A 52,270-nucleotide genomic window follows, 5' to 3' on the forward strand; every position below is an offset into this window, starting at 1 on the left:
TAAACTCAATCAAGGATGAGCCAGAGCCTCCAAAACAAAACCCGCTCTGATGTCCCAAATTATCTGACGACGGACACCGTCAGCGTGTTCTGGACGAGAAAGCCCGCCAATCTTGATGGGGCGAACCAGGCGCGTGAGCTATTCGCCAGCAGCTATGATCAGAGAGTAGAAAGTGAACTGGGTTACACTGACTATGGACGGAACGGAGTAAAGGCACATCCCAAGGAAAGTTCGTACAAGGGCTATGTTTTCGAAAAGGGGCTGGCGAGGGCCATAGACGAGTGGCCTGAATTGACCTCTGACATTGCGGGTGGGACGGGCGCCCGAAAGGACAATGCCTGGGCGATGCGTTCAAATGCCTATGATCGAATGGCCTTGTGGCTCTACCCGACATGGAACCCTCTGAACATAGAGACCATGTCAGAAGAAACACCCCCGAAATTCAATCTTCCCTGTGACGAGGGCAAATCCGACGCCCTCGTTCGTGTCACCAAGACGGGGGACTCGGGCGTTGTGTTCGTTCTGATCTGGTAGCAGGTCAGGGGGTCTCTGGAATGATTCCGGGGGCCCTATTCCGCTGCCCGGTCACAGCATCGCGGCGCAGCGGGCCGTGGGGGTCGGTAGGCCAACCCGCTCGGGGTTGATGATCAGGTGCCAGGTTGCGGGATAGCCCGGTGCCTGCGCACGGGTGTAGGAACAGCCATCGGGCGTGGTGTAGGTCTGCGCCAGCGCGGCGCCGGATGTGAGCGCAGTGACGGTTAGCGCGACGGCGAGGGTACGGGTGGTGGTCATATCGAGGCCTCCGGTGGGAAGGGGACGGGTTTCATTCCCCCATCTTCCGCAATCCCCCGTCCGTGCCCGCGACCGGAATCAGGAAATTCCGGGGCGCTCGCCTAAGCTTTTCTGAAAATCCGATGCTTAATCCCGGTCCAGATCCCGCGCGATCAGTTCCTTCATGATCTCATTCGTGCCGCCATAGATCTTCTGCACGCGGGCATCGGCGTAAAGCTCGGCGATCAGGTATTCGTTCATGTAACCGTAGCCGCCATGCAGTTGCAGGCATTCGTCGACGATTTCGCATTGGGTCTGGCTGCCCCACCATTTGGCCATGGCGGCCTTTTCGGCGGTCAGCGTGCCTTGTTCCAGCTCCTCCAGACATTGATCAAGGAAGGCGGCCAGGATTTCCACCTTGGTGGCACACTCAGCCAGCTTGAAGCGGGTGTTCTGAAAATCCATGACCCGCTGGCCGAACGCCTTGCGTTCCTTCACATAGGCCAGCGTCACATCCAGTGCGCATTGGGACGAGCCAAGCGCGCCATAACCCAGGATCAGCCGTTCCCACGGCAATTGCCGCATCAGCTGGTAGAAGCCCTGGCCTTCCTCGGTGCCCAACAGGTGGTCGCGGGGAATGCGGACGTCTTCGAAGAAAAGCTCCGCCGTGTCGTTTCTGCGCATCCCCATCTTGTCGAGCTTGCGGCCCACGCGGTAGCCTTCCAGCCCTTCGGTCTCGACAATCATCAGAGACACACCCTTGGCGCGCGATGTTGGGTCGGTTTTGGCCACCAGCAACAGCAGGTCAGCACTGCCCCCATTGGTGATGAAGGTCTTGGACCCGTTGATAAGGTATTCGTTCCCGTCCGGCACGGCCGTGGTGCGGACTGCCTGCAAGTCACTGCCGGTGCCGGGCTCTGTCATGGCGATGGCGCCCACCATCTCGCCGCTCGCCAGCTTGGGTAGCCAGCGCGCCTTCTGCTCTTCGGTGCCATAGGCGATGATGTAATGGGCGGCGATGTTGTGGACCGCAAAGCCCCACCCGCTGTCACCCGCCTTGGCCTGTTCGATAAAGGTTACCGCGTCGAAATGACGGCTAAGGCCAAGCCCGCCGTGATCCTCTGGTGTGGTGGCGCCGAGAATGCCCAGATCGCCTGCCTTGCGCCAGAACGCTTTGGGGATCTTGCCCAAGTCTTTCCATTCATCCCGATGCGGCTGAAATTCCTCTTCCAGAAACCGGCGCACGGTATCGGCATAGGCGTGATGGTCGTCCTGCATCCACAGATGGTTGGGCATTTTCGGTCCTCCTCGCGGGGGATGGTGCCGCGCAGGAGCGTTTCGGGCAAGTATGCCGTAGCGGCGGTCTGGTCGGCAAAATGCTTTCCGTTGACAGCCAATAGTGCGATCCGTAGCGCTGGTTCCAGATGCCAGTGACGTGAAAGGATGCGCTATGTCCGTCTATTGCTACCATCCTGTTACGGTTGCCCTTCACTGGGCCCTTGCGGTGCTGATCATAATGATGCTTTGGGTGGGAACTTATGTTTTGGCCCCGATGGACAATGCGGATCCCGACAAGCTGACGATGTTGGCCATACACCGGGGAATCGGTCTTGTGATCCTGACCCTAACCGTTCTGCGGATCATTTTGCGCCGGTTCCTGCCCGCGCCCGAACACGCAAAGACCGGCAGCGCATTTCTTGACAAGTTGGGGCAGGCGATGCCGAAGCTCATGAATATCTTCGTGATCCTGATGGCTGTCTCGGGCATGGTTCTGGGCCGCATGTCTGGCCTGTCGGATGCCCTGGCGGGCACCTTGCCGCTGCCCGAAAGCTTCTTTGAATTCAGCCCACGTGTGATCCATGGCATCCTTGCAAGGCTGATCATGGCCATGCTGGCGCTGCACATTCTGGGCGCGCTCTACCATCAGATCATGTTGCGCGACGGGCTGTTTCAACGGATGTGGTTCGGAAAAAGATCATAGCGTAGCGCCAGGAACCGGCAGAGTTGCCGAGATCACCCTCTATGCTGCACCATCTGGCAGGCAGGTTTCGGGGATTTGGCCCATGCTAAAATATTTCGGTTCACCGGATCAGCAGCTTCTTCAGAAAAAGAGCGAAGCGTTGATGCGCAGCCTGAAGGATGATCCGCGCGTGTGTTCTCATGGACGCGGGGTGAATGTTACCGCCTATGATGAGGACGCGGCAGACCTGACCGCAGATATCGCGGCGGTCATTGGCGTCAGTGCCTGTGAAGCTGTGCCAAAGCACCTGGTGCCCGAATTTGTTCTACGGCTGGAAGCGCGCGGGATGACAACCGATGTCATCGGATTGTTTACCGGCGGTCTTGATGCGGTCGAGAAATGTCGCGAGGCTTTGGCACGTCGGTCACTACCCGATGATCTGACCGTTCGGATCATCGACCGGGATGCCCCGGACGACTGGCTGCTGGCCTATGCTGAGGTGGCCGAACCTCATGGCGTGCTGCCCCCCGCTGCCGCCTTTATGCGCGGCATAGCCAAACCGGGATTCGCAATGGTGGCCTTCGACCGTGGGGGCAAGCCCGTGGCATGCGCTGGCTCGATTAAGAACACGCATCCCGACAGCGTCTACCCCGATCAGGCTCAATGGGGGCAGTTGGCAACCGATCCATCCCGGCAGGGGGAAGGAATAGCCCGGGCACTTGGAGCGATGGCGTTGATCGAGTCCCACGAACGTCTCGGGGCCAATCGGTTCAAAACGGGAATTCGCAAAGGCAATGAGCCTTCAATCCGGCTTTGCACGTCGCTTGGCGTGACAGACAGCGGCAGCTACATTGTTGCGGCGATGGACCCGCTTGTCTTTCCGGGCGAGAAATTGACCAAATAGTCGTCAGGCGGCCAGCCCTTTTGACCCCATATCGAGGAATTTCTTGCGGCGGCCAGCGATCAACTCGTCACGGGTCTTGCCGTCCATGGCGGTCAGCAGCGCCTCGATTCCTTCGCCGACCCGCTTGATCGTGGTCACACGGTCGCGTTGCGCGCCACCGAGCGGTTCCTTGATGATCCGGTCGCAGACGCCCAGTTTTTCCAGATCCTGCGCGGTCAGGCGCAGCGCTTCTGCCGCTTCACGCATCTTGCCGCCGTCTTTCCAGAGAATGGACGCGCAGCCTTCGGGCGAGATCACCGAATAGATTGAGTGTTCCAGCATCGCCAGCTTGTCGGCCGTGGCAAAGGCAACCGCACCGCCCGAGCCGCCCTCGCCGATCACGACAGAGATCAGGGGAACCCCGATTTGCAGGCATTTTTCAGTCGAACGCGCAATCGCCTCGGATTGGCCGCGTTCCTCTGCGCCCTTGCCGGGATAGGCGCCGGGGGTGTCCACCAACGTCACAACGGGCAAATTGAACCGATCGGCCAGATCCATCAGGCGCACGGCCTTTCGGTAACCCTCTGGTCGGGCCATGCCGAAATTCCGCTCAATCCGGGTTTTGGTATCATGGCCTTTTTCATGGCCGATCACCATGACGGGGCGATCGTTGAACCGCGCCAGACCACCCATGACGGCGTGGTCATCGGCAAAGTTCCGGTCGCCCGCCAGCGGCGTGTATTCGGTAAAGAGGGCCTGAATATAGTCGCGGCAATGGGGCCGGTCGGGATGGCGGGCCACCTGGCATTTGCGCCACGGCGTCAGCGACTTGTAGAGATCGGCCAGCATATCGGCGGCTTTTTTGTCGAGCGCCTTGGCCTCTGCCTCGATATCCATCTCCTTGTTGCCGCGCGCCATGGCCCGCAGCTCCTCGGCCTTGCCTTCGATTTCGGCAAGAGGTTTTTCGAAGTCGAGATAGTTCATGCAAAGCCTCCGTCTGACCCTTGGCTATATGACGGCCGCGGCGGGGATTTGCAACGTTTCGCGTTGAGGGAAAAGGCCCCGGCCATGCGGCACGGGGCCAATTGGGGGTTTAGCCTGCCGCGATCAGCTCTGACTGGGCCACGATCACCTCGGCTTGCTTGATGGACGCGATGTCCACGAGGCGGCCTTTGTAGACCGTCGCACCCGCACCAGAGGCCTTGGCCTGCTCCATCGCAGCGAGGATTTCCCGGGCTTCTGCCACGGCCTCCTCGGAAGGGGTAAACACCTGATTTGCAAGGGCGATCTGTTTGGGGTGGATGGCCCATTTGCCTACCATCCCAAGCGTGGCAGAGCGCCGCGCCTGCGCGACATAGCCGTCATCGTCCGAGAAGTCGCCAAAGGGGCCGTCGACGGGAAGGATGCCGTGGGTTCGGCAGGCGGCAACGATGGCGGTTTGTGCCCAGTGCCAGGGGTCGGAGTAGTGGCGCGTGCCCCCATGCAGCATGTAATAGTTTTCCTGCGTTCCGCCGATGCCGGTGGTCTGCATCCCCATGGAGGCCGCGAAATCGGCGGCCCCGAGGCTCATGGCCTGCAGTCGTGGCGAAGAGGCGGCGATGTCCTCGACATGGGCGATGCCAGCAGCTGATTCGATGATCACCTCGAAGGCGATTTTCTTGCTGCGGCCCTTGGCGGATTCGATGGCTGTCACGAGAGCATCAACAGCATAGACATCCTCGGCGCAGCCCACTTTGGGGATCATGATCTGGTCGAGCCGATCCGAGGATTGCTCAAGAAGATCAACAACATCGCGGTACCAATAGGGGGTGTCGAGCCCGTTGATGCGCACAGAAAGGGTTTTGCTTCCCCAGTCCACGTTGCCGATCGCCTCGATCACATTGGCGCGGGCCTGGTCCTTGTCGGAGGGCGCAACCGAGTCCTCCAGATCGAGATTGATCACATCGGCGGCCGATGCGGCCATTTTGGCGAACAGCTTCGTGTTGGAGCCGGGACCGAAGAGCTGACAGCGGTTTGGGCGGGCGGGGGCAGCGGGCTGGAGGCGGAAGGACATGGGCGGCTTCCCTTTGAGCAAGGATATGTCGTTTGGGTTCCTGCCTTGGGTAGATTATTGCGCCGCGGCGCGCAAGTGCTGCATTGCGGCAATGCGCGATTTGGCCGCGAAAGAGGGCGGTGCCCCCTTCACAGCCCCAGTGCAGACGATAGGCGTGATCCGTGCCTCTGCCGCGGCGACGAAGGTTTTTCTCGAAAAACCTTCAGGCCTGAAAAATCTTCGGGAAGATTTTTCGGTTGGGGCAGCAAAATTCTTCGGGAAGAATTTTCATCTGCCCCTAGCGCTCATCACTGGAGGTCAGAAAAAGCTGCCTGCAACCGCCGAACGGTTTCTTCGATATTGGCGCGTGGCGTGGCGAGAACGAAGCGGTTCCACAATTCAGATCCGGTTCCGAACCATTTGCCAGGGGCAGGCGTTATCTGGGCCTGCCCATTCACGCGCGCGGTGATTTCTTCTTCGCTCATGCCCGTGCCGGAAAAATCGACCCAGGGCAGGTAGGTGGCTTGCAAGGGCATCGAGCGCAGACCGGGAATGGCGTTCACGCCCTCATCGAAGATGCGACGGTTTTCCTCCAGATAGGCCAGCTGCGCGGCAACCCATTCGTTGCCGTCCGGCGAATAGGCCGCTTTGGACGCGACGGCACCCAGGGTCGTGGCGTCATAATTGAGCGCGGTCAGGCGGTCGCCCATCTGGGTGCGGAGCCTGTCATCGGGGATGATCATCTGCCCCACCCGCAGCCCCGCCAGGTTGAAGGTTTTGGACGCGGCGAAGAGCGTGACCATCCGGTCTCGGTGTTCAGGTGCGGCGATTGCCATCGGTACGTGAGTGTTGCCCGCATAGACCAGATCGGCATGAACTTCGTCACTGACGAGGATCAGATCGTGGCGCGCGGCGAACGCGGCCACCTGGCGCAATTCCTCTACGGACCAGACCCGACCCGAGGGATTTTGCGGCGAGCAGAAGAGCAGGACTTTCGTCTTGGGCGTAATGGCCGCCTCGGCGCCATCCCAGTCCAGTTCATACCGACCATCGACAAGCGCCATGGGCAGCTCCACATGGTTGCGGCGCGCCCGGTGGGTTTTCAGCCGGAACTCATGATAAACGGGGGTGAAGAACGCAATGTCGTCGCCCGGTTCGCTCCAGACATCGAGGCAGAGTGCGATTGCCATGCCGAGACCCTGGGCGGTCAGCACCCAATCGGGGTCAACTGTCCAGTCGTGCCGGGTCTGCATCCACCAGCAAAAGGCTTTGACATATCCCTTGCGGTCGAAGCCGTAGTTGAAGATCCCTCTTTCGGCCTCTCGAGTGACAGCCTCGATCACGCAAGGCGCGGTGGGATAGTCGGAGTCCGCCACATGCATCGCAATGCCATCAGACCCAACACCGAACTGGCCCATACTGTCCCATTTACCGCTGAAGGTGCCGCGCATCTGGTGGTTCGTATTAAAGTCCATTGAGTCCTCAGGCATTGATTTGCGCGTCAAGCTACCCAATCGCGGGCCGGGCGCAAGGGGGCGTTGCGACGCCGCGCGGGATCGCTTATCTGGAGCGCATGCTGAGACCTATTCTGATCCACCCCGACCCGCGCTTGAAGAAACTGGCCGACCCTGTGACGGACCTGACTGATGACTTGCGTGCTGTTGCCAGCGATATGCTGGAAACCATGTATGACGCGCCGGGCATCGGTTTGGCAGCGCCGCAGATCGGGTTGTCGAAACGGCTGATTGTCGTGGATTGCGTGAAGGCGGAGGGCGAGGCGCCCCGGCCCTTGGCAATGTTCAACCCAGAGGTGGTCGCCAGTTCCGATGAGACCAGCGTTTACGAGGAGGGCTGCCTGTCGATCCCCGAGATCTATGCAGAGGTCACCCGCCCCGCCGAGGTCGAGGTGCGCTGGATGGATCTGGACGGGAACGAACAGCAAGAGGTGTTCAAGGGCCTTTGGGCGACGTGTCTTCAGCATGAGATCGACCATTTGGACGGCAAGCTGTTCATCGACTACCTCAAACCGCTGAAGCGGCAGATGATCACGCGCAAGATGGTCAAGCTCAAGCGGGAACGGGCGCGGGACGGGGCGTGAGCGTTCTGCCCATCCTGTGCTGGCCCGATGCGCGGCTGAGACAGGTTTGCGAACCGGTCCAGGGGGATGTGTCGGCGCTGGCGGCTGATATGCTGGACACGATGTATGCCGCCAAGGGGCGGGGGCTGGCCGCGCCACAGGTCGGGCGGATGGTTCGGCTTTTCGTCATGGATATCGGCTGGAAAGAGGGCGCGCGCCAACCAAGGGTGTTTGTGAATCCCGAGCTTGATATCAGCTACGATCGGTTTGAAAGCGGCGAAGAAGCCTGCCTGTCGATTCCGGGTGTTGCGGCGCGGGTGATGCGCCCGCCCGAATTGGTGATCCGCTGGAGCGACCTCGATGGCGCCCGGCACCAGGAGCATATGACAGGCTTTGCCGCGCGCTGCGTTCAGCATGAGGTGGATCATTTAAACGGGCTGGTGATCTTCGACCGGCTTCCCCCCGAACATCGCGATCAGATGGAGAAAGACTATGCCCGTTAGACCTTTCGTGATGTGGCCCGACAAACGGCTGCGGACGCCCGCAGAGCCGGTGGCGCAGGTGACGGACGAGATCCGTGCGATCTGGGAGGACATGATCGAGACCATGGACGCGATGCCCGGTGTCGGGCTGGCCGCACCCCAGATCGGGGTGATGCTGCGGCTGGCGGTCGTCGATGCCTCGAACGAGCGGGGCAAGGCGGTGCGCATGGCCAATCCACAGATCCTGCATTCGTCGATCGAGCTGCGCCCGCATGAGGAGGCAAGCCCGAACCTGCCCGGTGTCTACGCCAAGATCGAGCGGCCCCGCGCGGTGACAGTGACCTATATGGACCATCACGGGATGACGGTGCGCAAGGATTTCGTGGGGCTATGGGCCACCAGCGTGCAGCACCAGATCGACCACCTGAATGGCAGGATGTATTTCGACAATCTCAGCAAGGTGAAACGCGATATGTTCCTGCGCAAGGCGAGGAAGCGGGCATGAGGGTCGTGTTCATGGGCACGCCGGATTTTTCGGTTCCGGTGCTGGAGGCTCTGGTCGCTGCGGGCCACGAGATTGCCGCCGTCTATTGCCAGCCGCCGCGCCCTGCCGGACGGGGCAAGAAGGAACGGCCGACGCCGGTCCATGCGCGGGCGTTGGAACTGGGGTTGCAGGTGCGCCACCCGGTGTCGCTGAAAGGGGCCGAGGAACAGGCTGCTTTTGCCGACCTGAATACCGACGTTGCCGTTGTGGTGGCTTACGGGCTTCTGCTGCCGCAGGCAGTTCTGGATGCGCCCCGCTTTGGCTGCCTCAATATCCACGCGAGCCTTTTGCCGCGCTGGCGGGGCGCCGCGCCCATTCACCGTGCGATCATGGCGGGCGACGCGGAAACCGGCGTGTGCATCATGCAGATGGAGGCAGGGCTCGATACCGGGCCGGTGCTGCTGCGCAAGGTCATCGGCATCGGTGTCGAGGAGACCACACAGGACCTGCATGACCGGCTGAGCGCCCTTGGCGCGGAGGCCATCGTGGAGGCGCTGGACCGGCTGCCGGAATTGGAGCCAGAGGTGCAGCCCGAGGCGGGTGTCACCTATGCCCACAAGATCGACAAGGCCGAGGCGCGGGTGAACTGGACGCTGCCTGCCGACCAGATCGACCGGCAAATAAGGGGCCTGTCACCTTTTCCGGGGGCGTGGACGGTCTTACATGGTAAGAGGCTGAAGCTGCTGCGCTGTCGGGTGGCGGAAGGCCATGGTCAGCCCGGTGAGGTTCTGGACGGTCTAACAATCGCCTGTGGCGAATGGGCCATAGAGGTGACCGAGGCGCAGATCGAGGGCCGGGGACGGCAGGACGCTGAGACATTTCTGCGCGGCAATCCGTTGGCGCCTGGCACGGTTTTGGGAGAGTAAGGTTATGGTTCTGTTCACGTTTTTCGGATCGATCTTCATCGCCGTGGTGGTGGCGATCCTGTTCGAACGGTGGGGGGTCACCCGCAACGGATACGCCATGTCGATCCTGATCGCGCTTGGGGCTGTTGTCGTGCTGTTTTTCCTGCGCTCTCTATTCCATCTGAGGATTGGATCGCCGGGGCTCGATGCCATCATCGGGGCCTCGGCGGCGCTGATCCTGATCCCCGTAGGCGCCGCGCGCGGGCGGGGCCGACGCAACCGCAGACGCTGAATTTCACCATCGGTCCTTCAAAACGGGCCTGAGAGAGAGCATATATTCCTAATGGGTATCGTTCTTTACATGATCATCATCGGTGCGGCGGCGGGCTTTTTGGCGACGCGCATCATGGATGTGCGCACTGATGTGGTGACGACGATTGGCATCGGTATTCTTGGGGCCATTATCGGCGGGCTGGTCCTGCGGTTTTTGCTGACCGTGATGGGGATGCTGTCGGGTTTCGTCGGCGCGATCCTGGGCGCGCTGTTGCTGATCTGGATCTGGCAGACCTACTTGAAACGCTGATCACACGCGCGGCGGGCGGGCCTTGTAGACCGGCAAACGCCAGCCGAACAGCAATGATCCTGCGCGCAAGGCGAAGCAGGTGGCAATGCAGGCGATGACCGGGGCCAGCGGATGCGGTGTGAGCATCGCAGCCAGAACTGCCGCACCTGCCCCCGCGAAGGCGGCCGTGACATAGAGTTCGCCTTGTTTCAGGACCAGCGGCACCTCGTTACAGACCACGTCGCGCATGAGCCCCCCCATTGTGCCGGTAGCGACCCCCATGACAATCACGATCCCCGCAGAATGATCGAGCGACTGCGCCACCCCCGCGCCTGCGGCAACGGCAATGGCCAGCGCAATGGCATCAAGCCAGAGCAGTACCTTGTAGCGGCTTTCAAAGAGATGCGCCGTAAAGAAGACCACAAACGCGGCAGCGCAGGCGATGGCCGGCGGGGTGGGGTTCGCGACCCAGAAGACCGGGTTCCTGTCCAGCAGAAGATCGCGCAGGGTGCCGCCGCCGACGGCCGTCAGGCAGGCGATGAAGAAGAACCCCACAATGTCGAGCTGCGCCCGGCTGGCGACAAGCGCACCGGAGAGGGCGAAGACGAGGACGGAGGCATAGTCGAGAAGCATCAGGGTCATGGCCCGTGCCTTTGACAGGTTTGCCGCGTTTGGGGAAGGGGGAAGGCCGTTCGAACGGCCTTGATACGCGGCTTCGAAGCCGCGTCCCCGCGCCCCGCTCAGCCCTTCTTGAACGGGGCCATGCCGGCGCGGGCAAGCTCATCTGCGCGTTCGTTTTCCGGGTGGCCTGCATGACCTTTGACCCATTCCCACGTCACCCGGTGGCGGGCCTGGGCCTCGTCCAGCCTCTGCCACAGGTCGACATTCTTCACGGGTTTCTTGTTCGACGTCTTCCAGCCGTTTCGCTTCCAGCCGTGAATCCAGCCGGTGACGCCGTTCTTTACATAGGCGGAATCCGTGACCACAGTGATCGCCGAGGGCCGCGTCAGGCTTTCCAGCGCGGCGATGGCGGCCAGCAATTCCATGCGGTTGTTGGTGGTCTCGGCCTCGCCGCCGTTCAGCTCGCGTTCCTTGACAACCTGCTCGCCATCCTTGGCCTGCAATAGCGCGCCCCAGCCTCCGGGGCCGGGATTGCCCGAGCAGGCACCGTCGGTATAGGCGAAGAGATCGGGCATCAGAAGATCAGGTCCACGGCCAGCGCATTCACCACCACAAGTGTCAGCAACACGCGCAAGCGCATCCACCATTGGGGCGCGAGCCCCCGCTTCCAGAAATACCGGTCGAGCGCCAATAGGCCGAGGAAGCCGACGATCAGCGCCGCCGCAGCCCGCTCGGCCCCGCCGCCGGTCATGAAAAAGGCCCATAGCGCCGGGAGAACCGACAGCGCATAGCCTAGCCAACCGGTGTCTTGCGCGGCAAAGCCCCATAGGACGCCCGACATGAAGGCGAGGATGATCGCGCCGTAGAAAAGCTGCAAATAGGGGCCGACAAACCGCGGCCCCATCACCTCGGCCCCCCATTCGGCCAAGCCCGGCAGCACGACAGTCAGCGCCCCCCAAAGAAAGGGGATCAGACCGGCAAGGCCAAGCAGAAGGGCGGGGCGGGGGATCGGGGTCATTGGTGGGGCTCCGGTCATTTGCGGCCCTTATCGCGAGCGGGGCCGGGAAGGGCAAGCCGGGATCGGCTTAGGCACGGGTCGCGGTCAGCAGGATGAAACGGTCGATGGTGCCGGCAAGCCCTGAACCTTCCCCAGATGTAGACCGGATACCGGAAAAACCAGCCTGTGAAAGCAGATCGTGCAGCTCTGGTTCCTCGTAATAAGCGTAGAAACGGCCCAGGCTGTCGCGGCGTTCGCCCGCCCCAAGTTTAAGGCCGAGATAGAGCGTACCCGACGGGCGAAGCGCCCTGTGGATGGCGGAGAGGTGCCGGGGGAAATCCGCTTTGGGCGCGTGAAGTAGGGAGAAGCTCGCCCAGATGCCGTCGTAGGCGGCGGTCTCAGCCAGGTCGTCGAAACTGCCGAGCCTTGCGTTGACGCCCTTTTCCCGTGCGGTTTTCACGAAGGCGGGGGTAGCATCTATCGCGCTGACGGCGAAGCCTTCTGCCACCATGCGCGCTGCATGGAGTCCGGGGCCGCAGCCAAGGTCGAAGATCGCGCCGCCCTTGGGGATCAGCGAGAGAAAATCGGTGAGGGCCTGCCGCTCACTTTCGCTGAACTCCAATGCGGCGTAGTCGGCAGCCTTTTGCGTGTAGGTCTTTAGGGTCTTGTCATCCACCATGTCAGGCCCGCTCCAAAGCCAGCCGCAGACCGAGACCGGCAAAGACGGCGGCGAAGCTGCGGCTCATCCAGCGCATAGCGCGTTCGCTGCCGAGGATCGCCTTTCGGGCGAAGGCGGCGAAGGTTCCGTAAAGCGCGAAGACAACGAAGGTCATGGCCATGAAGATGCCGCCAAGCAGCGCCATTTCAGCGGTGGCCGAGGCAGGGTTGCCGGACAGGAAGGGCGGCAGCAGGGCCAGGAAGAAGATCGAAAGCTTGGGGTTGAGGATGTTGATCAGCGCGCCCCTGATGGCAATGCGGGGGCCGTTTTCCACCGTCTGCGTGGCCTCTACCCGAAGCGCCCCGCCTTCGCGAAGGGCGCTATAGGCCAGCCACAGCAGATAGGCGACGCCCGCCCATTTCACCACGTTGAAGATCAGGGCGGAGCTGTGCATGACCGCCGCCAGCCCAAGGGCGGCCGCCGCGATATGGGGTACGATCCCGATCGTGCAGCCAAGCGCCGCCCAGATGGCGGCACGGCGCCCCTGACCAAGCCCAAGGGCGAGCGTATAGACAACGCCGGTGCCGGGGGCGAGTACGACGACGAGTGCGGTCAAAAGGAACTGGGCAGAAATCATCAAGCGGCCTTTCGGGTCAGGGTTGCTGCATGGGCGGCGATGGCGATGGCCTCTTGCGAGGTGGAGAAAAGCTGCCCGTCGGGCGAGACCTTGAAGGAACAGAAATAGAGGCCCCGCTCCGGGGTGGGGGCTCCGCTTGCCAAGGGGCGGCCCGTGGGGTCGAGCGCAGCGCAGTCCGGTCCCAGAAGCGGCCGCAGATCGACGGTATAGCCGATGGCGGCAATGATCGCGTCAAAGGGGGCAGAGGTGCCGTCGCTGAATCGCAGTTCGGAACCGTTCATCTGCGCGATTCCGGGTTTCACGGCGATGCGGCCTTCCTTGATTGCGCCGAGTGTGCCGACGTCGATCAACGGAATGCGGTCGTCCTCATGCACCAGGGCGGCGGGGCCTTTGGACATGGATCTCAGGCCGTAGCTTTCCGGCCGCCCCACGGCGAAGCGCAGGACCGGGGCCGTCAGGATATCGGCCAGCTTGTAGCCGAGCATCTTGGTCAGCAGGCCGAACGAGGTGATGGGGATGCCAAACAATTGCTTGGGCAGAATGTTCACGGGGCCACGCACGGACATGGTCACATCGACCCCGGCGCGTGCCAAGTCCAGCGCGATATCGCCGCCGGAATTGCCGAACCCCACGACAAGCACCCTTTGACCGGCGAAGGGTGCGGGGGTTTTGTAGTCGCTTGAATGCAGGATCGGGCCGGTGAACTGGCCGGGCCAGTCGGGTTGCCGGGGTGTGCCGTTGACGCCTGTGGCCACCACCACGATATCCGCCGTTTCCACACCGCCAGAGTGGGTGATCTGCCAGCCATCCCCGTGGGGCGTTATCCGCTCCACCGCGCAACCAAGCTGAGGGGTTAGCCCATGATGTGTGGTGTAAGCTTGCATATAGGCAATGACGTCATCGCGACTTGGGTATCTGCCAACACCTTTCGGATAGGACAGCCCCGGCAGGGTAGATCGCCCGCGCGCCGTGTGCAGATGCAGGCAGTCATAGTGATTGCGCCAGCTGCTGGCGACACAATCGGCCCGGTCCAGGATCACCGGCGTGATGCCCTTTGACTTGAGACAGGCGGCAGCGGCGAGCCCGGCAGGGCCTGCACCTACGATCACTGCTTTCATGGCCTTTTCTCCTGTTTCGGCATCAGCCTGCCTCTGACCTGCACGGCGGTTTTATGGGGCTGGACCTCAGCACAGTTTTGTCATGCCCGCGCCTAGGCTGTCAGTGGGCCGCCGATGGAACCCGAACCTTTCATAGAGCGGCTCGACCCCCTTCGCGGCCATCAACCCAATGGTCGATCCGGGGCCTGCGAGAGGGGCAATTTCTTCCAAAAGGCGGGTGACGATTGCATCAGCGATGCCTTGCCCGCGATGCGATGGCGCGACGATGACGTCCTGAACGTAGAAATAGAGCACCCCGTCGCCAACGACCCGCCCGAACCCGACCAACCTGTCGCCGTCATGTGCCGTGACGGTTGCCACGGCTTGGTCAAGGGCACGCCGCGCCATGTCATGAGAGATTTCTCCCCACCCGCAGGCGGCACGCATCGAGATGAACTCGGTGATGCCGGGAGGCGTGGTGGAGAGCGTGACAGGCATGGGTCAGACCTGTTCCCGCAGCACGCGGGGGACCTTGAATTCCACGTTCTCGACGGCGGTTTCCACCTGTTCGACAGTGACATCAAACCGTTCACGGAAGGCGTCGATCACCTCTTCCACAAGAATTTCGGGGGCGGAGGCTCCGGCGGTGACGCCGACGGAGCCGATGCCTTCCAGCGCCCGCCAGTCGATGTTCTCGGCCCGCTGCACCAATTGCGAATAGGAACAGCCCGCCTTGGCGCCGACCTCGACCAGACGGCGGGAGTTCGACGAATTGGGCGCCCCCACGACGAGGATCGCATCGGCCTTGGGCGCGATGGCCTTGACCGCAGCCTGCCGGTTGGTGGTGGCGTAGCAGATGTCTTCCTTGTGGGGGCCGACAATGGCGGGGAAGCGCGCCTGAAGGGCGGCCACGATGCCCGCCGTGTCATCGACCGACAGGGTGGTCTGGGTGATGAAGGCAAGCCTTTCGGGGTCGCGCGGGGCAAGGCCAGCCACATCTGCTTCGGTCTCCACCAGCAGCACCTCGCCCTCGGGCAGCTGACCCATGGTGCCGATGGTCTCTGGGTGGCCCGCATGGCCGATCATCACCATTTGCAGCCCGTTTGCGTGGTGGCGTTCAGCCTCGATATGGACCTTGGAGACCAGCGGGCAGGTGGCATCGACAAAGACCATCTGACGGGCCTCGGCGGCGGCGGGCACCGACTTTGGCACACCGTGGGCGGAGAAGATCACCGGGCGGTCATCGGGACAGTCCTCCAGCTCCTCCACGAAGATGGCACCTTTGTTGCGAAGGTCGTCCACGACGAATTTGTTATGCACGATCTCATGCCGGACATAGACCGGTGCGCCCCATTTCTCGATTGCCATTTCGACGATCTTGATGGCCCGGTCGACGCCGGCGCAGAAGCCGCGCGGGGAGGCAAGGTAAAGGGTGAGGGGCGGTTTGGTCATCGGCGGCTCCTTCGTGTCGGCTCACAGGTAAGGCCAAGGGGCGGGCGCGTCCAGCCCACGCAAAGGTGACTGGGGAGGTGATTGCATAGGGGCGCGGGATGGGTCGATATGGACGGATGCGAACGGATGAAAGGACACCTCAATGTTGATGCCTCGCCAGAAGACCCCCGACCTGAGCCTGCCCACCACAGATGGCGCGGGGTTCACCCTGTCGGCAGAGTCTCACGCGCGTGGCACGATTATCTGCTTTTACCGGGGGTTGCACTGCCCGCTTTGCGCCACCTATCTGAAGGAACTGACCCGGCTGCTGCCGGAGTTTGCCGACCGCGGCGTGGGCGCGGTTGCGGTCAGCTCGGATGGTGAAGACCGGGCCCGCGCGATGCAGGAAAAAGTGGGCGGCGAGGGGCTGCGCTATGCCTATGATCTGCCGCTTTCTACGGCGCGCAATGACTGGGGGCTGTTCATATCGACCTCTCGCGGAAAGACCTCGATCGGGATCAAGGAACCGGCGCTGTTCGCGGAGCCCGGCCTGTTCCTGATCAACCCTGACCAGACGCTCTATTACATGTCGGTGCAGACCATGCCCTTCGTGCGACCTCATTTCAAAGAGCTGCTTGGCGCAATCGACTTTGCCATCGCCAATTCCTATCCGGCGCGGGGCGAGTATACCGGGGCGCTGTAAAATCATCTGCTGTTCCCCGCAAAGAGCAGCTTTAGCCGTGTCAGAGCTGTTTCTGCCCTGGCATGGATCTGATCGGCATCCGGTGGTGGCATCGCCCCGGTGACCCGGCGGACCTGCCAATCTCCAACCAGAAGCGACAGGTAAGTTTCCGCGATGTCGCCGGGTGCGCCGGTCAGCAGACCCGCCTCGCAGGCGCGGTCCATCACGCCGATAATCCAGGGAAACACCCGTTCTCTTCCGGCCTGCCCGAGTGTCTGGCCAAGCGTACCGGTCTTGTCCGCCGCTGCCGCCCTGTTCAACGCCACTGCGCGCGGGCCGGTCAGCATGGTCAAAAGGGCCGGGCCGAGGTGGGAGATCTCCGTCATCGGGTCATCGGTTTGGGTGCGCTCCAGCGCGTCTCGGACGCTGTCTGTATTGCGCATGATGAGCGCCGCAAAGAGCCCGGTCTTATCGCCATACCATCGATAAAGCGTTTCGTTTGACGCCTTGGCCTCCTTCGCGACGGCCAGCATCGACAGGCCTTCGAAACCTTTGGCGTCCATCACCCGGTAGGCGGCCTGTTCAATCTGTTCTGCCCGTGCTTCCCGCGCGTCTCCCCGCATTGTCATCTCCGCTGTTGACAGAAACCGTATTTGAAATTACGGATAGCGTCAATAACCGTAATTTGAATTACGCCACAGGAGGCAAACATGACCCAATCCACCGTATCCCCTCAATCCGCACAGGCAGCCCTGGCCGTTCTGATCATCCTGCACCTGTTCATGCTGGCCACGTTGCTGGCGGGGGTCGCACCGCATCCGCCTGCGACGATTCCGTTATTCGGGCTGGCCCCGTTCTTTGCTGCGGTCGTGTCCGCCTTGGCATCGGCAATGATGGTGGGACCCATGCAAACACGGGCAGGGCGACTGCTGACAGTGATCGCCATCGCGTTGTCGCTGGTGTCGTTCGGGCCGCACAAGGTGGTGGACCCGGCCTTTCCGCTGATCTGGCCTGCGGTCATCTCTGCATGGGTTGCCATCGCGTTTCTGGTCTATCGGCTGATCGCTACTCGCCGCCCATGACCCTGAGACGGGGTAGTCTGGCGTTCACGACCCGGTGACTTGACCTTCCAGTGGGGGAAGCCGGAATAAGGGGGCAATGCGCTCCAATCGGAAAGGACCACCCTTTGAAACATGCCTATCTGTTTGCCGCCGCTGCCGGTGTTGCCACCCTCGCCGGAGCCACCGTTTGGGCCAGCCATGACGAAGGCCCCGGCCTTCTGCCATATGACCATCCCGAAGCGGTGGCACGCGGTGCCGAGATTTACGCCCAGAACTGCGCCAGCTGTCATGGCGCGGACCTTGCCGGGCCGGAAGGCGTGGATTGGAGGGTGCGCGATGCTGACGGCTATCTGCCGGCGCCACCCCATGACGAGACAGGCCATACCTGGCACCACCCGGACGAGGTGCTGATCGCAATCACCACCCTTGGTACCGAGGCGCTGATCGGGGGCGAGTATCGCAGCAACATGATGGGCTTTGGCGAGGTGCTGAGCGAGCAGGAGATCCTCGACGTGCTGGCCTATATCAAAAGCACCTGGCCGGAGCGGGTCATCGAGATCCATGACGGGATCAACGCACAGGCGGGCGGTTGAGGGGTTTGTGACAGGATCACATATCGGGTTCGCCTGCCGTGCTATCCTGCTCCGATCAGACGGGGAGCACATGCCAGATGACCGACGACAGAACCACCCACTGGAACAACCGGTATTCCGGATCTGCCCCAGACGACCTGAGCTGGTATGAAGCCTTCCCTGCACTGTCCTTGTCGCTGATCGCTGATGCAACGGGGCCGGGCGCAGGAGTAGTCGACATCGGGGGTGGGGCCTCGCGCCTGCCAGATGCACTGCTGGATGCCGGATACCACGATATCACCGTGCTGGATCTGTCAGCGCAGGCTTTGGCCCTGTCCCGCGCGCGGCTTGGCGACCGGGCCGGGGCGGTGACATGGCAGGTGGCGGATGTGACAGGCTGGCAGCCCACCCGCCGCTATGACCTGTGGCATGACCGGGCGGTGTTCCACTTTCTGACAGATGTCGGAGATCGGGCCGCCTATGCGCGGACACTGGAGGCTGCCTTGGCACCGGGGGGAACCGCGATTCTCATGACATTCGCCGATGACGGGCCAGAAAAGTGTTCGGGCCTACCGGTGCAACGCTATGCGCCAGAGGATCTGGTGGCGGAGATCGACCGGCTGCTGCCGGGATTGTTCGAGATGCGGAAGACGGGCCGTTTCGCCCACATCACACCCGGCGGGACGGAGCAGCGATTTCAGTATGTCAGGTTCCGGCGTCGCAACGGGACTGGCGGCTAGGCCAGATGTCCGCTGAATGAAAAGCCCCGGCGCGGCGACCGGGGCTTTCGGATGATCAGTTGTCGGCGGTTTCGTAGTCGGCCCGCTCGTTCAACCGCGGTTCGCGGGGCGGGCGGCCGACGACCTCTTTCAGCTCATCCAGCTCGATGAAATTATCCGCCTGGCGGCGCAGGTCATCGGCGATCATCGGCGGCTGGCTGCGAATCGTGGACACGACCGACACCCGGACACCCTTGCGTTGCAGCGCTTCGACAAGCGGGCGGAAATCGCCATCGCCTGAGAACAGCACGATGTGATCGACGTGGGGGGCAATCTCCATGGCATCGACCGTCAGTTCGATATCCATGTTGCCCTTGACCTTGCGGCGCCCCTGGCTGTCGACGAATTCCTTCGCGGGCTTCGTCACCATGGTGAAGCCGTTGTAGTGCAGCCAGTCCACCAGCGGCCGGATTGGAGAGTAATCATCATTCTCCAGAAGCGCGGTATAGTAAAAGGCCCGAAGCAGTTTGCCCCGTTGCATGAACTCCTGTCTGAGAAGTTTGTAGTCGATGTCAAAGGCCAGCGCCTTTGCCGCCGCATAAAGGTTGGAGCCATCAATGAAGAGCGCCAACCGTTCGTCCCGATAAAACATGATTTCTGGTCCCGTGAGTGATAATCGTCGACCGCAACCGAAGGATGTGAAATGAAATGGCCTAAATCACGATCGACAATGAACGATGACAATAAGTGATCGGACGCGCTTTGCAACGACCCATCGGCAACATTTCTTTCACAAACGCCGTAATTGCGGCGGGTTCTAACCTATCGAGCACAGAGCATATATCCGAAAGGATAGTATCCAAAGCGATTTGTGGTGTTGGGCGCTTGGCGGGCAGCACGCCGCGCGTGTCCAGATTCTACCGAACGCCTGCTTTCCCCGCCGGATCGGGCCCGGATTTTGTGAATGCGGCCTTTGCAATCGACTGGTCGGGGACGCCTGAAGACCTGCTTTTGCTGCTGCATGAGGTCGAGGCCGAGGCAGGCCGCACCCGTACCAAAAGATGGGAGGCGCGGGTTCTGGACCTGGATCTTGTTGCGTTCGGCGCATGTGTCCGCCCCGATGCTGAAACACAGGCTTTGTGGCGCAACCTGCCGCTGGACGAGGCCGCGCGTCGCGCGCCGGACCAACTGATTCTACCGCATCCGCGCCTGCAGGATCGTGGTTTCGTTCTGGTTCCCATGGCCGATATCGCCCCCGATTGGTGTCATCCGCTGACCGGTCTGTCAGTACAGCAGATGCTGGACGCTCTGCCGGCGTCGGATCTGGCCGATATCCACCCGATTGAAGGGGATTCGGGCCTTGTCTTTCCGGGGAGCGGTGGATAAGTAAGGGCCTTGCGCACCCCTCCTGCAACACATTCCGGAGAATGACATGGCCCGCGTGACGGTTGAAGACTGCGTTGACAAGGTTCCGAACCGGTTCGAACTGGTGATGCTTGCCGCCCATCGGGCGCGCGAGATTTCTGCCGGCAGCCCGATCACCGTGGATCGTGACAACGACAAGAACCCCGTCGTGTCCCTGCGTGAAATCGCTGACGAAACGCAGCTGGCCGATGACCTGCGCGAGCGCCTGATAGAGTCGAACCAGACCCAGATCGAAGTGGACGAGCCGGAAGAGGACGCCATGGCCCTGCTGCAAGGCGTCGAAGCCGACCGCCCTGCCGCCGACGATATGTCGGAAGAGCAGATGCTGCGGCAGCTGATGGAAGCGCAAGGCCAGCGCTGAAGCTTCTGACCGGAACAGGACAGGCATGATCGACGTCGAAGACCTTCTGAGCCTGGTCCGCAACTACAATCCAAAATGCAACGAGGCCCTGCTACGCGGGGCCTATGCCTATGCCAAGGATATGCATGAAGGGCAGTTTCGCCGGTCTGGCGAGCCATATTTCACGCATCCGGTCGAGGTTGCGGCGATCCTGACCGAGCAACGGCTGGACGACGCCACCATTGCCACCGCCCTGCTGCATGACACGATCGAGGATACCAAGGGCACCTATACCGAGATCGCAAACCGGTTCGGGGCCGACGTGGCGGAGCTTGTCGATGGGGTCACAAAGCTGACCAACCTGGAGCTTTCCAGCCGCGAGACCAAGCAGGCGGAAAACTTCCGCAAGCTGTTCATGGCGATGTCCAAGGATTTGCGGGTCATTCTGGTGAAGCTGGCGGACCGGCTGCACAATATGCGCACCATCAAGCATATGCGCCCTGAAAAGCAGGCTCAGAAAGCCCACGAAACCATGGACATCTATGCGCCGCTGGCGGGCCGCATGGGGATGCAGTGGATGCGCGACGAGCTGGAGGATCTGGCCTTTGCCGTGCTGAACCCCGATGCGCGCAAGTCGATCATGCGCCGCTTCGTGACGCTCCAAAAGGAATCGGGGAACGTCATCCCGAAGATCACCGATGACATCGAGCTGGAAATGGAGCGCCACGGCGTCACTGGCGATGTGCTCGGCCGTGCGAAAAAGCCCTTTTCGATATGGCGCAAGATGCAGGAAAAGGATCTCGCCTTCTCGCGCCTGTCTGACATCTACGGGTTCCGCGTGATCACCAATAGCGAGGATGACTGTTACCGGGTGCTCGGGGCAATCCACCAACGCTGGCGCGCAGTGCCGGGCCGTTTCAAGGATTATATCAGCCAGCCAAAATCGAACGGCTACCGATCCATTCACACCACCGTCTCGGGGCGCGATGGCAAGCGGGTCGAGGTGCAGATCCGCACCAAGCAGATGCACGAAGTCGCCGAGGCGGGCGTCGCGGCGCATTGGTCCTACAAGGACGGCGTGCGTGCCGAAAACCCCTTTGCCGTGGATCCTGCGAAATGGCTGGCAGGGTTGAGCGAACGTTTTGAGATGGCCGAGGACCACGATGAATTCCTCGAACATGTGAAGTTGGAGATGTATTCCGACCAGGTGTTCTGCTTCACACCTAAGGGCGATGTTGTGAAGCTGCCCAAAGGGGCGACGCCACTGGATATGGCTTACGCGATCCACACGCGGATTGGGCATAGCTGCGTCGGTGCCAAGGTGGACGGCATCCGGGTGCCTTTGTGGACACGGCTTAAGAACGGGCAGTCGGTCGAAATCATGACCGCCGAAGGCCAGACCCCGCAAGCGACCTGGATCGACATTGTGAAGACAGGGCGCGCCAAGGCCGCAATTCGGCGCTTGCTGCGAGAGGAAGACCGCGGCCGCTATATCCGCCTTGGGCAGGAACTGGCGCGCGTGGCGTTTGAGCATGTGGGCAAGAAGGCCACCGACAAAGCGCTGGAAACAGCCGCCAAGACGATGAACATCGCCAATGCGAGCGAGGTTCTGGCCCGAATCGGCGCGGCGGATCTGTCTGCACGCGAGGTGGTGGCCAAGCTCTACCCCGAACTGGTCGGCAAGCCAGAGGCCGAAGAAACCGTGGGTCGCCCGGTGATCGGTCTGCCAAGCGGGTCCGAGATGAACCGTGCCCAATGCTGCCAGCCGGTGCCGGGGGAACGGATCGTGGGTGTGCCCTACAAGGGGCGCGGGCCGATTTTGCACGCCATCGACTGCCCGGCGCTGGCCGATCTGGACGCGATGGCCGACAATTGGATTGACGTACATTGGACCGAAGGCCGCCATGCCGCTGTTCACAATGTCACGATCAATGTCACGATCAGCAACGATCATGGTGTCCTGGGGCGAATCTGCACATTGATCGGCGAGCAGAACGCCAATATCTCGGACTTGCACTTCATTGACAGGAAACCGGACTTTTTCCGCCTCCTTATTGATGTAGAAGTGCGCGACGCCGAGCATTTACATGCCGTGATGATGGCCGTTGAGGCCGACAGTGATGTCGCCACGTTGGAGCGCTACCGGAATCTGGACCGGCGGCCCTGACGCGGGAAAAGGTTTGGAGGGCGAACACCCCATGGTGTTCAAGCGCAGAGATTCTCGCCACTGGCTGACGGTGGTCGCGCACTGGTTCTATCCGCGGGGCGGATGGGGGCGGGCCATCCAGTATGTCAAGCTGCGCCTGCACCGTCTTCCCGGCACGCCAGAATCCATCGCGCGCGGTATCTTTGCCGGGGCCTTCACGGTCTTCACCCCGTTCTTCGGCCTGCATTTCATAATTGCGGCCCTTATCGCGCGTGTGATGCGCGGTAATATTCTCGCGGCTCTGCTGGCGACCTTCATCGGCAACCCGCTAACCTATCTGCCGATTGCACTGATCTCGATCCATACCGGCCATTTCCTGCTTGGTACCAATGCCGGCGGCATAGGTGGGCATATCGGCCCCGCTTTTGCAGGCGCCTGGCGCGATCTGAAGCACAACTTCCTGGCCATGTTTACGCCCGAGCGCGCCCATTGGGACGAATTGCTGCAATTCTACAATGACCTGTTCTTTCCCTTCATGGTCGGGGGCATCATTCCGGGGCTGATCTGCGGCACGATTTGTTACTACCTGTCGGTGCCTGTGATCCGCGCATATCAGCAGCGACGCCTTGCCAAGCTGCGCTCGAAGATGAACAAGATGCGCATGCAGGCCGAAAAACAGGCCGACTGAGCCCGTCAGGGCAGTTCTTGTAGGAGAATGATCATGACCAGCCGTCCCCGGCTCGGGGTGAATATCGACCATGTGGCAACCGTTAGGAATGCGCGCGGCGGCGACGTGCCAGACCCGGTGCGTGCGGCGTTGCTGGCCGAACAAGCGGGCGCGGACGGGATTACCGCGCATCTGCGCGAGGATCGGCGTCACATCTCGGATGACGATATCGAGCGGCTGATGGCGGCGCTGAAAGTACCGTTGAATTTCGAGATGGCGGCGACGGACGAGATGCAGAAGATTGCCCTGCGTCACAAACCCCATGCGGTCTGCATCGTGCCCGAAAAGCGCGAAGAACGGACGACCGAAGGCGGGCTGGAAGTGGCGCGCGAGGAAAACCGGCTGGCCCATTACATCGCGCCCCTACGCGAGGCGGGCTGCCGGGTGTCGATCTTTATTGCTGCTGACAAGCGCCAGATCGAGGCTGCGCACCGGATCGGGGCTGAGGTGATCGAACTGCATACCGGCGCCTATTGCGACGCGCATTCCGAGGGCCGTTTTGACGACCGCGACCGGGAGCTGGAGGCCCTGCGAGAGATGTCCACCTTCGCCCATTCCCTGGGGCTGGAGGTCCATGCGGGCCATGGGCTGACCTATGAGACTGTGCAACCTGTCGCGGCCTTCCCCGAGGTGATGGAGCTCAATATCGGGCACTTCCTGATTGGCGAGGCCATTTTCCTCGGTCTCACGCCCGCGATCCACGAAATGCAGCGCTTGATCGCGGAGGCAAGAGGATGAAGATCTCTGCTCTGACCGTCACTGCCGTGCTGGCCGCGACCCCGCTTGCGGCCCAATCCCTTCGCGACTGCGATACGTTCGAGGCCAATGCCCGCAACATCTATGGCCCTTACGCGGAAACGATCCGCGAATATGCCAATGGCGCGATCCGGGTGATCGCTTTGGATGTCGGCGAACCGGCCAGCGCCAGTTTCCACGTGATGGTGACCTATCCACACCCGGAAGATCCCTGGCCGCAATGCTCCCTTGTTTCGAGCGAGGGCAATGTCGGCTTCGGCTGGCTGAACATGGCTGAAACAGAGGCCAGCTACGATCCCGCAATCGGTCTGAGCGTGACGATTCCCATCGAAACCGTCAGCGGCGTGGCCAGTTGGGACCAGTTATTGACCATAACCGTTAACCAGGCCACTGGCGTTGTGACCCCGGTTTTGTCTGGCAACGCGCCGACCCCGGCGCCAGCGGGTAGCAAATGACCGGCTTCGAATTAATCGCCCTTCTGCTTGCCTGGGGGCTTGCTGGCGGCAGTCCCGGACCGGCCACACTGACCATCGCGGGTACTGCCATGGGGCAGGGGCGACGCGCCGGCGTGCTGACCGGGGCGGGTGTCTGGGCCGGGTCTGCGCTTTGGGGGGTGGCGGCCATGGCTGGGATGGGCGCATTGATGCTTGCTAATGCCTGGATGGCCGAGGCTTTGCGATACATCGGTGCGGGCTACCTGCTGTTCCTTGCTGCGAAATCCCTTCGCTCGGCGCTGACGCCGGGTAAGAGCCTGGCCGTGCGCGACGCCGGGGCGACGGGCCATTTCCGGCGCGGCTTTCTGGTGCATCTGACCAACCCCAAGGCCATCCTAGCCTGGGGCGCTGTCTATGCAGTCGTCGTGCCGCCGGGGGCACCGCTGATCACCCTTCTGGGTACCTTCGCGGCGCTGTCCACTGTGTCTGCCATCATCTTCCTCGGCTATGGCATTCTCTTCTCGGGCCGTGGCGTCGTTCGGGCCTACAACGCCGCCCGCCGCTGGTTCGAACTGACCTTCGCAGCCCTGTTCGGGGCGGCGGCCATCAAGATCCTGACAGCGAGGCTGACATGATCGACCATGTCGTGATGCTGGCGCTACGAGACAGCACCGACCTGACCGCTTGCCGCGAGGTGATGGACGGGCTGGATCAGCTGACAGATGAGATCCCCGGGTTTCTAAGCTTCACCCATGGCGTGAACATCGACATGGAAGGCAAGTCGCCCGGCTATCCCTATGGCTTCATCGCCCGGTTCGAAAACCGGGACGCGCTGGCCCGCTACGCTGCCGATCCTCGCCATCGGGCGCTTGGGGCACGACTTGTTGCACTGTGCGGCGGGGCTGACCGCATCACCGTTTACGATATCGAAAGAGACTGAGATGATCCTTGGCGTCGGCACAGACCTGGCCAATATCGACCGCATTCAGGGGGTTCTGGACCGCCACGGCGACCGGTTCCGCAACCGGGTGTTCACCGAAATTGAGCAGCGCCGCGCAGAACGAACCAAAATGCCGGCCGCGACCTATGCCAAGAGATGGGCCGCGAAAGAGGCTTGTTCCAAGGCGCTTGGCACCGGACTGAGAATGGGAATTTCCTGGCGGGATATGGCGGTGACCAACCTACGCACCGGCCAGCCCATTATGCATGTGACGGGTTGGGCGCGCGAGCGGCTGGAGGCGATGACACCCGAAGGGATGGAGGCCGCCATTCATGTCAGCCTGACCGACGACATGCCTTGGGCGCAGGCCTTTGTGGTGATCTATGCCTATCCCGAGGGCATGCCCTGGCAACCGGCGCCGCCGACACCGCCCGGACGGTCGCTTGCTTGACTCTCTCGTCCCGACCCATCATGTCAAAACCCGTAGATAGGCGCAGCAAGAGGCAGACCCCATGGCAGCAGCAGCCAAGCAAAAGGACGGCATCTGGGAAACCGTGAAAACGGTGATCTATGCCCTTCTGATCGCAGGGGTCTTTCGCACCCTGTTTTTCCAGCCCTTCTGGATCCCGTCCGGGTCGATGAAGGACACGCTGCTGATCGGCGATTTCCTGTTTGTCAACAAGATGGCCTATGGGTATTCGCGCTATTCCTGCCCATTCGCGATGTGCCCGTTTTCGGGCCGCATTTTCGGGTCTGAACCGGAACGCGGCGATGTGGTGGTGTTCCGCCACCCCGTGAACGGAACCGATTTCATCAAGCGGGTGATCGGCCTGCCCGGCGACCGCGTCCAGATGCGAGACGGGGTTCTTTATATCAGCGTGTACAACCCCGAAGACGGTACCAACGCCGACTGGGTGGCCGCCGCGCTGGAGCCGGAAGAACCCTTCGTCGAAACCTTTGAGCCGCAAGGCCCGATGGGGCATCGGCCGCGCTGTGAGAACGCACCGGTGGGGCTTGGCGGCGACTGCGAGAAAGAGCGCTTCACCGAAACCCTGCCCGGTGGCGTCAGCCATTCGGTTCTGAATATCGACGATGGCAGTTTCGGCGACAACACACCGGTCTTTACAGTGCCAGAGGGTCACTACTTCGTAATGGGCGACAACCGCGACAACAGCCAGGACAGCCGTTTCCCGCAGTCCATCGGTGGCGTTGGCATGGTGCCCTATGAAAACATTATCGGTCGTGCAGATCGGATCATGTTCTCCTCTGCCGGGGAACGCATGGTCTATTTCTGGACCTGGCGGTCTGACCGTTTCTTCCGGGCGATCGAGTGAAGCTGGCAAAGGATATCATAGCTTTCTGCGACCGGCTTGGTCATGAGTTTGAGCGCCCCGATCTGCTGATCCGGGCGCTCACCCATTCCTCGCTGTCCGCTCCGACCCGGCCCGACAATCAGCGGCTGGAGTTTCTGGGCGACCGAGTGCTTGGGCTGGTGTTGGCCGAAGCGGTGCTGGAACAGGACAAGGATGCGCCCGAGGGTCAGCTTGCGCCACGCTTCAACGCGCTTGTGCGCAAGGAAACCTGTGCCGATGTGGCACGAGAGATCGACCTTGGCGCGGTGCTGAAACTGGGCAAATCCGAGATGAAGACCGGCGGGCGGCGCAAGAATGCGCTACTTGGCGATGCGATGGAGGCGGTGATTGCCGCCGTCTACCGCGATGCCGGCTACGAGGCGGCACGGGATATGATCCTGCGGCTGTGGGGTGATCGGGTGGCGAAAGTCGAAACCGATGCGCGCGACCCAAAGACCAGCCTTCAGGAATGGGCGCAGGCCCGCCGCATGGCACCGCCGACCTATACCGAGATTTCCCGCAGTGGTCCGGATCATGCACCGGTCTTTACAGTCGAGGTGCGCACGGAATCCGGTGCGTCGGCGCGGGCCGAGGCCAGTTCCAAACGGCAGGCGGAACAGGCCGCGGCCAAAGTCTTGCTGATGCGGCTTGGGGCCTAGCTTGTTGCGTAGACTAGGGGCTACTCTTCAAAATAGTCGATCACCAAGGACAGATCTGTCAGGGAACGTAGATCTGTACATGCATCTGCAGTTGGATCGTTCGCGGCATAAAAGCTGAGATCACTGAGATCGCGTCCTCGGAATACGGAAGAGTTTTCCTGCAACTCGTACCATTCGTCGGGCAGTGTGGCATCGGTCTCGGCCAGAGCAATGATGTTAGACTCCAATCCGTCCATACCTAACCCCGGCATGCTGAAAATCAGTGACAGGCGGGCGCGAGGATCGTCACCAGGATCATTTGCCAGAATGATTGAAGTAACAAAACGCGATGTGCATTCGCGGCAAGTCAAACCGTCGACATAAGAATCGACCAAAAGGATCTCTGCGGCGCTGCTCAGATTGAGATCGTTTGTTCCGATATACATGCCGGACAGTTGGACATACGCTCCGTCAGCCTGCCCAATCTGGTCGAGAACCAGAAGCGCTCCTGCCGCCACAGTTCCGTCGCTATCCATCAGGAGATGTCGGAGTGCTTCGACTACTCGAGCGCGGATTGGGCTTTCCCTAGTTGCCAGATCGGCTATTGCGTCGACGATCGCCGGGCTGGGAACCGTTGATAACTCAATCTCTGAATCGTATCCGACCCCACATCCGTCCGCATGAGACAGAAGTGGAATTCCAGTCAGAAAATCGCCTCCCCTACGGCTCATGAAGCTGAAGCTGGCTTGCTCGGAAGCATTCTGCAGCTGCAGGCGTAGCTCGCTTGCCAGCGACAGGGTGAGAATTTCGTTCTGGGTGTCAAACTGGTCCGTTTGTTCCTGCAAACGGTTGTTTTGTTCGAACAAAAGCACGGTGCCGGTGAATGCACCGAAGGCCAGAAGCAGGCCAATCGCCGAGCCGATGACCCAACGATAGAAGCTGGACCACGCATACCAGCCAAGGGCGGTCTTGGCGATTTCCTGGGTTTCGGTTTCGAGCCGCTTGTGGTCGCCCGAGGCGATCGAGGCTGCAATTCGGCCAATGGAGTTCGCAAAATCCTCCATCGTCGCGCGGGTCGTGCCAAGGGTTCGGCGCAATATCCAGTCACGCAGGAAAAGCACGACGACGAGGACAGCGATAAGGGTTCCGACCGCCCCGAAGAGCAGGATCGACATGTTCCGAGCAAACTCTGATGCGGCGCCCCAGACACCGACTGCAATCGGAACCGCGACGATAACGGCAGAAAAGAAGCCAACCCAGAACGAAAGATGTTTTTGCAAACCACACACCCTAAAAAAATCAAAACACCAAGAAAACCTAACATTATTCGGATCTTTCTCAAAACGCTCCCTAAGCGGCGGGGTGTGAGAGTGAACCATGATTGCGGTGCTGGTCATACTCACCCGTCTTTGATAGAGGGGCGTATCGCCTTCAGTGAGAAAGACAACATGACCACACGCGCGGGCTTCGTCGCCCTGATCGGGGAACCCAATGCCGGTAAGTCGACCCTTTTGAACCGGATGGTCGGGGCCAAGGTTTCGATTGTGACGCACAAGGTGCAGACCACGCGAGCGCGCATTCGCGGTGTGGCGCTGGAAGGGGACAGTCAGATCGTTTTCGTCGACACGCCAGGTCTGTTCCGACCGCGCCGCAGGCTGGACCGCGCCATGGTGGCTGCGGCCTGGACAGGGGCTGCGGATGCCGATCTGGTGGTACTGCTGATCGAGGCGCATCGCGGGCTGACCCATGGGGCACAGGCAATCATTGACGGGCTGAGCGAGCGCGCCGAAGGGCGGCGCGTGGCGCTGGCGATCAACAAGATCGACCGGGTGAAAGCAGAAGACCTGCTGGCACTGACGCAAAAGATGAACGCCGCCTATCCGTTCGAGAAGACCTTTCTGATTTCCGCCGAGAAAGGCCATGGGGTGGACGACCTGCGCAAATGGCTTGCAGAGACCCTTCCGGAGGGGCCGTGGCTCTACCCCGAAGATCAGATCGCCGATCTGCCGATGCGGATGATCGCGGCCGAAATGACCCGCGAGAAGCTGACACTGCGGCTGCACCAGGAATTGCCCTATCAGCTGACCGTCGAAACGGAAAACTGGGAGGAGCGACAGGATGGCTCCGCCCGGATCGACCAGGTGATCTATGTGGCCCGTGACGGGCACAAGGGGATCCTGCTTGGCAAGAAGGGCGAGACCATCAAAGCCGTGAGCCAGGCGGCGCGGGCCGAGCTGGAGGAGTTCCTGGGCCGTAAGGTGCACCTCTTCCTTCAGGTCAAGGTGCGCCCCGGCTGGTTGGACGAGGCGGAGCGCTATTCGGAAATGGGTCTCGATTTCCGCGACGGAAACTGAGCGGACCTAGCCAAGCCGCGATTGTCGCCAGTCGACGCCGATGGAAACGATGGCGCCCATGGCTGCAAGCATCCGAAGCCCATCGGGGACGATGCCGGTGATGGTGCCGGAGAGGGCAGCAAGGTTGAGCAGAAGCATGGCAGCAAGCAGCCCCCAGGACCGTTTGGACATGGTGAAATTCATCGAACTGGACCTTCCCTGTGTCAGTTACACATGCGTTGGTCGGCGCGAGGGCGCGCATGGTTCAAAGAAAGAGACAGGGCGATGCGACTGACCAGCGAGTTTTGGGTCAAGGCCTATCTGACACGGCTGCGGCTGGCCGATATACCGGCCTTTGTGGTGGCGCATGGCGACGACACGGGCGGCGCGGTTCTGGTCAAGGTCGCGACGCTGGACGGACAGGCGCGGCTCTATCAGCGCAGTTTTGATCTCATGACCGGTGAACGGGCCTGGATCGTGCTGAATGAGGGGTCCGAGGCCGATGTGGATGGATCCATCCGGCGACAGCGGGACATGGACCCTGATCTGTGGGTGATCGAGCTGGAAGACCGGGCCGGGCGGCATCTGCTGGATGAGCCGGGGCTGACCTGACCGGGTTCGAATTGCATGCGCAATCCGACCCGTGGGCGCGCCTCCTCAACCCCCGGCTTGCGCCGGAGGCGTCGTCTGCCCGCATTGCCATGGACAAATTGCAAGGTCAGGTCTGCGGGAAATAGCGCTTGGACAATTCCACAAGGCAGATAGGATCGGCCCATGGATTGGCGCGACGAGGGCGTTCTTCTGGCGGTGCGCAAGCATGGTGAGAGCGCTGCGATTATCGAGATGTTTACCCCTGAACACGGGCGGCACGCGGGCGTGGTGCGCGGCGGTGCCGGGCGTCGGATGGCACCCATTCTGCAACCCGGCGCGCAGCTGGACGTGGTCTGGCGGGCCCGTTTGGAAGATCATCTTGGCGCCTACACCGTCGAGCCATTGCGCGGCCGCGCGGCGGACGCTCTGGATGATCCGTTGGCCTTGGCCGGTCTGACGGCGGTATGCAGTTTGCTGGCATTCTGCCTGCCGGAACGGGAACCGCACCCGGAACTTTACAAACGATCAATCGCCTTGCTGGATGCCCTGGGCGCAGATCAATGGGGTTATGCCTATCTGAGATGGGAGCTGGCATTGCTTGATGAGATGGGATTTGGCCTTGACCTGAACGCCTGCGCGGTGACCGGCAGAAATGATGACCTTGCCTATATCTCGCCGCGCACCGGTCGCGCCGTAACGCGCACTGGCGCCGGAGATTGGGCGGACCGATTGCTTCCCTTGCCAGCCAGCCTGATGGGGCGGCCCGATGCGGGGCGCGCGGACATTGTGCAAGGTTTGTCGGTCACCGGGCATTTCCTGTCCGGGCATCTGGCCAAGGCACTTGGGGATAAGCCCCTGCCCGCCGCGCGCCAACGGTTTGTAGATCGGTTCGCGCGGGGTCAGACGCGGGCTTGATCGATCAGCCAGCGGGCCGTTTCCGTCAGGCTTTCACGTGGATCACGAAATGTCATGCCGAGCAGGTTTTGTGCGTGACTGGCATCCACATCGGTGCGCACGCCCAATAATGGAACGATGGACCGGACCGCAGGATCGAAAAGCCCGAGCAACCGAACAACGAGATCAGGCGCGCGGCGTGTCACGATCTTTCGGTTGGGGAACTGGCGGGACAGGTGGTCGGCCATCTCGGTAAACCAAAGGAAATCGGCAACGCCAATCAGCCGCTGACCGATGGTCTCGTCCCGTTGCAAGGCGCGCAGATGCATCTCGGCAATGTCGCCCACATCGACCATGGTAAATCCGAAATTCGGCAGCATCGGATCACGCGCGGCCAAGAGGCGATCGATCACCGCCAGCGAGGTGCCGTAGTGACGGTCGAGCGGCGCCCCGATCACGAAACCGGGGTTGATGGTGGTCAGACCGATATCAGGCGCGTCACTGGCCACCATGTCCCAAGCGGCCTTTTCGGCCAGGGTCTTGGACACGGAATAGGCCGTGATACCGGGATAGTCGGGATCGGACCAATCGCGTTCGTCATATGTGGTGCGGCCTGCGGGAAGGTCACAGCCCGATACCGCCGCAACGGACGAAGTTAGGATAACACGGCCAACCCCGGCTTCGCGGGCCGCCCGAATGGCTCGCTTGGCGCCCTCAACCGCCGGCGCGATCAGGTCTTGCGGGTCTTTTGGCTGGACCATCGGAAAGGGCGAGGCCGTGTGCAGGATCGCGTCCGTTCCGCTGGCGGCCTCTCGCCAGCCCTGATCGCTCAGCAGATCAAGCGTGACCGTGGACAGATGCGTGTCGGCCTCACCTCCGGGCAACAGCGGGGTCAGCGCGTCATGCAGGGCTTTGCCCTTGGCGGGATCGCGGACCGATCCGCGCACGTGGTATCCGGCGCGCAGCAGACGTAGGACGATGTGCTTGGCGATATAGCCGGACGCGCCGGTTACCAGAACTGTGGGCATGAGGTTTCCTTTGTCGGGTGTCCCCAGCATCGGCCTGCCACCGCGCCGGTCAAGGGCCGGTGTTCAGCGCGGGGTGATCAGCCGAAAATCCAACGTCTCGCCTCTGTCATTGGACAGAATCAAAACGGGCCCCGAAACCTCAGCCAGCTGCATTCGGGACAGCGCGGCAAGATAGGCCTGTTCGGTGGCCAGGTCGGGGCAGGCGGCGCGGGTGCTGGCGATTGTGCCGGGTTCGAACCATGGATAAGGGGCGGTTTGGGCGGCAGAATAGCTGTTGCAGGGGCCACGACCCGAGATTTCGCCACGCATGGTCAGATCAAGTGTTATCGGCGCCGTCTGTGAATGCTGCAACTGCCAGATCCCAGTCGCATAGCCGGTCACTGTCTCGTCCCTGAGGCAACCCGCAAGGGCTAGCGGAAAGAAGAGAAGTGACAAGGGCTTGAGCATGGGCGACCTCATAGGATCAGGCGGCATAGGCAGGACGCTGCCAGATTGGCAGGGGTTTGCGCCAGATCAAGACAGGATTTCGTGAGACTGCTAGGCTCTTTGCGGCATTCGGATTGTAATGTCTAACCTGGGAAGGAGATTTCTGATGCGTAGATATTTGGCCATTACTGCTTGTGTGGCGCTGCTGGCCGGCGCGGCATGTACCCCGGAAGAAGAGATTTACGGCGGCGCTGCGCTTGGGGCGCTTGGCGGATTTGTTCTGGCTGAGCTCTTTGATGCGAATACTGGCTGGACCGCCGTTGCCACCTTGGCCGGTGCTGCCGTTGGCGCGGAAGTGGCACGCAACAACCAAACCGGCCAATGTGCTTATAAACGTCCCGACGGCCGGGTGGATATCCGCCGCTGCTGACCCTGATGTAACGACGGAACCGGCGCAGACCTTGCATATGGGGCTGCGCCGGTTTGCATTTGGAATTGCCGCTCACCCGCATCTCGATTGACTTGGGTCAATGCCTGAACCATGGCTGCAATGTAATTGACGCAGACAATTTTGACCGCAGGAGCCGACACATGTCCGACGCCGCGCCCTCCGCCACCCGGTTGGAGCACTTCCACGTCACTTTCTTCGCCATCGTCATGGGGCTGTCCGGCCTGACCCTGGCGCTGCACGCGAGCGAGGTCGCCTATGGTCTGTCGTCGCTGGCTTCCGACATATCCTTTTATGCAACGGTCGTGGTGTTCATCGTGATCGCCCTGTTCTATGCGGCCAAGGCGATGCGGCACGGCGCGTCGGTTCGCGCCGAATGGAACCACCCGGTGAAACTGGCCTTTTTTCCTGCAATCTCAATCTCTCTTCTGCTTCTGGCAACTGCTTCGGTCGGGCGATTTGATGGTCTGGCCGAGACGCTGTGGCTCGCGGGGGCGGCATTGCAGGCGGTGCTGACGCTTGCCGTGGTGTCGGGCTGGATCGGCACGCGGGCTTTCCTGCATGGACAGTTGTCGCCTGCTTGGTTCATCCCTGCCGTTGGCAATGTGATCGTGCCGATTGCGGGCAGCCAGTTGGGGTACGTCGATCTGAGCTGGTATTTCATGTCGGTGGGGCTGATCTTCTGGATCGTGCTGCTGACGCTGGTGATCAACCGGCTGGTTTTTCACGTTCCGCTGCCTGGGCGGTTGCAGCCGACGCTGGTGATCCTGATCGCGCCGCCCGCCGTGGCCTTCGTGGCCTGGGTTCGGATGACGGGGGATATCGGGCCTTTCGCGCTGATCCTTTTGAATGCGGCCTACTTCTTTACGTTGTTGGTGGCTATGCAATTGCCGCGCATCATCCGCCTGCCGTTTGCCTTGTCTTTCTGGGCGCTGAGCTTCCCTTTTGCTGCCGTTACCATTGCCAGTTTCGTACATGCGGGCGCGGCAGGCTCTGCGGTGCACAAGATGATCGGCACAGTGCTCTTGGCGGCTCTCGTGGTGATTATCGCAGGGCTGGTGTTGCGGACAATGAAGGCGATCACGGCGGGTGAGATCTGTCAGCCGGAATAGGAAACGGCCCGCCGGGTGAGGACGGGCCGTCTTTGAACCGATCGGGTGAGGATCAGCCCAAAAGCCTGCGCGCAATCACTTGCGCCTGAATTTCAGCGGCACCCTCGAAGATGTTGAGGATACGCGCGTCACACAGGATGCGGGAAATCTTGTATTCCAGCGCAAAGCCATTGCCGCCGTGAATCTGTAGACCGTTATCAGCGGCGGCCCATGCCACGCGGGCACCAAGCAGCTTGGCCATCCCGGCCTCGAGGTCGCAGCGTTTGTCGTGGTCTTTTTGCCATGCAGAGTAGTAGGTTAGCTGCCGGGCGATCATGATTTCCACCGCCATCATGGCCAGCTTGCCAGAGACACGGGGGAAGTTGATCAGCGATTTGCCGAACTGCTTGCGGTCCTGCGCGTATTGCATCGCCACATCCAAAGCGGCCTGCGCCACGCCAATGGCACGAGCGGCGGTCTGGATGCGGGCGGACTCGAAGGTTTGCATCAACTGCTTGAAGCCCTGACCGATTTCGCCGCCCAGAAGGTTCTCCTCCTTCACCTTGAAGCCGTCGAAGCCGAGCTCGTACTCCTTCATGCCGCGATAGCCAAGCACCTCGATCTCGCCACCGGTCATGCCGGGGGTCGGGAACGGGTTTTCGTCGGTGCCGGGGGTCTTTTCGGCAAGGAACATGGACAGGCCCCGGTGGTCGGTCGTGTCGGGGTCGGTTCGGGCCAGCAGCGTCATCACATGGGTGCGCGCGGCGTGGGTAATCCAGGTCTTGTTTCCAGTCACTTCCCAGCCATCATCGGTTTTGACCGCGCGGGTGCGCAGGCTGCCTAGGTCAGAGCCTGTATTGGGTTCGGTAAAGACCGCCGTGGGCAGGATCTCTCCGCTTGCGATCTTGGGGAGCCATTGATTTTTCTGCTCTTCCGTACCACCGCAGATGATGAGTTCCGCCGCGATTTCCGACCGCGTGCCTAGGGATCCGACGCCGATATAGCCACGGGACAGCTCTTCCGAGACCACCACCATGGAGGCTTTCGACAAGCCGAAGCCGCCGTATTCCTCGGGGATAGTCAGGCCGAAAACACCCATTTCAGCGAGCTCCTCGATGATCTCCATCGGGATAAGTTCATCCTTGAGGTGCCAGTCATGGGCATTGGGTTCCACGCGTTCGCGGGCATAGCGCGAGAACTGGTCGCGGATCATTTCCAATTCGTCGTCCAAACCGGTGGCGCCGACACCGTTGGAACCTGCAATTTTCTGCATGATTTCAACGAGTTTCGTGCGTGCTCCTTGCGTGTTTCCGGATTGGGTGAGGGTCATGATTTCGGGTGTCATCAGGGCGCGCTGGTCGTCCTGGCTAAACCCGATATCTTGCAGGCGCAGAATTTCACCCTGGCTCATCGGGATGCCGCCGTAGATCTGCCAGAGATACTCGCCGAACGCGATCTGGTGCAGCAGCGCTTCGGTTTCTCCGAACTTGCCATCCGCGGTGAGCCGCTCAGCCCAAGCCTGCATCTGGCGCAGCGCCTCCGCGTAGGTGGCAAGCCATGCCAGACCATGGGCAGCGACCTGATTTTCCTCAAGTTTTGCGGCGGAAACACGCCCCTCGACGCTGACCAACTCGCGCACCCGAGCAGTGGCGGTTTCCAGCAGGGAGTCGACTGGGGCAATGGCCGCACCGGTGAGTGTCAAAAGGTCAGGCAGCAGAATGGCCTTGGGCGAATCTGTGGGCATGGGCGCTCCGTCATGCGGCATGGAATCTCTCCGGTCTTTCTTGCAGGCGCAGTATTATTGCCTTCGCAAGTGCAGCGCAAGATTAATTCGAAAATGATCTCGCTGGCGACAATTTATGTCGCGTCGATGTGCGGCTGAGGTGGGCGCCATGCATACCCCCCCGTGCTCCCCCCGTGCAGACAAGGACTGGCTTTACCTCGTATCGCTGCGACCCGTCCGAGAAGCCCGGATCAGGATGAACGGTGATCTGTGCGGTTTCGCAGGGTGGGATTGCAGGTGCACGAGCGGGTCGGCTGCGGTAGAGGAAAGGCAAACCGAGATGAGAGGACCCGAATGGGGGACGTGATAGACACTCTGCCTTTGACCGTCCTGCTGGCGGCCATGGCGATCACGATGTTTGGTGGCTTCGTGAAAGGCACGGTTGGGTTCGCGCTGCCCCTGATCATGATCTCGGGGCTGAGCGCAATCCTGCCGCCGCAAGTGGCTTTGGCGGCGCTGATCTTGCCAGCGGCTCTAACGAATGCTTGGCAGGCGTTGCGGCAGGGGGTGGGACCCGCCCTGCACTCGGCGCGCGCGCATTGGCCCTTCATCACCATCGGGCTGGTCGTCATGGCGCTGAGCGCGCAGGTGGTGTTGGCGGTGCCGCTTTGGGCCTTCTTCGCCATTATCGGTGTGCCGGTGGTGATCTACTCGCTGTTGCAGCTGATGGGCATACCCATGCGCGTACCTGCGCATCGCCGCGGGTTGGCCACGGTTTTGTTCGGGATGATGGCCGGGATTCTGGGCGGCTTTTCCGCAGTGTTCGGGCCGCCGACGGTGGCTTACCTCATTTCTCTCGATACCGAGAAGGTGGAACAGGTTCGGGTTCAGGGCCTGATGTTCTCGCTTGGCAATGTGCTCCTGTTTGGAGCGCATCTGCGTTCTGGCGTGTTGAACGCCGATACGATCCCATTTTCGGTTCTGATGTTGCTGCCTGCGTTTGCAGGAATGTGGCTGGGGTTTCGGATGCAGGACCGGCTGAACCGGGATCAGTTCTTGCGTGCGACGCTGGTGGTGTTGCTGGTGGCGGGGCTGAACCTTGTGCGGCGGGCATTTTTCGTGTGACCTCCTGCCCTGGGAGGGCGACGTATGGCGATTGATTTGAACGATCTACCGGAGCGGATTGACGGGCCGGGGGCCTGGGTTGGGGCCGAGATGGCAGCCCATCCAGAGCGGTGGCTGGTCACGCTGTCGCGTGAGGATGTGCAGGAACTGGAGCAGGCAGCGGAAGCTTTCCTGGCGACCGGGAAAGACCTGGGACAGATCACCGCGAAGGCATTTCCATTGGAGCGATTCGCCGGGCATCTGGCGGCGCTACAGGAAAAGATGCGCAGCGGAAACGGCGTCGAGGTGATCCGGGGACTGCCGGTTGAGCGATATGATCAGCGCATGGCAGCAACGGTTTTTTGCGGAATCGGCGCGCATATCGGATCTGCCCGATCGCAAAATGCGGCGGGGCATGTTTTGGGCCATGTGCGCAATGTCGGGGCAGATCCAAACGACCCCAACACGCGGATCTACCAGACTGCGGCGCGGCAGACCTTTCATACGGATAGTGCGGATGTGGTTGGGCTGATCTGTCTGCGCAATGCCAAGGAGGGGGGAGATAGCCTGCTGGTCAGTGCCGAGACGATTTACAACAGGATTCGCAAAGAGCGGCCCGATCTCCTGGCGTTGCTCTTTGATCCGATTGCCACAGACCGCAGGGGCGAAGTGCCTGAGGGCATGAAGCCCTGGATGGAGATCCCGCCTTTGAACTGGCACAAGGGCAAGCTAACGGTGTTCTACCAGCGCCAGTATATCGACAGCGCGCAGCGGTTTGACGGAGCGATGCGCCTGACGTCTGCGCATGTGGAGGCGCTTGATCTGTTCGATGCGCTGGCCAATGACCCGGAGCTGAATTTCAGAATGCGGCTGGAACCGGGGGATATGCAGTTCGTCTACAACCACGCGCAGTTGCACGACCGGACAGGGTTTCAGGATTGGGCAGAGGCGGACAGGCGGCGACATTTGCTGCGGTTGTGGCTGTCGTTACCGGGGGATCGGGAACTTCCGGAATGTTTTGCCGAGCGGTACGGCACCATCGAAATTGGCAATCGCGGCGGTATCATCGTGCCAGGAACGAGACTGCACGCCCCGTTGGACTGAACGCGGGGGAAGCCGCTTCGAAGCGGCTTGGGAAACGCGGTTTCGAAACCGCGTGGAAGGGCCTTGAAGGCCCTTGGACCAAGGCCCTTCGAAGGGCCTTGGCTGCGCGTAAGGATCAGCTGATCGCTGCGGCCTTCACATCATCGTCGATGAACGGCACGTATTGCGCAAAGTTCTCGGCGAACATGTTCACCAGCTTCTGCGCCTGCGCATCATAAGCATCCTTGTTGTCCCAGGTGCGGCGCGGATCGAGCAGAACTTCCGCCACGCCGGGGCAGGATACGGGCACGTCAAAGCCGAAATTCGCATCCTTGCGGAACTCGCCTTCGTTGAGCGACCCATCCAGAGCAGCCGTCAGAAGCGCACGGGTGGCGCGGATCGGCATGCGGCTGCCGGTGCCGTAGGCGCCGCCGGTCCAGCCGGTATTGACCAGCCAGCAGGTCGCACCATGCTGAGCGATCTTTTCGCGCAGCAGGTTGCCGTAAACCTCGGGGCGGCGCGGCATGAAGGGGGCGCCAAAGCAGGTCGAGAAGGTGGGCTCGGGCTCGGTCACGCCGCGTTCGGTCCCGGCGACCTTGGAGGTGAAGCCAGAGAGGAAGTGATACATGGCCTGCGCTGGGGTAAGGCGAGCGATCGGAGGAAGAACCCCGAAGGCATCGCAGGTCAGCATGATGATATTCTTGGGATGCCCGCCAAGTGCGCTGGCCGAGGCGTTGGAGATGTATTCCAGCGGGTAGGCGCAACGCATGTTCGCTGTAAGGCTGTCATCGTCGAAGTCGAGCTCGCGGGTTTCGGGATCGAAGACCATGTTCTCGATCACGGTGCCGAATTTTTTCGTGGTGGCGTAGATTTCCGGCTCGGCCTCTTCGCGCAGATTGATCGTCTTTGCGTAGCAGCCGCCTTCGAAATTGAAGATGCCCTTGTCGGACCAGCCATGCTCGTCATCACCGATCAATACTCGCGAAGGGTCGGCGGAAAGGGTGGTCTTGCCGGTGCCCGACAGGCCGAAGAAAACGGCGGCGTCATCGGGATTGTCCACGGCATGGTTGGCCGAGCAATGCATCGCCATCACGTTCTTGCCGGGCAGGATGTAGTTCAGAAGGGTAAAGACCGACTTCTTGTTCTCACCCGCATATTCTGTGCCACCGATCAGGATCAGCTTGCGCTCGAAGTTAAGCGCGATGACAGTCTCGGTCCGGCAGCCGTGCTTTGCCGGATCGGCCTGGAAGCTCGGGCAGTTGATGATGGTGAACTCGGGCACGAAGCTGTCGAGCTCTTCCGCAGCGGGGCGACGCAGCAAGTGGCGGATGAACAGACCATGCCAGGCCAGCTCGGTCACGACACGCACGTCCAGCCGGTGTTCGGGGTCGGCGCCGCCGAACAGGTCCTGCACGAAATACTCGCCCCCTTTCATATGCGCCAACATGTCGTCATAGAGGCGGTCGAAAGCCTCGGGCTCCATCGCGGCGTTGTTTTCCCACCAAATCGTGTCTTCGGTCGCGGCGCTGCGGACAACGTGTTTGTCCTTTGGCGAACGACCGGTGTACTTGCCGGTGGTGACCAGGAAAGTGCCACCCTGACCAAGCGTGCCTTCATCTCTGCGAAGGGCCGCTTCAATCAGCGCGGGTTCGAGCAGGTTATAGTGAACCGAACCGAGATCCGAGATGCCCTGAGCGTCCAGTGTCTGGTCTGGGTTCACGCGTCCTGTTGTCATTATGCAAGCTCCTGCGCCGTTTCTGCCCGGCGCCTTGGGTGAAACATCATGGGGTCGCGGTCGGAAGGGCCGCTGCGATAAGGGCCATATAACATGGCGTTTTCAGCAAGGAACAGGACGCAATCGCACAGTTAGCGCAACCAAACTCACCTTTTTTCGGGCCGTTAGCGCTGCCTTAAGGGGCGGATGGTAGGAAATCGGCCACACCAGTTGCGCATGAATGCAACTTAGAGATTGATTCTAAAGTCCGAAATGTAGGAGAATGAGAAAAAAACAAGGCAAATCGGGCACAATAAGGACATAGTAACATGTCGAGGATCGCACTCGTCGATGACGATAGGAATATCCTGACCTCCGTTTCCATGACTCTGGAAGCGGAAGGATTTGAAGTAGAAACTTACAATGACGGGCAGTCGGCACTGGATGCGTTTACGCGCCGGATGCCGGAATTGGCCGTGCTGGACATCAAGATGCCGCGCATGGACGGCATGGATCTGTTGCAGCGCCTGCGCCAGAAAAGCGCGGTTCCGGTGATCTTTCTCACCTCCAAAGATGATGAGATTGACGAACTGATGGGCCTGCGGATGGGCGCGGACGATTACGTGCGCAAGCCGTTTTCGCAGCGCCTGTTGGTAGAACGTATCCGCTCTATCCTCCGCCGGCAGGAGGCGATTGCCTCTGACGCGGGTGGTACGCCGGAAGAAAGCCAGGTGATGGTTCGGGGACCGCTGACAATGGATCCGCTGCGCCACGCAGTGACCTGGCATGGCAAGGACGTGTCGCTGACGGTTACCGAGTTTCTGCTGTTGCAGGCCCTGGCACAGCGGCCGGGTTTCGTGAAAAGCCGTGACCAGCTGATGGACGTGGCCTATGACGAACAGGTCTATGTGGACGACCGGACCATCGACAGTCACATCAAGCGCCTTCGCAAGAAGATGCGCGAGGTGGATTCGGATTTCTCGGCCATCGAAACGCTTTACGGTATCGGCTACAGGTATAACGAAGACTAAATGACTCTGGCTTCCGACATCGGACCGACCCAACAGCGCGAACCTGCGGAATCGCAGATCGTGCTGGGGGAAGACTGGGACCGCCCCGCCGGGGCGGTCGAGGTCGAATTGCGCGATGCGCGGGCTCGGCGTGGTCTGATGTCGCTCAACCGTTCGCCTTTGGCGCGCAAGATCATCCTCTTCAATCTGTTGGCTCTTGTGGTTCTGGTTGCCGGGGTCCTTTTCCTGAACCCGTTCCGCGACAGCCTAGTCTATCAGCGCGAACAGGCGCTGGCGGTCGAGGCGCAACTGGTGGCCGAGATTTTCGAAGCCAGCCTGCCACGCACCGCACCGGCAAACCTGCTGACCGGAGATGGCATCGATCCAGCAGACGTTCTCAGCCGCATCGGCTTGTCGGATGGCGTTGACGTCTACGTATTTGCCCCGAACGAAACGCTCGTTGCCTCGACCGGGGATGTCACAACCGAAGCGCCAACTCCGGTATCCGGCGCGGAAGAAGATCCGGGTCGGTCGCTGGTCATCACCGATTTTCTGAACACTGTCTGGGACGGTATCGCCGGGGTTCTGGCGCCCACAGACGGCCCAGCCACCGCTGAACCGGCAGAGGATCAGGCGCGCGCATTGGTGGCGGATGCGCTGGCTGGCGAAACCGTATTGCACGGCGGCAACGGCATGGCCGGGGCGATCTTCCTCGCAGCCTCGCCGATCGAGGGCCCATCGGGTGTGGTTGGCGTTGTGGCGCTGGCAACCGCTGCCGGTGAAATCGAACAGCTAGTCCGCGCCGAACGCGAACAGATCCTGCAAATGTTCTTCGTGGCGTTGCTGGTCTCTATCGGTCTCTCGCTGGTGCTGGCTTCGACCATCGCAAACCCGCTGTCGGACTTGTCCGCCGCTGCTGAACTTGGCCGCGACAAGAACGCCCGCAAGATGAGCCCGACGCGCGTTCGGATCCCCGACCTGACCGGGCGTCCTGACGAGATCGGCCGCCTCTCTGCTGCGCTCCGCGGCATGGTGGCGGCGCTTTATGACCGGATCGACGGCAATGAACAGTTTGCGGCCGACGTGGCGCATGAGGTGAAAAACCCGCTTGCGTCGCTTAGATCCGCTGTCGGCACCTTGCGACTGGCCCGTACCGATGATCAGCGTACACGACTTCTCCATGTGATCGACCACGATGTGCGGCGTCTGGACCGGCTGGTTTCGGACATCTCCAATGCCTCGCGGCTCGATTCCGAGTTGGTGAAGGAAGAGGCGGACGATTTCGACCTGATCCATATGCTGTCGAACCTGACGCAGTATCATGCCGAAGAGGCACAGAGCCACGATATCGAGTTTATCTCTGATCTGCCGGGTGAGCCGGTTATGCTGCACGGGCTGGAGGGCAGGCTGGCGCAGGTCTTCGTTAACCTCATCACCAACGCGATTTCCTTCTGCGAAGCAGGAGATGCTGTGAGGGTCTGGGCCCGCAAGCGTGAAAATCGGGTGCTGGTGGTGGTCGAAGATACCGGCCCGGGCATTCCGGAAGAGGCGCTTACCAAGGTCTTTAACCGTTTCTATTCGGAACGGCCCGTCCAGCAATTTGGCGACCACTCGGGCCTTGGGCTGGCGATTTCCAAGCAAATTGTCGAGGCGCATGGCGGCGTGATCTGGGCTGAAAACATCCGCCCGACCGAGGCTGACATCACTTCGGACCCGCTGGGCGCGCGGTTCGTGGTCGGCCTGCCGCTCTAGGGCTTTGGGCAGCACTGACGACATCTCTCTTCTGTCCCAATACAGCGGCCCGCGCGCGCTGGATGGGCGCGTCTTTTGTCGTGGCACGGCAATATGTCTTGGCGGGCATGGCCTGCTGGCGCTTGGCCCTTCGGGCAGTGGTAAAACAAGGCTGGCGCTTGAGCTTATGGCCCTTGGCGCGGCCTTGGTGTCCGATGATGGGGCATATCTGACAGATGAGGGCCGGGTTGAACGCCCGACAGACGCGCCCCGCCTTATCGAAGCTCGGGGGCTGGGTTTGCTGCACGCCGACCCGCTGGACAGCGCACCCCTGTCGCTGATCGTCGATCTGGGCCGGGCAGAACCTGACCGTCTGCCACCGCGACGGGTGGCCACCGCGCCGGGTGGCCTTGTGCCCTTGATCCTTGGCAAGGATCACCCTTTTCTTGCCGCTGCGATCTGCCAATATCTGAAACACAGACGCGCGGAGTAGCCGGCGATGGATCACGAAGACCAAACAACCGCAGAAGAAACCGAACGGGTGGTGTTCGTCTCGGGCCCCTCGGGCGCGGGGCGGTCGACCGCAATCCGGGCGCTGGAAGATCTGGGGTTCGAGGCCATCGACAACCTGCCGCTCAGCCTGCTGCCGCGCCTGCTGGACGGGCCGCCGCCGACGCGTCCGCTTGTGCTTGGCACCGATCCGCGAAACCGTGACTATAGTGCACAGGCGCTGATTGCGGCGGTGGACCGGCTTGCCGCAGATCCCAAGGTGCTGGCCGATCTGGTTTATCTGGATTGCTCCACCGATGTACTGGTGCGGCGTTATTCCGAGACCCGCCGCCGCCATCCGCTGGCGCCGGAGGACCGACCCATCCTGGGAATTGAGCTGGAACAGGACCTGCTGGCCCCGGTCCGGGCGCGCGGGGGCATTCTGATCGACACGTCCGAGATGACCCCACATGAATTGCGCGCCGAGGTGCAGCGATGGTTCGCACCGGGGGGACAGCAGAAACTGGCGCTGTCGGTCCAATCCTTCAGCTACAAGCGCGGGCTGCCGACGGGTGCGGATCTGGTTTTCGACTGTCGGTTCCTGCGCAACCCATACTGGAATGCGGATCTGCGCAGCCTGGACGGGCGCGATGCGGCTGTGGTGAACTATATCGCCGATGATGCCCGCTTCGGGCCGTTCCTGACGCAGGTCACGAAACTGGTCGAAACCCTGCTGCCGGCCTATCAGGAAGAGGGTAAAGCGCATCTGACCGTGGCTTTCGGATGTACCGGAGGGCAACACCGGTCGGTTGCCGTCACCGAAAAACTGGCCACACATCTTGCGCAAGAAGGCTGGCAGGTGTCAAAGAGGCACAGGGAGATTGAACGCCGGGCCGTGACCCGCGCGCCGTAAGTGCCAAGGAAGCAGAGTTTGATCGGCATCGTGATTGTTGCACATGGGGGTCTGGCGCGAGAGCTTCAGAATGCGGTTGAGCATGTGGTGGGCCGCCAGTCCGGAATGCTGGCAATTTCCATCGGTGCGGAAGACGACCGCGCACGCCGCCAGCGTGAAATCTGCGACGCCGCAGATGCGGTGGATGCTGGCGATGGCGTGGTTGTGGTGACGGATATGTTTGGCGGATCGCCCTCTAACCTGTCGCTGCGCGCCTGCCGCCCGTCCAATCGCAAGATCCTGACCGGGGTGAACCTGCCGATGCTGGTGAAGCTGGCGAAATCCCGTAACCTGCCGGTCGAAGATGCCGTGGCACGCGCCGCCGAAGCCGGACGTCGCTATATCAACAGTTTTGACGGAGCCCCCGAATGACCAACTCGACAAAGCGCAAGCTGGATATCGTGAACGTCAAAGGGCTCCACGCCCGCGCTTCGGCGAAGTTTGTGGAAACTGTCGAGCAGTTCGACGCCTCGGCAACCGCCTATAAAGATGGGCTGAGCGCCGCCGGGGACTCGATCATGGGGCTTTTGATGTTGGCAGCATCCCAAGGAACCACTATTGAGGTGGAAACGAGCGGGCCAGAGGCGGAACAGCTGATGGACGCCCTTGCCGCGCTTGTTGCTGACAAGTTCGGAGAAGGGATGTAAGCCCGTACATCCGGGATGGAATCGGGGATAGAGAACCGTTGACCGACGTCACGACGACAAATGCAGGGCCACAGGCCCGGCCCGGCGAGGGCCAGCAGCAACCGGTTTATGACCGGCGCAGCCTGACCTATGCAACCTCTTTCGATTCGCCATTTCGTTCGACCGTGATCCGCGCGATTGAGTGGATGACAGGGAAGTTGACCATCGTTCGGCGGGTGCGCCAGTTCGAACGGATGGGGGCGCCGGTGGGGCAGGCCTTTTGGCCCGCGACCATGAAAGTGATGGGGATCGACCTGCAAACGCCGCAGGCGCAGCTGGATCGCATTCCCTCCGATGGACCGGTTGTCTTCGTGGCCAATCACCCGCATGGGCTGGTCGATGGGATGATTCTGGCCGACCTCATTGGCCGCCGTCGTGATGACTATCGCATTCTTACCCGTTCGCTTCTGACCGGAATCGACGAAAGTGCCGCGAGCTACATGATCGCGGTGCCCTTCCCGCACCAGCCCGACGCGCAGCAGGAAATGATCCGTATGCGGGCCCAAGCGATGGAGCATCTGTCCAACCGCGGGCTGATTGCGCTGTTTCCATCGGGAGTTGTCGCGACCTCCGCCACCGCCTTCGGTCCGGTGATCGAGCAGGAATGGAACGTCTTTACCGCCAAGATGATCCGCCGGTCCGGCGCGACGATTGTACCGTGCTTCTTCCAGGGCACCAATTCCCGCGCCTACCAGATTGCCAACCGGGTTTCACCGGTCGTTCGGCAAGGGCTGTTGCTGCACGAGGTGGTGAAAAGCTTTGACAAGCCGCAGGCGCCGATCATCGGCCATGCGATCACACCTGACCAGTGGAACGACCGGATCCAGAACCCGCGTCAGTTCATGGCGCAGCTGCGGGAACATACGCTTGGGCTAAAGGCCGATCCCGACCGGGCATTCTGACCCCTATCAGCGGGTCGGAACCGCAACTTCTCCGCGATAGTCATAGAAACCGCGCTGCGTCTTGCGGCCGAGCCAACCCGCCTCGACATATTTCGTCAGCAGCGGGCAGGGGCGGTATTTGGTATCGGCCAGCCCGTCATGCAGCACGTTCATGATCGCAAGGCAGGTGTCCAGACCGATGAAATCCGCCAGTTCCAGCGGCCCCATCGGGTGGTTGGCCCCCAGCTTCATCGACTCGTCGATGGACTTTACGTTGCCGACCCCTTCGTAGAGTGTATAGACCGCCTCGTTGATCATCGGCATGAGGATGCGGTTGACGATGAAGGCGGGGAAGTCTTCTGCCGTCGCGGCGGTTTTTCCAAGGCGGTCGACCACGGCTTTGCAGGCGGCAAAGGTTTCCTCGTCGGTGGCGATGCCGCGGATCAGTTCGACCAGTTGCATCACCGGAACCGGGTTCATGAAGTGGAACCCCATGAATTTTTCGGGCCGGTCTGTGCGGCTGGCCAGACGGGTGATCGAGATCGACGAAGTGTTCGAGGTCAGGATCGTTTCGGGCTTCAGATGGGGCAGAAGATCTTCGAAAATCGCCTGCTTGACGGTCTCTCGTTCCGTCGCGGCCTCGATGATCAGATCAGACGAACCCAGATCCGTCAGCCTGAGTGTCGTCGAGATGCGGCCAAGCGCGGCGGCTTTTTCTTCGGCCGTGGCCTTTCCGCGGCTGACCTGGCGTTCGATATTTCGGTCGATCAAAGCCATAGCCTTGTCTAGGCTATCCTGAGAAACGTCATTCATAACAACGTTGTAACCGGCCAGTGCGCAAACATGGGCGATACCGTTGCCCATCTGCCCTGCGCCGACGATGCCGATCTTCTGAATGTCCATGTCCCGTACCTCTGTCCTCGGTGTTTCGCCCGCACAATAGGCGCGGGGAGTAGGGGCAGACAAGGTCAAACGCCGCGGCGGATTGTGCGAAAAATCACCACAAGTTTTCGGTTTAGCCATTTGGAAACCGCCACGGCGCAAATTGGGTCCGGGTGAGTCGAAAACATGGGTGGAGCAAGCCATGAGTTACGCAAAGGTGGGGCACGGACCCCTAGACTACGAACCATGCCGCTATGACGGGTCGCCGATGACCTTTCGGGGGCCAAAGACCAAGCCGGGCAAGGGGTATGTCCTGTGTCTGGGCGGATCGGAGACGTTTGGAAAGTTTTGCCCCGACCCTTTTCCAGACCTGCTGGCCAGGCGCCTTGGACGATCGGTGTTGAACATGGGCGCGATGAATGCCGGGATAGACCTGTTGTTGCACGACCCGGCACTTCGTAACGCGCAATCGCGCGCCGGTGCCGTTGTCTTGCAGGTGCCCGGCGCTGCCAATCTGTCGAACCGCTTCTTCAGCGTGCATCCAAGGCGAAATGACCGCTTCGTCAAAGCCTCGACCATGATGCGCACGATCTACCGAGAGGTGGATTTTACCGAGTTCCATTTCACGCGCCATATGCTGACCGCGCTGCGGCTTCGCTCAGAGGATCGGTTCATGATCGTGGTAGAGGAACTGCGCGCCGCCTGGCGGGCACGGATGGCAACGCTGCTCGACCGGATCGGGGTGCCGGTTCATTTGCTGTGGCTGTCGCACCGCGCGCCGGGGGATGACCCCGCGGATGAGGCGGGGTTGGGGTACGATCCGCTCTTCGTTGATGCCGAGATGCTGGCAGAGCTGGAACCGAAGGCGGCCAGTGTCTCGATCTGCATTCTTGCGCAGGATGCGCGGGCCCCGGCGGCGCGGGGGATGTTCTATGGGCGCGGTGAAGAAGCCGCCGCACGGCTGATGCCGGGGCCGGAAGATCACGACCGGGTGGCCGCGATGCTGGCAGGTGCGATGGCATGAAAAAGAAAAAGGCCCGCCGGGTCGGGCGGGCCTTTCTGTGTGCGTTCCCTGTGCGGATCAACCGAGTTTTTCGGTGAGTTCCGGCACAGCGGTAAAGAGGTCCGCGACCAGGCCGTAATCGGCGACCTGGAAGATCGGGGCCTCTTCGTCCTTGTTGATCGCGACGATGATCTTCGAATCCTTCATGCCCGCGAGGTGCTGGATCGCGCCCGAGATGCCCACAGCGACGTAGAGATCGGGGGCAACCACCTTACCGGTCTGGCCCACCTGCCAGTCGTTCGGGGCATAGCCCGAGTCGACCGCAGCGCGGGAGGCACCCACGGCGGCGCCGAGCTTGTCGGCCAGCGCTTCGATGATCTTGAAGTCGTCTTCCGACCCAACGCCACGGCCACCCGACACGACGATGCCGGCCGAGGTCAGTTCGGGGCGATCGGACGCGGCAACCTTGTCCTCGACCCATTCAGACAGGCCCGGGTTTTCAGCGGCCGAGATGGTTTCCACCGGCGCAGCAGCTTGTTCGCCAGCCGCGTCGAAGGTGGAGGTCCGGAAGGAAATGACCTTCTTGGCGTCCGAGGACTTCACGGTCTGGATCGCGTTGCCCGCGTAGATCGGACGTTCAAAGGTGGAGCCATCGACCACACCGGACGCATCCGAGATAACCATGACGTCGAGCAGTGCAGCCACGCGGGGCAGCACGTTCTTGGCGTCGGTGGTGGCCGGTGCCACGATGTGTTCGTAATCGCCGGACAGCGACACGATCAGCGCCGCGGTCGGTTCCGCCAGGCGGTGGCCGAGAGACGCATCCTCTGCCACCAACACTTTGGAGACACCAGCGATCTTGGCGGCGGCCTCACCGGCAGCGGCGGCAGAGGCGCCAGCGGCCAGAACGGTCACTTCGCCAAGCGACGACGCCGCGGACACGGCCTTTGCGGTGGCGTCCAGCGCCAGTTCGCCGTCGGTCACTTCAGCAAGGAGAAGAACAGCCATTACACAGCCCCCGCTTCTTTGAGTTTCGCAACAAGCTCGTCTACCGAGCCCACAATCTCACCGGCCTTGCGGGCCTCGGGTTCCGTCGTCGAGACAATCTCCAGACGCGGGGTGACGTCGACGCCGTAGTCGGCGGCGGTCTTCTCATCCAGCGGCTTTTTCTTGGCCTTCATGATGTTCGGCAAGCTCGCATAGCGGGGCTCGTTCAGGCGCAGGTCGACGGTGATGATGGCAGGCATCTTCACGTTGATGGTCTGAAGGCCGCCATCCACCTCGCGGGTGATCTTGGCGCTGTCGCCATCGATATCGACCTCGGAGGCGAAGGTGCCCTGGGACCAGCCAAGCAGAGCCGACAGCATCTGGCCGGTGGCGTTCATGTCATTGTCGATGGCCTGCTTGCCGCAGAGCACCAGACCGGGCTGTTCCTCGTCCACAACGGCCTTGAGGATCTTGGCAACCGCCAGAGGCTCGATATCGGTGTGTACGTCATCGGCGGCCACGACCAGGATCGCGCGATCCGCACCCATGGCCAGCGCCGTGCGCAGGGTTTCCTGGCTTTGCTTCACGCCGATCGAGACGGCGACAACCTCGTCTGCCTTGCCCGCTTCCTTCAAACGGATCGCCTCTTCCACGGCAATCTCGTCGAACGGGTTCATCGACATCTTCACATTCGCAAGATCAACACCGCTGCCATCCGCCTTCACACGGACCTTCACGTTGTAGTCGATCACGCGTTTGACAGGCACAAGAACCTTCATTTCCACGTCTCTCCTGTTATGGCCCCCGAGGCGCAGGCCGCGGGTAAGTCATGCTATCATGCGGTTGTTACCGCTTCGAATCGCGTGATGACAGGTCAAAATCGACGCGTTCGACCGATTGGACGCCGCGTTTTTTCCTTATTGAGTGCCTATGTGTCGGATCGGCGCCGTGTTTTGCGCCGGGGTGAATGCGTAAAAGGAACAGATTAAGATGGAGAAAGTTCAGGGAATCGGCGGATTTTTCTTCCGCGCAAAAGATCCGGAGGCACTTGGGCGGTGGTACAGGGACCATCTGGGGATCAACATCGCCCCAACTGATATGGAGATGGTGCCCTGGGTCAGCGACGCCGGTGTGACGGTCTTTGCACCTTTCGCAGAGGACACTGACTATTTCGCAGCCGCCCAGCGTTTCATGCTGAACTTCCGGGTCGTCGATCTCGACGCGATGGTGACGCAACTGGAATCTGCCGGTATTGACGTCTACAATCGACAAGAGATGGAGGGGATCGGCCGTTTCGCTCATTTGCGCGACCCCGAAGGCACGCCGATCGAATTGTGGGAACCCGCCCCGACAGGAGATAGCGAATGACAGCATCCATGGCAGAGCCTCAGATCAAGGCTTTCCCGGAAACCCACACGCTCGGTTTCGTCCGCGACTATTCGATGGCCACGCTGGACGAGATGCCCGATCTCTGGCGCACCTTCTACGAGGCGCCGCTGGTCATCCCCAACTACGTTCCCGGAGCCATGTATGGCGTGTCTTTCGCGGCGGACGGGCTTGGCAAGTTCAAATACGGGGTCACGGTCGAGGTCGATCCGGTGCCTTCGGAGCTGCCCAAAGGCACTAGCCTGGCGCGGTTGCCGGAAGGCGACTATGCGGTCGTGCAGGATTTCGGCACGCTCGATGATGTGCAGCTTTGCTTTGACTGGATCATCGCCGAATGGTTGCCACAGTCGCGCTATACGCAGCGCCGCGGCGCGATCTTCGAGCGCTATCCCGAAGACCCGCGCAATGGGCCCGAGGGTATGGTGTTCGAGATCTGGGTTCCGGTCTGCGACAGGCCCAACTAGTAACTGTTGCAAAGCGCAAGATCGGTCAGGCACGGTGCCGGGTGACCCGGTATCCTGAGACCATGAAACGGATGCACACCCCAATTGACCTGATTGCCCGCACCTTGTGGCAGGTGGAAACCGACCTGTCCCGAGGCACGGATTTGACCCGTCTTGCCGAAGCTGTCGGGGTCAGCAGGTTTCACCTCACACGGGCTTTTTCGCTGCGCACCGGTCTTCCGCTTGGCACCTATGTCAGGCGGCGGCGGTTAAGCCAGGCGGCAATCGCGCGGGCTGCTGGTGAAAGCGTGACCAATGCGGCTTTTGACGCAGGCTATGACAGCGTCGAGGGGTTTTCCCGCGCGTTCCGTTCCTGTTTCGGATTGGCCCCGTCTTCGATCAGGGGGCCGGACGATCTGAGCAGGATCACCTTGCAGGAAGCCATAGAGATGACCCAACCCGACCAATCCGAAACCCAGGTGCCCGAAATCCGGACCATCGATCCGATTTCCCTTGTCGGGAGGTCTGACCGGTTCGACATGAAAACCCGGACACGCATACCCGCGCTGTGGGATGACACCGTGTCGGAATGGCATGACGCCATGATCGGTGGCCCAACCTACGGCGTCTGCTCGGACTTTAGTGACACGGGTGAGTTCACCTATAGCGTTGCGTTTCCGGGCGAGGCGTCAGAAGGGCTCGAACGGCTGACCATTCCGGGTGGCACCTACGCGGTTTTTGCCCATGAGGGACATATCTCAACGATTGCCCGAACCTGGGACGCAATCTTTGCCAAATGGGCCCCGGTTGCCGAATACGATCTGAAAGACGGCCCCGAATTCGAGCTTTATGATGCCGATTTCGATCCGGCCAAGCCGGGCAAGGTCGCCGTGTGGGTGCCTGTGGTGCCGCGCGCTTAGCGGTTTGCCCCCGGCACCCAAAGAACATCAGCGCGGCCGTCATCATTGCAGATGCGGGCCGCGACGAAGAACCAGTCGGACAGGCGGTTAAGGTATTTCACCGCCGCGGGGTTGACCGTTTCCATAGTGGACAACTCCACCGCCAACCGTTCGGCCCGGCGGGCGACGGTCCGGCACAGGTGCAGATGCGCTGCGGCAGCCGAACCACCGGGTAGGATGAAGCTCCGCAGCGGATCCAGCCGGTCGTTCATCGCGTCGATCTCGGCCTCCAGCCGGTCTACCTGTGCGGAAATCATCCGCAGGGGCGGATATTCGGCATCGGCATCCTTTTCCATGTCAGGGCGGCAGAGATCAGCGCCCAGATCGAAAAGATCGTTCTGGATCATTGCCAGTTGCGCGTCCATTGCTCCTTCGGTGTGCAGCCTCGCCAGCCCGAGTGTTGCGTTCAGCTCATCCACCGTGCCGTATGCCGTGACGCGGGCAGAGTGCTTGTCGACCCTTGCGCCGTTGCCCAATGCGGTTTGCCCGGCGTCGCCGGTGCGGGTGTAAATCTTGTTCAGAACAACCATGTCTCAGCCACCGTTTCCGCGCAGATAGACCACCAGAGCGATCAGGATGACCGCAACGAACTGCACCGCCAGTCGCCAGCGCATGATTTTGTTTGCATTTCTGCGGTTGAACTCTCCGCCGCGTGTATAGGTGCCGATCCCGAACATCAGGATGATGGCAACCCCGACCGTGACGATCAGGGCAATGATGGTAAGGGTATCTACCATAGCGGTCCTTTCCGGGGGTCAGCCCTTTTCGATCAACCAGTCGAGAGCGCGTGTCGGCAATAGCCGTTTCATCGTCCCCATGAAATAGGTTGGAACCGTTACATAGTATCGCGGGCGTGGGCGACCAGCCTCGATGGCGTGAATCAGCTTCTTTGCCACGGCATCGGGGGGCAACTCGAACGCGTCGGGTTTATCTTTGTCTTCATAGAGACGTTTTAGCAGCGTGTCGCGATAGAGATCAGACAGGGCCGAGTTTTCCCAGTCGATCCAGCGTTCGAAATGGCCGCGGGCGTTTTCGCG

69 protein-coding genes (1 of these 69 cut by a window edge) are annotated in these 52,270 nt (G+C 61.3%); 42 read left to right on the forward strand and 27 right to left on the reverse strand.

All coding sequences use genetic code 11. The annotated features are described in order from the left end of the window. The first annotated feature begins 84 nt into the window (after positions 1–84). Entirely contained in the window at positions 85–534 is a 450-nt protein-coding gene (locus tag ACROHD_RS14845; protein ID WP_432678952.1) for a hypothetical protein, read from the forward strand. Positions 535–585: 51 nt separating this feature from the next. Here ACROHD_RS14845 and ACROHD_RS14850 read toward each other — a convergent pair whose 3' ends face one another. Together ACROHD_RS14850 and ACROHD_RS14855 are read right to left on the reverse strand one after the other, a co-directional pair. Then, entirely contained in the window at positions 586–792 is a 207-nt protein-coding gene (locus ACROHD_RS14850) for a hypothetical protein (protein WP_432678954.1), read from the reverse strand. 126 nt (positions 793–918) lie between these two features. Further along, positions 919–2,067: an acyl-CoA dehydrogenase family protein gene (locus tag ACROHD_RS14855; protein ID WP_432678956.1), complete on the reverse strand. Its 1,149-nt coding sequence runs from the start codon at positions 2,065–2,067 to the stop codon at positions 919–921. 154 nt (positions 2,068–2,221) lie between these two features. Between ACROHD_RS14855 and ACROHD_RS14860 the strand changes: the two genes are divergently transcribed. Both ACROHD_RS14860 and ACROHD_RS14865 read left to right on the forward strand, forming a co-directional pair. Then, positions 2,222–2,752, forward strand: coding sequence for a cytochrome b (locus ACROHD_RS14860; RefSeq protein WP_432678958.1), 531 nt, complete (start codon positions 2,222–2,224; stop codon positions 2,750–2,752). 82 nt (positions 2,753–2,834) lie between these two features. Continuing rightward, complete coding sequence (locus ACROHD_RS14865) at positions 2,835–3,635, forward strand: GNAT family N-acetyltransferase (RefSeq protein ID WP_432678960.1); 801 nt, start codon at positions 2,835–2,837, stop codon at positions 3,633–3,635. Positions 3,636–3,638: 3 nt separating this feature from the next. On the opposite strand, the gene ACROHD_RS14870 is transcribed toward ACROHD_RS14865, so the two are convergent. The 3 genes from ACROHD_RS14870 to ACROHD_RS14880 form a co-directional block, all read right to left on the reverse strand. Next, on the reverse strand, positions 3,639–4,598 hold the full coding sequence (locus ACROHD_RS14870) for an acetyl-CoA carboxylase carboxyltransferase subunit alpha (protein ID WP_432678961.1): 960 nt from the start codon (positions 4,596–4,598) through the stop codon (positions 3,639–3,641). Between the two features lie 109 nt (positions 4,599–4,707). Continuing rightward, positions 4,708–5,667 (reverse strand): L-malyl-CoA/beta-methylmalyl-CoA lyase, encoded by a 960-nt coding sequence (locus ACROHD_RS14875; RefSeq protein ID WP_432678962.1) that lies wholly within the window; start codon positions 5,665–5,667, stop codon positions 4,708–4,710. Between the two features lie 287 nt (positions 5,668–5,954). Beyond that, positions 5,955–7,121, reverse strand: coding sequence for a MalY/PatB family protein (locus ACROHD_RS14880; protein WP_432678963.1), 1,167 nt, complete (start codon positions 7,119–7,121; stop codon positions 5,955–5,957). 98 nt (positions 7,122–7,219) lie between these two features. Here ACROHD_RS14880 and def (ACROHD_RS14885) point away from each other — a divergent pair, with 98 nt between their 5' ends. Genes def (ACROHD_RS14885) through ACROHD_RS14910 form a run of 6 tightly spaced genes read left to right on the forward strand, consistent with a single transcriptional unit; the run spans position 7,220 to position 10,177 of the window. Beyond that, complete coding sequence (def, locus tag ACROHD_RS14885) at positions 7,220–7,744, forward strand: peptide deformylase (protein ID WP_432678964.1); 525 nt, start codon at positions 7,220–7,222, stop codon at positions 7,742–7,744. Continuing rightward, complete coding sequence (gene def / locus ACROHD_RS14890; protein ID WP_432678965.1) at positions 7,741–8,226, forward strand: peptide deformylase; 486 nt, start codon at positions 7,741–7,743, stop codon at positions 8,224–8,226. The genes def (ACROHD_RS14885) and def (ACROHD_RS14890) overlap by 4 nt, the downstream gene beginning before the upstream one ends. Beyond that, entirely contained in the window at positions 8,216–8,710 is a 495-nt protein-coding gene (def, locus tag ACROHD_RS14895; RefSeq protein WP_432678967.1) for a peptide deformylase, read from the forward strand. Before def (ACROHD_RS14890) ends, def (ACROHD_RS14895) begins: the two co-directional genes overlap by 11 nt. After that, positions 8,707–9,615 carry a methionyl-tRNA formyltransferase gene (gene fmt / locus ACROHD_RS14900; protein ID WP_432678968.1) on the forward strand — a complete coding sequence of 303 codons (909 nt, stop codon included), beginning with the start codon at positions 8,707–8,709 and terminating at the stop codon, positions 9,613–9,615. Before def (ACROHD_RS14895) ends, fmt begins: the two co-directional genes overlap by 4 nt. A gap of 4 nt (positions 9,616–9,619) precedes the next feature. Continuing rightward, positions 9,620–9,886, forward strand: a complete 267-nt coding sequence (locus ACROHD_RS14905) for a hypothetical protein (protein WP_432678970.1) — start codon at positions 9,620–9,622, stop codon at positions 9,884–9,886. A 51-nt stretch (positions 9,887–9,937) separates the two neighbouring features. Further along, the gene (locus tag ACROHD_RS14910) at positions 9,938–10,177 is read left to right on the forward strand and encodes a GlsB/YeaQ/YmgE family stress response membrane protein (protein ID WP_127558182.1); all 240 of its coding nucleotides are present in this window, start codon (positions 9,938–9,940) and stop codon (positions 10,175–10,177) included. Here ACROHD_RS14910 and ACROHD_RS14915 read toward each other — a convergent pair whose 3' ends face one another. The 8 genes from ACROHD_RS14915 to ispH form a co-directional block, all read right to left on the reverse strand. Then, positions 10,178–10,798, reverse strand: coding sequence for a trimeric intracellular cation channel family protein (locus ACROHD_RS14915; RefSeq protein WP_432678971.1), 621 nt, complete (start codon positions 10,796–10,798; stop codon positions 10,178–10,180). 98 nt (positions 10,799–10,896) lie between these two features. Then, positions 10,897–11,352: a ribonuclease HI gene (gene rnhA, locus ACROHD_RS14920; protein WP_432678973.1), complete on the reverse strand. Its 456-nt coding sequence runs from the start codon at positions 11,350–11,352 to the stop codon at positions 10,897–10,899. Then, positions 11,352–11,795 (reverse strand): DUF3429 domain-containing protein, encoded by a 444-nt coding sequence (locus ACROHD_RS14925; protein ID WP_432678974.1) that lies wholly within the window; start codon positions 11,793–11,795, stop codon positions 11,352–11,354. The genes rnhA and ACROHD_RS14925 overlap by 1 nt, the downstream gene beginning before the upstream one ends. A 67-nt stretch (positions 11,796–11,862) precedes the next feature. Continuing rightward, the gene (locus ACROHD_RS14930; protein ID WP_432678976.1) at positions 11,863–12,453 is read right to left on the reverse strand and encodes a class I SAM-dependent methyltransferase; all 591 of its coding nucleotides are present in this window, start codon (positions 12,451–12,453) and stop codon (positions 11,863–11,865) included. A 1-nt stretch (position 12,454) separates the two neighbouring features. Beyond that, positions 12,455–13,069, reverse strand: coding sequence for a LysE family translocator (locus ACROHD_RS14935; RefSeq protein WP_432678978.1), 615 nt, complete (start codon positions 13,067–13,069; stop codon positions 12,455–12,457). Continuing rightward, positions 13,069–14,187 carry a flavin-containing monooxygenase gene (locus ACROHD_RS14940; RefSeq protein ID WP_432678980.1) on the reverse strand — a complete coding sequence of 373 codons (1,119 nt, stop codon included), beginning with the start codon at positions 14,185–14,187 and terminating at the stop codon, positions 13,069–13,071. Before ACROHD_RS14940 ends, ACROHD_RS14935 begins: the two co-directional genes overlap by 1 nt. 66 nt (positions 14,188–14,253) lie before the next feature. Next, positions 14,254–14,664, reverse strand: coding sequence for a GNAT family N-acetyltransferase (locus ACROHD_RS14945; RefSeq protein WP_432678982.1), 411 nt, complete (start codon positions 14,662–14,664; stop codon positions 14,254–14,256). 3 nt (positions 14,665–14,667) lie between these two features. Continuing rightward, on the reverse strand, positions 14,668–15,618 hold the full coding sequence (ispH, locus tag ACROHD_RS14950) for a 4-hydroxy-3-methylbut-2-enyl diphosphate reductase (RefSeq protein ID WP_432678983.1): 951 nt from the start codon (positions 15,616–15,618) through the stop codon (positions 14,668–14,670). Positions 15,619–15,760: 142 nt separating this feature from the next. Between ispH and ACROHD_RS14955 the strand changes: the two genes are divergently transcribed. After that, the gene (locus tag ACROHD_RS14955; RefSeq protein ID WP_432678985.1) at positions 15,761–16,300 is read left to right on the forward strand and encodes a peroxiredoxin-like family protein; all 540 of its coding nucleotides are present in this window, start codon (positions 15,761–15,763) and stop codon (positions 16,298–16,300) included. 2 nt (positions 16,301–16,302) lie between these two features. On the opposite strand, the gene ACROHD_RS14960 is transcribed toward ACROHD_RS14955, so the two are convergent. Next, positions 16,303–16,902, reverse strand: a complete 600-nt coding sequence (locus ACROHD_RS14960; RefSeq protein ID WP_432678987.1) for a TetR/AcrR family transcriptional regulator — start codon at positions 16,900–16,902, stop codon at positions 16,303–16,305. A gap of 87 nt (positions 16,903–16,989) precedes the next feature. Here ACROHD_RS14960 and ACROHD_RS14965 point away from each other — a divergent pair, with 87 nt between their 5' ends. From ACROHD_RS14965 to ACROHD_RS14975, 3 genes are all read left to right on the forward strand, one after another. Next, positions 16,990–17,361, forward strand: a complete 372-nt coding sequence (locus ACROHD_RS14965) for a hypothetical protein (protein ID WP_432678988.1) — start codon at positions 16,990–16,992, stop codon at positions 17,359–17,361. Between the two features lie 104 nt (positions 17,362–17,465). After that, positions 17,466–17,933, forward strand: a complete 468-nt coding sequence (locus ACROHD_RS14970) for a c-type cytochrome (RefSeq protein ID WP_432678990.1) — start codon at positions 17,466–17,468, stop codon at positions 17,931–17,933. A gap of 77 nt (positions 17,934–18,010) precedes the next feature. Further along, entirely contained in the window at positions 18,011–18,652 is a 642-nt protein-coding gene (locus ACROHD_RS14975; protein WP_432678992.1) for a class I SAM-dependent methyltransferase, read from the forward strand. Between the two features lie 55 nt (positions 18,653–18,707). Here ACROHD_RS14975 and ACROHD_RS14980 read toward each other — a convergent pair whose 3' ends face one another. Then, a complete protein-coding gene (locus ACROHD_RS14980) occupies positions 18,708–19,283 on the reverse strand; it encodes a LabA-like NYN domain-containing protein (protein ID WP_432678994.1) in 576 nt (191 codons plus the stop codon). A 95-nt stretch (positions 19,284–19,378) separates the two neighbouring features. Here ACROHD_RS14980 and folK point away from each other — a divergent pair, with 95 nt between their 5' ends. From folK to rnc, 11 genes are all read left to right on the forward strand, one after another. Further along, complete coding sequence (gene folK, locus ACROHD_RS14985) at positions 19,379–20,017, forward strand: 2-amino-4-hydroxy-6-hydroxymethyldihydropteridine diphosphokinase (protein ID WP_432678996.1); 639 nt, start codon at positions 19,379–19,381, stop codon at positions 20,015–20,017. A 46-nt stretch (positions 20,018–20,063) separates the two neighbouring features. Further along, on the forward strand, positions 20,064–20,417 hold the full coding sequence (rpoZ, locus tag ACROHD_RS14990; RefSeq protein WP_127558212.1) for a DNA-directed RNA polymerase subunit omega: 354 nt from the start codon (positions 20,064–20,066) through the stop codon (positions 20,415–20,417). Between the two features lie 25 nt (positions 20,418–20,442). After that, entirely contained in the window at positions 20,443–22,563 is a 2,121-nt protein-coding gene (locus tag ACROHD_RS14995; RefSeq protein WP_432678997.1) for a RelA/SpoT family protein, read from the forward strand. A gap of 31 nt (positions 22,564–22,594) precedes the next feature. Then, on the forward strand, positions 22,595–23,230 hold the full coding sequence (locus ACROHD_RS15000) for a DUF2062 domain-containing protein (RefSeq protein ID WP_432678998.1): 636 nt from the start codon (positions 22,595–22,597) through the stop codon (positions 23,228–23,230). 33 nt (positions 23,231–23,263) lie between these two features. After that, entirely contained in the window at positions 23,264–24,007 is a 744-nt protein-coding gene (locus ACROHD_RS15005) for a pyridoxine 5'-phosphate synthase (protein WP_432678999.1), read from the forward strand. Next, positions 24,004–24,480 carry a hypothetical protein gene (locus ACROHD_RS15010; RefSeq protein ID WP_432679000.1) on the forward strand — a complete coding sequence of 159 codons (477 nt, stop codon included), beginning with the start codon at positions 24,004–24,006 and terminating at the stop codon, positions 24,478–24,480. Before ACROHD_RS15005 ends, ACROHD_RS15010 begins: the two co-directional genes overlap by 4 nt. Continuing rightward, positions 24,477–25,094 (forward strand): LysE family translocator, encoded by a 618-nt coding sequence (locus tag ACROHD_RS15015; protein WP_432679001.1) that lies wholly within the window; start codon positions 24,477–24,479, stop codon positions 25,092–25,094. Before ACROHD_RS15010 ends, ACROHD_RS15015 begins: the two co-directional genes overlap by 4 nt. Further along, the gene (locus ACROHD_RS15020) at positions 25,091–25,399 is read left to right on the forward strand and encodes a Dabb family protein (RefSeq protein ID WP_432679002.1); all 309 of its coding nucleotides are present in this window, start codon (positions 25,091–25,093) and stop codon (positions 25,397–25,399) included. The genes ACROHD_RS15015 and ACROHD_RS15020 overlap by 4 nt, the downstream gene beginning before the upstream one ends. Before the next feature lies 1 nt (position 25,400). Continuing rightward, the gene (acpS, locus tag ACROHD_RS15025; protein WP_432679003.1) at positions 25,401–25,850 is read left to right on the forward strand and encodes a holo-ACP synthase; all 450 of its coding nucleotides are present in this window, start codon (positions 25,401–25,403) and stop codon (positions 25,848–25,850) included. Positions 25,851–25,911: 61 nt separating this feature from the next. Beyond that, positions 25,912–26,733 carry a signal peptidase I gene (lepB, locus tag ACROHD_RS15030; RefSeq protein WP_432679004.1) on the forward strand — a complete coding sequence of 274 codons (822 nt, stop codon included), beginning with the start codon at positions 25,912–25,914 and terminating at the stop codon, positions 26,731–26,733. Then, positions 26,730–27,410: a ribonuclease III gene (gene rnc / locus ACROHD_RS15035; RefSeq protein ID WP_432679005.1), complete on the forward strand. Its 681-nt coding sequence runs from the start codon at positions 26,730–26,732 to the stop codon at positions 27,408–27,410. The genes lepB and rnc overlap by 4 nt, the downstream gene beginning before the upstream one ends. Positions 27,411–27,430: 20 nt before the next feature. On the opposite strand, the gene ACROHD_RS15040 is transcribed toward rnc, so the two are convergent. After that, positions 27,431–28,786 carry a hypothetical protein gene (locus ACROHD_RS15040; protein WP_432679006.1) on the reverse strand — a complete coding sequence of 452 codons (1,356 nt, stop codon included), beginning with the start codon at positions 28,784–28,786 and terminating at the stop codon, positions 27,431–27,433. 51 nt (positions 28,787–28,837) lie between these two features. Here ACROHD_RS15040 and era point away from each other — a divergent pair, with 51 nt between their 5' ends. Beyond that, positions 28,838–29,743, forward strand: a complete 906-nt coding sequence (era, locus tag ACROHD_RS15045) for a GTPase Era (RefSeq protein WP_432679007.1) — start codon at positions 28,838–28,840, stop codon at positions 29,741–29,743. Between the two features lie 6 nt (positions 29,744–29,749). On the opposite strand, the gene ACROHD_RS15050 is transcribed toward era, so the two are convergent. After that, the gene (locus tag ACROHD_RS15050; protein WP_432679009.1) at positions 29,750–29,914 is read right to left on the reverse strand and encodes a hypothetical protein; all 165 of its coding nucleotides are present in this window, start codon (positions 29,912–29,914) and stop codon (positions 29,750–29,752) included. A gap of 93 nt (positions 29,915–30,007) precedes the next feature. Between ACROHD_RS15050 and ACROHD_RS15055 the strand changes: the two genes are divergently transcribed. Both ACROHD_RS15055 and recO read left to right on the forward strand, forming a co-directional pair. Then, positions 30,008–30,334, forward strand: coding sequence for a DUF1491 family protein (locus tag ACROHD_RS15055; protein WP_432679010.1), 327 nt, complete (start codon positions 30,008–30,010; stop codon positions 30,332–30,334). 162 nt (positions 30,335–30,496) lie between these two features. Continuing rightward, a complete protein-coding gene (recO, locus tag ACROHD_RS15060; RefSeq protein ID WP_432679012.1) occupies positions 30,497–31,228 on the forward strand; it encodes a DNA repair protein RecO in 732 nt (243 codons plus the stop codon). Here recO and ACROHD_RS15065 read toward each other — a convergent pair. Further along, a complete protein-coding gene (locus tag ACROHD_RS15065; protein WP_432679014.1) occupies positions 31,213–32,235 on the reverse strand; it encodes an NAD-dependent epimerase/dehydratase family protein in 1,023 nt (340 codons plus the stop codon). The two genes, recO and ACROHD_RS15065, sit on opposite strands and share 16 nt — an antisense overlap. Positions 32,236–32,298: 63 nt before the next feature. Beyond that, entirely contained in the window at positions 32,299–32,682 is a 384-nt protein-coding gene (locus ACROHD_RS15070) for an META domain-containing protein (protein WP_432679015.1), read from the reverse strand. A gap of 145 nt (positions 32,683–32,827) precedes the next feature. Here ACROHD_RS15070 and ACROHD_RS15075 point away from each other — a divergent pair, with 145 nt between their 5' ends. After that, positions 32,828–33,091, forward strand: coding sequence for a glucose-6-phosphate isomerase (locus ACROHD_RS15075; protein ID WP_432679016.1), 264 nt, complete (start codon positions 32,828–32,830; stop codon positions 33,089–33,091). A gap of 161 nt (positions 33,092–33,252) precedes the next feature. Further along, a complete protein-coding gene (locus ACROHD_RS15080; protein WP_432679017.1) occupies positions 33,253–34,221 on the forward strand; it encodes an SLAC1 anion channel family protein in 969 nt (322 codons plus the stop codon). A 52-nt stretch (positions 34,222–34,273) separates the two neighbouring features. On the opposite strand, the gene ACROHD_RS15085 is transcribed toward ACROHD_RS15080, so the two are convergent. Further along, positions 34,274–35,965 carry an acyl-CoA dehydrogenase family protein gene (locus ACROHD_RS15085; protein ID WP_432679018.1) on the reverse strand — a complete coding sequence of 564 codons (1,692 nt, stop codon included), beginning with the start codon at positions 35,963–35,965 and terminating at the stop codon, positions 34,274–34,276. 312 nt (positions 35,966–36,277) lie between these two features. Between ACROHD_RS15085 and ACROHD_RS15090 the strand changes: the two genes are divergently transcribed. Together ACROHD_RS15090 and ACROHD_RS15095 are read left to right on the forward strand one after the other, a co-directional pair. Next, on the forward strand, positions 36,278–37,048 hold the full coding sequence (locus ACROHD_RS15090; RefSeq protein WP_432679019.1) for a sulfite exporter TauE/SafE family protein: 771 nt from the start codon (positions 36,278–36,280) through the stop codon (positions 37,046–37,048). 24 nt (positions 37,049–37,072) lie between these two features. After that, positions 37,073–38,131, forward strand: coding sequence for a TauD/TfdA family dioxygenase (locus ACROHD_RS15095; RefSeq protein WP_432679021.1), 1,059 nt, complete (start codon positions 37,073–37,075; stop codon positions 38,129–38,131). 115 nt (positions 38,132–38,246) lie between these two features. On the opposite strand, the gene ACROHD_RS15100 is transcribed toward ACROHD_RS15095, so the two are convergent. Beyond that, positions 38,247–39,845 (reverse strand): phosphoenolpyruvate carboxykinase, encoded by a 1,599-nt coding sequence (locus tag ACROHD_RS15100; protein WP_432679023.1) that lies wholly within the window; start codon positions 39,843–39,845, stop codon positions 38,247–38,249. 308 nt (positions 39,846–40,153) lie between these two features. On the opposite strand from ACROHD_RS15100, the gene ACROHD_RS15105 reads away from it, so the two are divergent. Genes ACROHD_RS15105 through ACROHD_RS15135 form a run of 7 tightly spaced genes read left to right on the forward strand, consistent with a single transcriptional unit; the run spans position 40,154 to position 45,594 of the window. Continuing rightward, positions 40,154–40,855, forward strand: coding sequence for a response regulator (locus tag ACROHD_RS15105; protein ID WP_420397027.1), 702 nt, complete (start codon positions 40,154–40,156; stop codon positions 40,853–40,855). Next, the gene (locus tag ACROHD_RS15110) at positions 40,856–42,586 is read left to right on the forward strand and encodes a sensor N-terminal transmembrane domain-containing protein (RefSeq protein ID WP_432679024.1); all 1,731 of its coding nucleotides are present in this window, start codon (positions 40,856–40,858) and stop codon (positions 42,584–42,586) included. 4 nt (positions 42,587–42,590) lie between these two features. After that, positions 42,591–43,058, forward strand: a complete 468-nt coding sequence (locus ACROHD_RS15115) for an HPr kinase/phosphorylase (RefSeq protein WP_432679025.1) — start codon at positions 42,591–42,593, stop codon at positions 43,056–43,058. A 6-nt stretch (positions 43,059–43,064) separates the two neighbouring features. After that, the gene (gene rapZ / locus ACROHD_RS15120; protein WP_432679026.1) at positions 43,065–43,967 is read left to right on the forward strand and encodes an RNase adapter RapZ; all 903 of its coding nucleotides are present in this window, start codon (positions 43,065–43,067) and stop codon (positions 43,965–43,967) included. Positions 43,968–43,985: 18 nt separating this feature from the next. Further along, a complete protein-coding gene (locus ACROHD_RS15125; RefSeq protein WP_432679027.1) occupies positions 43,986–44,378 on the forward strand; it encodes a PTS sugar transporter subunit IIA in 393 nt (130 codons plus the stop codon). Continuing rightward, positions 44,375–44,653: an HPr family phosphocarrier protein gene (locus ACROHD_RS15130; RefSeq protein WP_432679029.1), complete on the forward strand. Its 279-nt coding sequence runs from the start codon at positions 44,375–44,377 to the stop codon at positions 44,651–44,653. Before ACROHD_RS15125 ends, ACROHD_RS15130 begins: the two co-directional genes overlap by 4 nt. Positions 44,654–44,691: 38 nt before the next feature. Next, positions 44,692–45,594, forward strand: a complete 903-nt coding sequence (locus tag ACROHD_RS15135) for a lysophospholipid acyltransferase family protein (RefSeq protein ID WP_432679030.1) — start codon at positions 44,692–44,694, stop codon at positions 45,592–45,594. A 6-nt stretch (positions 45,595–45,600) separates the two neighbouring features. On the opposite strand, the gene ACROHD_RS15140 is transcribed toward ACROHD_RS15135, so the two are convergent. Further along, complete coding sequence (locus tag ACROHD_RS15140; protein WP_432679032.1) at positions 45,601–46,476, reverse strand: 3-hydroxybutyryl-CoA dehydrogenase; 876 nt, start codon at positions 46,474–46,476, stop codon at positions 45,601–45,603. A gap of 181 nt (positions 46,477–46,657) precedes the next feature. Here ACROHD_RS15140 and ACROHD_RS15145 point away from each other — a divergent pair, with 181 nt between their 5' ends. Next, positions 46,658–47,479 carry a DUF6473 family protein gene (locus ACROHD_RS15145; protein ID WP_432679034.1) on the forward strand — a complete coding sequence of 274 codons (822 nt, stop codon included), beginning with the start codon at positions 46,658–46,660 and terminating at the stop codon, positions 47,477–47,479. Positions 47,480–47,536: 57 nt separating this feature from the next. On the opposite strand, the gene ACROHD_RS15150 is transcribed toward ACROHD_RS15145, so the two are convergent. Both ACROHD_RS15150 and ACROHD_RS15155 read right to left on the reverse strand, forming a co-directional pair. Next, entirely contained in the window at positions 47,537–48,466 is a 930-nt protein-coding gene (locus ACROHD_RS15150) for an electron transfer flavoprotein subunit alpha/FixB family protein (RefSeq protein WP_432679036.1), read from the reverse strand. Beyond that, positions 48,466–49,224, reverse strand: coding sequence for an electron transfer flavoprotein subunit beta/FixA family protein (locus tag ACROHD_RS15155; RefSeq protein ID WP_432679037.1), 759 nt, complete (start codon positions 49,222–49,224; stop codon positions 48,466–48,468). Before ACROHD_RS15155 ends, ACROHD_RS15150 begins: the two co-directional genes overlap by 1 nt. Positions 49,225–49,435: 211 nt before the next feature. Between ACROHD_RS15155 and ACROHD_RS15160 the strand changes: the two genes are divergently transcribed. Genes ACROHD_RS15160 through ACROHD_RS15170 form a run of 3 tightly spaced genes read left to right on the forward strand, consistent with a single transcriptional unit; the run spans position 49,436 to position 51,194 of the window. Further along, entirely contained in the window at positions 49,436–49,813 is a 378-nt protein-coding gene (locus ACROHD_RS15160) for a VOC family protein (RefSeq protein ID WP_432679039.1), read from the forward strand. Beyond that, positions 49,810–50,295: a GyrI-like domain-containing protein gene (locus tag ACROHD_RS15165; protein WP_432679040.1), complete on the forward strand. Its 486-nt coding sequence runs from the start codon at positions 49,810–49,812 to the stop codon at positions 50,293–50,295. The genes ACROHD_RS15160 and ACROHD_RS15165 overlap by 4 nt, the downstream gene beginning before the upstream one ends. Before the next feature lie 41 nt (positions 50,296–50,336). Continuing rightward, positions 50,337–51,194: an AraC family transcriptional regulator gene (locus tag ACROHD_RS15170; protein ID WP_432679041.1), complete on the forward strand. Its 858-nt coding sequence runs from the start codon at positions 50,337–50,339 to the stop codon at positions 51,192–51,194. Here the strand turns inward: ACROHD_RS15170 and ACROHD_RS15175 are convergent. The 3 genes in view from ACROHD_RS15175 to ACROHD_RS15185 are tightly spaced (at most 18 nt apart) and all read right to left on the reverse strand, a layout consistent with a single transcriptional unit that may run on beyond the window. After that, entirely contained in the window at positions 51,191–51,763 is a 573-nt protein-coding gene (locus tag ACROHD_RS15175; protein ID WP_432679042.1) for a cob(I)yrinic acid a,c-diamide adenosyltransferase, read from the reverse strand. The genes ACROHD_RS15170 and ACROHD_RS15175 overlap by 4 nt on opposite strands. Before the next feature lie 3 nt (positions 51,764–51,766). After that, entirely contained in the window at positions 51,767–51,970 is a 204-nt protein-coding gene (locus ACROHD_RS15180) for a twin transmembrane helix small protein (protein WP_432679043.1), read from the reverse strand. A gap of 18 nt (positions 51,971–51,988) precedes the next feature. Continuing rightward, positions 51,989–52,270 carry the final stretch of an SDR family oxidoreductase gene (locus ACROHD_RS15185; RefSeq protein ID WP_432679044.1) on the reverse strand. 549 nt of this gene lie beyond the right edge of the window, so the window shows 282 of its 831 coding nt (coding positions 550–831); its start codon lies beyond the right edge, outside the window — the gene reads right to left on this strand; the stop codon is at positions 51,989–51,991.

This window comes from Nioella aestuarii, from assembly GCF_050896395.1.
GTDB classification, from domain to species: domain Bacteria; phylum Pseudomonadota; class Alphaproteobacteria; order Rhodobacterales; family Rhodobacteraceae; genus Nioella; species Nioella aestuarii.

What these genes read in the sequence shown, in the direction of transcription:
- rpoZ (WP_127558212.1), top strand. Translation starts at nt 20,064, where the DNA reads ATGGCCCGCGTGACGGTTGAAGACTGCGTTGACAAGGTTCCGAACCGG.
- ACROHD_RS15110 (WP_432679024.1), top strand. Translation starts at nt 40,856, where the DNA reads ATGACTCTGGCTTCCGACATCGGACCGACCCAACAGCGCGAACCTGCG.
- ACROHD_RS14910 (WP_127558182.1), top strand. Translation starts at nt 9,938, where the DNA reads ATGGGTATCGTTCTTTACATGATCATCATCGGTGCGGCGGCGGGCTTT.
- ACROHD_RS14855 (WP_432678956.1), bottom strand. Translation starts at nt 2,067, where the DNA reads ATGCCCAACCATCTGTGGATGCAGGACGACCATCACGCCTATGCCGAT.
- ACROHD_RS14930 (WP_432678976.1), bottom strand. Translation starts at nt 12,453, where the DNA reads ATGGTGGATGACAAGACCCTAAAGACCTACACGCAAAAGGCTGCCGAC.
- ACROHD_RS15010 (WP_432679000.1), top strand. Translation starts at nt 24,004, where the DNA reads ATGAAGATCTCTGCTCTGACCGTCACTGCCGTGCTGGCCGCGACCCCG.
- rnhA (WP_432678973.1), bottom strand. Translation starts at nt 11,352, where the DNA reads ATGCCCGATCTCTTCGCCTATACCGACGGTGCCTGCTCGGGCAATCCC.
- ACROHD_RS15085 (WP_432679018.1), bottom strand. Translation starts at nt 35,965, where the DNA reads ATGCCGCATGACGGAGCGCCCATGCCCACAGATTCGCCCAAGGCCATT.
- ACROHD_RS15005 (WP_432678999.1), top strand. Translation starts at nt 23,264, where the DNA reads ATGACCAGCCGTCCCCGGCTCGGGGTGAATATCGACCATGTGGCAACC.
- lepB (WP_432679004.1), top strand. Translation starts at nt 25,912, where the DNA reads ATGGCAGCAGCAGCCAAGCAAAAGGACGGCATCTGGGAAACCGTGAAA.
- rapZ (WP_432679026.1), top strand. Translation starts at nt 43,065, where the DNA reads ATGGATCACGAAGACCAAACAACCGCAGAAGAAACCGAACGGGTGGTG.
- ACROHD_RS15000 (WP_432678998.1), top strand. Translation starts at nt 22,595, where the DNA reads ATGGTGTTCAAGCGCAGAGATTCTCGCCACTGGCTGACGGTGGTCGCG.
- ACROHD_RS14925 (WP_432678974.1), bottom strand. Translation starts at nt 11,795, where the DNA reads ATGACCCCGATCCCCCGCCCCGCCCTTCTGCTTGGCCTTGCCGGTCTG.
- ACROHD_RS15175 (WP_432679042.1), bottom strand. Translation starts at nt 51,763, where the DNA reads ATGGTTGTTCTGAACAAGATTTACACCCGCACCGGCGACGCCGGGCAA.
- ACROHD_RS15065 (WP_432679014.1), bottom strand. Translation starts at nt 32,235, where the DNA reads ATGCCCACAGTTCTGGTAACCGGCGCGTCCGGCTATATCGCCAAGCAC.
- ACROHD_RS14995 (WP_432678997.1), top strand. Translation starts at nt 20,443, where the DNA reads ATGATCGACGTCGAAGACCTTCTGAGCCTGGTCCGCAACTACAATCCA.
- ACROHD_RS14960 (WP_432678987.1), bottom strand. Translation starts at nt 16,902, where the DNA reads ATGCGGGGAGACGCGCGGGAAGCACGGGCAGAACAGATTGAACAGGCC.
- ACROHD_RS15130 (WP_432679029.1), top strand. Translation starts at nt 44,375, where the DNA reads ATGACCAACTCGACAAAGCGCAAGCTGGATATCGTGAACGTCAAAGGG.
- ACROHD_RS15180 (WP_432679043.1), bottom strand. Translation starts at nt 51,970, where the DNA reads ATGGTAGATACCCTTACCATCATTGCCCTGATCGTCACGGTCGGGGTT.
- ACROHD_RS15165 (WP_432679040.1), top strand. Translation starts at nt 49,810, where the DNA reads ATGACAGCATCCATGGCAGAGCCTCAGATCAAGGCTTTCCCGGAAACC.
- ACROHD_RS14975 (WP_432678992.1), top strand. Translation starts at nt 18,011, where the DNA reads ATGACCGACGACAGAACCACCCACTGGAACAACCGGTATTCCGGATCT.
- ACROHD_RS14860 (WP_432678958.1), top strand. Translation starts at nt 2,222, where the DNA reads ATGTCCGTCTATTGCTACCATCCTGTTACGGTTGCCCTTCACTGGGCC.
- era (WP_432679007.1), top strand. Translation starts at nt 28,838, where the DNA reads ATGACCACACGCGCGGGCTTCGTCGCCCTGATCGGGGAACCCAATGCC.
- ACROHD_RS15140 (WP_432679032.1), bottom strand. Translation starts at nt 46,476, where the DNA reads ATGGACATTCAGAAGATCGGCATCGTCGGCGCAGGGCAGATGGGCAAC.
- ACROHD_RS15105 (WP_420397027.1), top strand. Translation starts at nt 40,154, where the DNA reads ATGTCGAGGATCGCACTCGTCGATGACGATAGGAATATCCTGACCTCC.
- recO (WP_432679012.1), top strand. Translation starts at nt 30,497, where the DNA reads ATGGATTGGCGCGACGAGGGCGTTCTTCTGGCGGTGCGCAAGCATGGT.
- ACROHD_RS15100 (WP_432679023.1), bottom strand. Translation starts at nt 39,845, where the DNA reads ATGACAACAGGACGCGTGAACCCAGACCAGACACTGGACGCTCAGGGC.
- ACROHD_RS14935 (WP_432678978.1), bottom strand. Translation starts at nt 13,069, where the DNA reads ATGATTTCTGCCCAGTTCCTTTTGACCGCACTCGTCGTCGTACTCGCC.
- def (WP_432678964.1), top strand. Translation starts at nt 7,220, where the DNA reads ATGCTGAGACCTATTCTGATCCACCCCGACCCGCGCTTGAAGAAACTG.
- ACROHD_RS15070 (WP_432679015.1), bottom strand. Translation starts at nt 32,682, where the DNA reads ATGCTCAAGCCCTTGTCACTTCTCTTCTTTCCGCTAGCCCTTGCGGGT.
- ACROHD_RS15040 (WP_432679006.1), bottom strand. Translation starts at nt 28,786, where the DNA reads ATGACCAGCACCGCAATCATGGTTCACTCTCACACCCCGCCGCTTAGG.
- ACROHD_RS14905 (WP_432678970.1), top strand. Translation starts at nt 9,620, where the DNA reads ATGGTTCTGTTCACGTTTTTCGGATCGATCTTCATCGCCGTGGTGGTG.
- ACROHD_RS14870 (WP_432678961.1), bottom strand. Translation starts at nt 4,598, where the DNA reads ATGAACTATCTCGACTTCGAAAAACCTCTTGCCGAAATCGAAGGCAAG.
- ACROHD_RS15095 (WP_432679021.1), top strand. Translation starts at nt 37,073, where the DNA reads ATGGCGATTGATTTGAACGATCTACCGGAGCGGATTGACGGGCCGGGG.
- ACROHD_RS15015 (WP_432679001.1), top strand. Translation starts at nt 24,477, where the DNA reads ATGACCGGCTTCGAATTAATCGCCCTTCTGCTTGCCTGGGGGCTTGCT.
- ACROHD_RS14945 (WP_432678982.1), bottom strand. Translation starts at nt 14,664, where the DNA reads ATGCCTGTCACGCTCTCCACCACGCCTCCCGGCATCACCGAGTTCATC.
- ACROHD_RS14980 (WP_432678994.1), bottom strand. Translation starts at nt 19,283, where the DNA reads ATGTTTTATCGGGACGAACGGTTGGCGCTCTTCATTGATGGCTCCAAC.
- ACROHD_RS14915 (WP_432678971.1), bottom strand. Translation starts at nt 10,798, where the DNA reads ATGACCCTGATGCTTCTCGACTATGCCTCCGTCCTCGTCTTCGCCCTC.
- ACROHD_RS14940 (WP_432678980.1), bottom strand. Translation starts at nt 14,187, where the DNA reads ATGAAAGCAGTGATCGTAGGTGCAGGCCCTGCCGGGCTCGCCGCTGCC.
- ACROHD_RS14875 (WP_432678962.1), bottom strand. Translation starts at nt 5,667, where the DNA reads ATGTCCTTCCGCCTCCAGCCCGCTGCCCCCGCCCGCCCAAACCGCTGT.
- ACROHD_RS15145 (WP_432679034.1), top strand. Translation starts at nt 46,658, where the DNA reads ATGAGTTACGCAAAGGTGGGGCACGGACCCCTAGACTACGAACCATGC.
- fmt (WP_432678968.1), top strand. Translation starts at nt 8,707, where the DNA reads ATGAGGGTCGTGTTCATGGGCACGCCGGATTTTTCGGTTCCGGTGCTG.
- ACROHD_RS14965 (WP_432678988.1), top strand. Translation starts at nt 16,990, where the DNA reads ATGACCCAATCCACCGTATCCCCTCAATCCGCACAGGCAGCCCTGGCC.
- ACROHD_RS15075 (WP_432679016.1), top strand. Translation starts at nt 32,828, where the DNA reads ATGCGTAGATATTTGGCCATTACTGCTTGTGTGGCGCTGCTGGCCGGC.
- ACROHD_RS15155 (WP_432679037.1), bottom strand. Translation starts at nt 49,224, where the DNA reads ATGAAGGTTCTTGTGCCTGTCAAACGCGTGATCGACTACAACGTGAAG.
- ACROHD_RS15160 (WP_432679039.1), top strand. Translation starts at nt 49,436, where the DNA reads ATGGAGAAAGTTCAGGGAATCGGCGGATTTTTCTTCCGCGCAAAAGAT.
- ACROHD_RS14955 (WP_432678985.1), top strand. Translation starts at nt 15,761, where the DNA reads ATGTTGATGCCTCGCCAGAAGACCCCCGACCTGAGCCTGCCCACCACA.
- ACROHD_RS15150 (WP_432679036.1), bottom strand. Translation starts at nt 48,466, where the DNA reads ATGGCTGTTCTTCTCCTTGCTGAAGTGACCGACGGCGAACTGGCGCTG.
- def (WP_432678967.1), top strand. Translation starts at nt 8,216, where the DNA reads ATGCCCGTTAGACCTTTCGTGATGTGGCCCGACAAACGGCTGCGGACG.
- ACROHD_RS15020 (WP_432679002.1), top strand. Translation starts at nt 25,091, where the DNA reads ATGATCGACCATGTCGTGATGCTGGCGCTACGAGACAGCACCGACCTG.
- ACROHD_RS15055 (WP_432679010.1), top strand. Translation starts at nt 30,008, where the DNA reads ATGCGACTGACCAGCGAGTTTTGGGTCAAGGCCTATCTGACACGGCTG.
- acpS (WP_432679003.1), top strand. Translation starts at nt 25,401, where the DNA reads ATGATCCTTGGCGTCGGCACAGACCTGGCCAATATCGACCGCATTCAG.
- ACROHD_RS15090 (WP_432679019.1), top strand. Translation starts at nt 36,278, where the DNA reads ATGGGGGACGTGATAGACACTCTGCCTTTGACCGTCCTGCTGGCGGCC.
- ACROHD_RS14880 (WP_432678963.1), bottom strand. Translation starts at nt 7,121, where the DNA reads ATGGACTTTAATACGAACCACCAGATGCGCGGCACCTTCAGCGGTAAA.
- ACROHD_RS15080 (WP_432679017.1), top strand. Translation starts at nt 33,253, where the DNA reads ATGTCCGACGCCGCGCCCTCCGCCACCCGGTTGGAGCACTTCCACGTC.
- ispH (WP_432678983.1), bottom strand. Translation starts at nt 15,618, where the DNA reads ATGACCAAACCGCCCCTCACCCTTTACCTTGCCTCCCCGCGCGGCTTC.
- ACROHD_RS14865 (WP_432678960.1), top strand. Translation starts at nt 2,835, where the DNA reads ATGCTAAAATATTTCGGTTCACCGGATCAGCAGCTTCTTCAGAAAAAG.
- ACROHD_RS14850 (WP_432678954.1), bottom strand. Translation starts at nt 792, where the DNA reads ATGACCACCACCCGTACCCTCGCCGTCGCGCTAACCGTCACTGCGCTC.
- ACROHD_RS15050 (WP_432679009.1), bottom strand. Translation starts at nt 29,914, where the DNA reads ATGTCCAAACGGTCCTGGGGGCTGCTTGCTGCCATGCTTCTGCTCAAC.